We start from the raw sequence: 57,671 nt of genomic DNA, 5'->3' as shown, positions 1-57,671 counted from the left end.
TGCCCCTGGTCCGGCAGATTGATGGTAACCTCCCCTACCGCAGCATACCCGGGGTTTACCACTGCATAATACGCGCCATGCTTGCCTGCATCGATCCGACGCACGACGACCTGATCGTTTGAAGCAGCGCCCTTGACCAGCTCCGAAGGCAGCGCAGGCAAGGCCAGGTAGGCGGCATTGAACCGACGCACGTAGGCGGGAGACAAACGGTTGAAATTATTCGACGTCAAATAGCCAATCGCGGTGGGGTTGCCATTGGCCATTGCGTTGACTTCCGGTAAGACAATGTACGGGCCCACGCGCTCCATGTCTCCAGCGTAATATCCCAATGGGTCCAGATCCTTGCCATCCTTGCCATTGGGCACACGTAGCATATCTTCGTTGAGACCATAGTGACGTATCATCACCATTCCGGATTCCGTTTCAAAGGCTTCAAGGGCCATGGGGTCAGAAACCGATGACAGACGGTTGAACGAATAGGTTGGGTAAACTCCCTCTGTGTCCTGATAGCGCTCTGGATCGTAAATTGGCTTGGCGTGTTCGTGCTCCCACTTGCCCCATGTCATACGCGCATTGGTCAGCGCCCGATAGGACCAATGGTCGTCAATGGTTTCTTGCAATGGCACGGGCGGCTTTTTCAGGTCGACGCCCTCCCAGGCTGAGGGGTCTTCAGCAACCAGGCCAGCAACGCCCCCCTCTGGATGAATCCAGCCAGGCTCAGTCGGGTCCGCCGTGTAGAAAATTTCGGCATCCTTGACGCCCTCGCTGCGCAGATAATCCCGCAGCTTCAACAAGAACTCCTCACGCTTGTCGTACCACCAATCAATGTAAGCGTCGTATGTCTCGCCACGCTTGTTGAGCTCGGCCCTTGTCACCTCGCTGCGACCAGTCTCTTCGGCAAAGCGCTTACGTGTCGAGTCAGCGAAGCTGATGGGCAATTGGCTGGATCGCGGCCGCAACCAGGCTCCGATAATTTCCGCCTTATCCTTCTGATCGACAATGGTGAGCTCCAGCATTCTACGGAAGTCCTCAAAGGTATCCGGATCGGTTAGGTCAGCCCGCGCGGTTTCCGTGAATTTAATATGCGTGTAAGTATCGCCATTGAGCGGCTCGGCCCGGCGCTCAAAGCCGAGGCCTTTGATGCCTTTGCTGCCTGAATACTCATAGTACGGCAAGACACTGAGGTCGTATTGATCAGCGATTTCGAGAACGCCATCCCACCGATTGGGTGATTTATTTTGATAGACCCACTCGTCGCCACCATATTTTGCGGAATCCCAGCCCTGGTTAGCGCCGAACTCCAGAAGATCTTTGGCCATGGTGTTCATGCCCAAAAAGCGCATCAGCTCAGCTTTGCCACGATAATAGTCCTTCTCGTCTACCCAGCCCCACTCTTCGCGTGGGCCAGTGATAACGCCATCCGCCATTTCCTCGCGAAAGAACAAATGCCGACGAGGCAAATCACTCGGAGGATAGTTGATTTTTAAATCGAAATCTTCGAAATCAGGCGCCTCATACAAGCGGATTTTTGAGACAGCTGCGCCTTGCGACAGCGGGTCCTGCTCGGGCTCATATTGAGCAATGTAAACCCAGAATCCATCTTCAGGCGTCAAGGTGCGCTTGGTGTCATCGACATTGGGAACCTCTGCTTTGCGAATGCCCCCAGTCACAGACGTTCTGTCCTGCAGGCGCATGAGCATTTGCACTGTCTCAAACTTTTCAGAAAGCGGGATCTCCAACGATTCGGGGCTCTGGTAAACATACCGCGGATACATGGCGTCCCCTACTGTGTTACCGGTGTAAAACCCTCGCATTGTGCCATTTCCGCGATTGAGAACAACAGCGGAGCGCGGCGCATCTTCCGGGTAAACAACCTCCAGTATGTAGTTGCCATTAGCCTTCAGGCCTTTCCCCTCCCCGATCAGGTAGCCAAAGTATTTCACTCCCGGCTTGTCGTTGGGCAGCGTGCGAACGGGCTCTCCCAGGATGGTGACCACTTCACTAATGTCTTGCGGGTATTCCCTGAATGCTTCCGCCGATTCCGGGGCTTGCGAAACATCAATCTCTTGGATGAGTCGAAGATTCGGGTTCAAGGGAGTCGCCGCACTCAGTGAGATACAGCCCAAGCAACTGGCGACAAGCGATAAGAGATAGGTATGTTTCATAATTCAGAAATGACACGCGTGCATTCAGACTCCGAGGCCTAGGGAATGGTAAGCCGGGACTCTCTGCATTGAGGTTTGCGTTTTGGTTTTAGGTAGGTCGTTGCAAACTTTGAAACCAAACAAGTAAAACGTTATAGTTAAACGTTAAGGTGACCAGAAAAAAATTAGAAAAACAGCATTTATCATCAGCGACCACAGGCCAAACAGCACGAGTTTTGGAATCGCCCAGTTGATCTGAGAGAAAGCCGGTCAATGTAACTATTCTTAGTTTAGGATAGAAAACTTGATGGCGGAGTCTCCACCGAGAAAGACTCCGCCATCAGCTTCTTTATAAGGTTAGCATTGGCATCGCTTATTTACCGTAAACAACGATTTCGCTGAAGTTAGCGCCTCCGATGCGGGTAATGCGCAGATACCGCGATTGGGTGATGTCGACATCATACACGAACTCGCTCCATGAGTTGTAGGCAGACATATCGGACTCAGTCAAGGTAGCCCAGTTGCCCGGTGAACCGACCTCAATGGTGAGTCTGCCGGTGTTTTGCGTATCGTAGAGATAGATGCGGTCGATGCTATAGACTTGGCCCAGATCGATGTAGGCGCTTGCGGCGCTGCTGCCCGGCGACCAGCCAGTGATTGGTTGAGTCGCTTCAGCTTCGCGCGGATCGCCTGCAAGGGATTGCTCGTCGACCATCAAGGTGGCGTCACCCAGGCCGGTTTCATTGGTCACCATGGCAGGTGTGAGCGTTAGCTTTTGAGTCATTTCAAACTCGGGCGCATCGTAGTCGATCATGACCAGAACCGGGCGCTCGCTGACGTCCACGGTCACGTTGCCGCTGTTGATCGCGAGCTGCGTTTTCACGCCATCGGGATCGCCCTCCTCAAGCTCAACCAGCTGTGCGGTATTCGGCGCGCCTTGCAATGCGAGGGAGTAACCGTTGACCTCAACCTGTTCGGTAGTTGGGCACCAAACCACGTAAGCCTTCGTGACGCCATTGATGTCCTTAAAACGATAGATGCGGACATCTGCGTTGCCGGAATCCTGATCGGCTTCGAAGTACAGACCCTTCAAGCGGTTCTTCAAAGTATAGAGATACCACCAGGAGACCTTCGGCACGAAGCCAGACCAACGATCTGAAGTTAACCCTGTCGTTCCATAGAGCCCGGTCGAGGCCGAGTTGACATCGGAGAGGCAGTAGATCTGAGCGCGATCCACACCACCAGCCGCCATCGCTAGAAAGGCGCGGACATTCCACTGCGCCTGCACTTCCTGGGCAGAGAAGCTTCCGATAATCGGCGCATGCTGGGGCGAGGTTTGAGCGGTGTCGTAACCGAACTCCGATACCCAAAGCTCAACGCCCGGCATGTAGCGGTCGCAATAGTCGCGGAAGACACGCAGCTTTTCAGCGAGGTTGTCTTCCTCTGGGCTGATCCCTTGCGCGTTGACGTGCTGTTGGCCGTCGCGGTCATTACTGTAAATGTGGAGATTAATCACATCCCAGGGAAGTTCTCCATCAGCGCGATTGTGGTCGCACCAAAACTTCATTGCTTTAATGTAATTAAGGTCCAGTTTGATAATGCCACCCATGACATGGAGCGCATTCGGGTCGGCGTTCCAAACCCCTACATGGTTGCCCATCGTTCCTTGGTGACCGTCTGCATCCGCGCTGGACATCGCGGCGTATTCGTAAGGGGTGAAGTAATGCTCGCGATACTTCCACCACTGGTTTTGCTCATTCCAGTTTTCGTAGTAACGGACGTAATCCAAACCCGAGAGACGCGCATTGTCTGAACGCAATTTCAACAGGCTGTCGTCAACCGCTTGGCCACCGTAGCGTGCGACAGTCTGGAACATGTGGTCAGCGTGCTCAATGTACGAAGCAGCAGCGATGGGGTCGCGTCCTGAACCATCCGGTATGGGTTTCACTGCTCCTGGTGTCGCATTCAACCACCTCACGGAATCTTGAATTGTCATCACCATGTCCAAGCCAACGGTTTGGTAGTTGGCATACATTTTGTCGTAGTTCGCACCCGTATACGCCGGCGCAAACGCGTTTTCATTGTTCGGATACCCCGGGTAGTTCGCATAGTCATTGTGCCCTTCGCAGTACTCCCAGTCACGAAACTGACGCACAAAGCCAAATGCCTCCAGACGGTGCAGTGGGTCCCATCCGTGGATATTCACACCCAGGAATTTTTCGAATGGGGGCGGGCTGTAAGACACAGGCTCGGGGACCTTCTCAACGGTTCCATGTGGCGTGCCGTAAATCACAATTTCAGGGGTGGAAACGCCAACAAAATCACTGTAGCGCAGGTAACGCGTCGTGAGGTCGACTGGATAGATCTTCCACTGCTGATACGACGTAAGGTTGTCCGTAATGAGCTCCGTCCAGTTGAAAGGATCGCCGGAGGAAATCTTAATCTCACCAGAATTATTACTATCGTAAAACGCAATGTAGCTGATGTCGTATTCTGCGCCGAGATCGATCGTCGCGTGCAGCGGGAAATACCACTGGGCAACTTGATCATAAGTGGATGAAGGCGCAGTGGCGTTCGGTAAGTCATTCACGGGATCACCAACCAGCGCTTGCTCATCGACCAACGTTTCCATGTTCGTGGCTCCCGTCTCATCGATAATCATGTTGGCGTCGAGGCGTATCTTGGTATGAGCCGAAGTCTCGGTGAATATGCTGGCAATCTCCGAAGCATCCAGCGAGTCAGCATAGAAACGCACATCATCGATGTAACCATCGAATGCGACACCGTAGTTGGCATTCAGCGTGCCGATGTGAAAGTTCGCAGTGGTGTCAGGAACCTCAGTCGCGTTCGGCTGGCCCTCGTATTCCAGCGCCCCATCAATGTAGAGCTTCAAGCGACTCTGACTCAACGCGCCATCGAAGACCACGCTCAAGTGTCGCCAGGTATTGAGATCAGTGACCACATAGCCCGTTGCAAAACGCTCGGCGCCAATGTCGATGATCAGCTCGTTGTTTTGCCAAAGGAATATGCTGAACGCGCGTTGCTGCGAGTAGCTATGGCGTTTGGACAGGATGCCACGCGGCTGCCCATCAAGAACCCGCGGACTGAACCAGCATGAGAGAGTGACTTCGCCGCCGTCGAAATCCTCACTATCGAGCGCATCCAACCAGTCGTTGTCGCCATCCAGCTCAATTGCGCCAAACTGCTTGCCACGGGGCGCCCATACGGCATCGCCGTAAAGCATCGCGTCGTGCATGCCAGCAGAATCAAAGGCGACGAGACCTGCATCTTCATCCAGAGTCCACTTCGCGACAAGCCCGGCGGGCGCCGCAACTGCCGAGGAAACACGTATGGCGTCAGCGACCACATACCCATTTGTCCCAGTGTTTTCGATCAAAACGCTACCAGCCTGACCAGCGTTGAATGAATACGTTCCTAAAGGAACCCACTGCCCCCCGGCGACTGTTTGATCAATGATGAAAGTATCGGCTCCGCCAGCATGCGTCACGGTAACGGGAACATTGCTAGCGCGATTCGTAAAAGATGTCCACCGGAGGGATATCTCATAATCTCCTGCAAACGGAATATCCGGCGTGAAGGTAAACGTTTTTTGGCCCTTACCAGAATTATTGTCATGTGCATAATTCTGGGCGTAGTAGCCAGGAGTTGATCCGGAGTTCGACCAACTGCCAGTTGTGGAGACATCCGCAGTATCGAGATTATCGATGACGAAATCGACTGCCAACAGACTGCTGGAAATACACAACAGCGTCGGCAACAGGGAGGTTCTCTTTCGTAAGTACAAGTGCTTCATTGCGATTGGGGGTTAGTTCTTTGAAGACACACGCGTCTTCGGGGTGGCAATCCAATAAGACAAACCAAGTGATACTTATAATAATCTTATAAGGTCACTAATGATCATCTCACGGATATTAAATATCGTGGGTAAAACAGGGGGGAAATTTAAGCTGCCTTCATCGACAATCTGAATACGAAGAACGATGCAGGAAGCGCTCACATGCTTGCTCTGAGTGTAATCCGAAAGCAATCAATTTGACGAACATTCCCAAGCACCAGGTGCACAGTAAGCGTTGTTGAATGCACTCTGTATTTATTTGCTTTCTCTTTAGCACTTCACTGCTGAAATGAAGCACAACCGCCATTAAAATACAGACTTTGAAACGCTCACGGAGCAAATGGCTCCATCGCCAAATCCTCATACTTGGCATTGCCAATTGAATGATAATTCAAGCGCTCCAAAAACTCGATTTCTTCCCGAGACTCCCACTCTTGAAGAAACGCCTCGTGGTCCTGATTGTCGTTAACTCCCGGCACGATGGGACAGCGTAGATGGATGCGAGCGCCCGCCTCAATCAGCATCCGCAAGTTTTGCAGAATTAGTTTCCCATCAACGCCCGTCCAACGCTGGTGCTCATGAGGGTCAAAATGTTTGAGGTCGTAGTGAAATAAATCAACCCAAGGCAGGAGTTGGCTTAATCGCTTCGGTGACACCTGCCCACAGGTATCCAGACAGGTGTGAATGCCGTCGGCTTTCGCGGTAGCTAAGAGCGCCAGACAGAACTCGAACTGAACCGTCGGCTCGCCACCAGAAATCGTCAGCCCGCCGCCTGAACTTTCGTAAAACGCACGATCCGCTCGAACGACCGCCATTACTTCTTCCACTGACATCCAACAGCCATAGACCTTCCCCGACTGCCCCATCTGTGGCGCTCTTTGCTGAGACTCTGGGTTGTGGCACCAAGCGCAACGCAACGGACAGCCCTTGAGGAACACGGTCGTCCTCAACCCCGGCCCATCATGCAGCGATGCGCGTTGTATATCAAACACAACACCGCATGAGTCGCTGGCCTCCACTGCATTCATCGACTTTAGTTTAGTGTGCGAGAAAGAACCTCCAACTGGCCTGGCCGAGGCAGGTCAATGAAGCGTATGCTGAATCCGCCAACGCGCACCATCAAGTGCCCCCACTTTTCCGGCTCCCTCATGGCGTCCTCCATGTCCGAGCGTGAAACAACCGTAATCATCGCCTGTGAACCGCCACGGGCGAAATACACCTGCAAGAGCGCATCAAGCTTCGGACGCATTTCACCAAACCACTCTTTGGAAAACTTCATATTCTGGACCGAGCCTGCATGCAGCGACGGATCGAGCTTGATGAGCGAATTCAGGAAAGCCGTCACACCATTAACATCCGCCCCCGGCGATGGGTTGTTTGCATTCGCCATTGGCTGTCCGGACAAACGACCGTCTGCGCTAGCGCAAGTTTTCCAACCCAGCACGGTATTGGCCCAATTGTTAATCACGACGACCAAATAACTGTCCAAGCCAACCGCGCGACCGTGATCCATGGCAGCCCTACATACATGCTCATGAACACGCTGAGCCATAGCATCGGCCAGCCCTTCGTCATTGCCATATCTGCTCACCTGCTGACATGCCTTTAGCATCTCTGCATGGCCATCAAAGTTGGCGTCCATGGCGTCCACGATTGCTTGAAGTGTGTAACGCTGCTGCTTGAACACGAGCTCATTAATCACGTGCAAGCTATCTGCGGTATTCGTGTTGCCATAGGTCTCCAGGCAGCCACCGAGGTAGCGCGACCCCTGGCCAAATGCCGAGCAGTCGCGAGCAACGCAATCTGAAGTAAGCGCACTGATAAATCCGAGCGGAGCGTCAGCCGCCATTACGTCGTATTCAATCTTCTGCTGGCAAGCCAAGGCCTCGACATAGTAATCAACAGCGAACTGATAAACGTCCCACAGTGCATCAATATCCTCAATGTCATCAACGCGAGGCAGACCCGGCACAACACACTGGCCGGTATTGCGGTCAACTCCTTCGTGTAAGCAAAGCTCCAATACCTTGAGCAAATTGATCACGCCATTGGGCGAACCCTCGCTGCAGTGATTGAGCACATACTCGCCGCAGCCGTAAGGCGTATACTGCTCGGCCATTCGCTCATCAACGCCAAACGCGCGCATCACAGCTGGGACATTTACGGCGTCATTGTAGAGCATGGGAAACGTGCAGCCTTCACCTATCGCATCCATTGCCCGATCCCAAAGCTCGCGGTTCTGCCGTTGATCGAAACGCAACGATAGCTGCGGCTGGTTAAGTCGCACTTTGCGCGTCGCCTCTATCGCTAGAAGCGCAAACAGGTCAGCGGCTTCGACGTCGTCTCGCCCACGCCCACCGACAATGAGTCGGTTATCATACATGTTGTCATAACAATGCATCAGGCGCCATAGTGCGCAGGCCATCTGGAGCGCGTCTTCCCACGTAATACGCCCCCCATCCAAGTCAGCTTTCAGAAACGGCCCCAGCGCCACATCCAGCCGGCCGTAATTCCAAGTTCCAGAATGTAGTGCATATAGCCAAAAGAGCTGTATTGCTTGCCTAAAAGTCTGCGGTGGCTCATGTCGGATCGCCCGTAAACTGCTAGCGATTTCAGCCGAAGGCGACTCATGTTGATAGCGATCGATGGTCGCCTGGATCAATGGGACAACATAATCAAACTGGGTTCGCCGCAATTCATCCTCCAATGCAGCGAGCCCCCCTCGCAGGAGCTTAGGATAATCCAGACACGAGCCCGCCATGCGATACAGTGGAAACGCCGCCCCACTCTCCTCCGTCCAAGCATCCGAAGTCAAACGCGCAGCAACCCAACCCGGGAAAGCTAATCGCACTTTGCCAGTTGTGGTTTTGTCCCGCCAAAAATCGATTATTGTTTGAGCGCTGATTCTGTTCTCCGGGTAAAGGCGCGCCCCTTCTTCAAGAGCGGAAAACACGCAGTAGTATCCTAAGTCAACAGGCTCAGGGCTCAAGCCAACCAGCGGATAGTACACGCGCCCTGCAAATTCGTCGCCCGCTTGAATCGGCTGAAACATCGCCGAAAACTGAACTTTCAGCACCGCAGCCTCCCGCTTCGCAGCAGGCGCATTGGCAAGCTCACGATACGCGTCCGTTATCGCGCAGGCTTGCTCGATGGCGCGCGCAAACAGACTTGATGAAGATAGCCAATACTCAGGCGAAAGCTCCGACAGGGTTTTCATTGGGAAGAAGCACAGATTTTAAATAATCCTTAAACTTTACATTCACTTCCCAGGCATCTGCGAGTGGGCGACCAGTGAATGGCTCAACGGGCATATAGGGAGGCGGCCCGAATTCTGGAGTGATGGTAAGGTATGGCGCATTGGCAGTTTGGCGGGCTTCGATAATGCGCATCCACAGCGCAGTGTGTCGCTCCGTCCACTCCCTGTATTCCGGCGCGAGCGGATCTGGAACCTGTGGCCCTTCCGCAAATCCAACGCGGGCATGAATGTGCAATGAGCGCTGAATCGCCAGCTCGACATTAGCCTGCTGATTACTCAAGTCGCTCTCGTGCACGCAAAACCAATGTGAAAAATCCGCATTGAGCCTTAGCTCCGGAATCGCCTCAAGGAATTGCCTGGTTTGTGGTCCACTACTCGTTGGTCGGCCACGGTGGGTCTCATGTGTCAACCAGAGGCCCGCCTCCTCCGCCAATCGACAGGCCTCGCGCAATATGTCACAATTCTCCTCGAAGCAAAACACGTCAGACCCGGTATGGCTGTTGACGAAGAGCGGTCTGGTCTCAACGGCAAAAGCAAAGCGCTCGCGCAACGTCGCCACATGCTCTGCAACCGTGGCCCCTTCCGTGGTGATTTGAGCAACAAGCTTCAAGCCATGATCCGCCACTCGCTGTGTGATCTCTATCGCCGACTCCGGTTGCGCCGGCAGATAGAACTCCACTGCATCAAAACCATCCGCTTTCGCCCGCTGGAGAAAGGTCTCTAACGGGTCGTCCCACATTTCCCACTTCGACTTGGTGAAAATCAGCTTCATCAGTGCGCCTTCACACCGAGCTTTCGACGCAGATCATTTATGTGCGCATAGCTCTTTGTTGGATCGGCCAACGGCTGGTTGAGCACATTTTTCCCACGCGCCAAATACATCAAGTGGCGATCATGATAATCTTCGCTTAGCTTCGTCGCGGCAGGTATGAAACGCAACGTCCAGCCACAACGGCGCATATCAGAAGTATTGGGCGGGCTGCCATGCTGAGTCCGCGCGTCATGCAGCGAGCACTGATTGCGATCCAATTCACAAGGCACGGCCAGCTCATCCTTCCGATGTCGCTTAACAATTTCCGAGTCAAATACACTCGTATTGATATCGACTCCTTCATAGTCAGAGAAACCCTTCTGGCCTGTATTGTGCGTTTGCGGGATCACATACATGCAACCGTTCTTGGTCGTGGATGGGTCAATGGCCAACCAGACCGTTGCGACTTCCATGGGGTTCAACATACGACGCCAATAAGCGCTGTCCTCGTGCCACGGCACACGGCGTCCATCCCCTTGTGGCTTACAGATAAAGTGAGTAGAAAAGAGAATGATATCCGGCCCGAGCAACGGCTCAACCAAATCAACGACTACTGGCGCCAAGGCCCATTCGTTCAATTTGGGGTCAGCGAAATGCGGCGTGTCCATCTGCTCTGGACGCTCGTCCTTGGGCCAAGCTGCCAGTTTCTCATCGAAGTAATCCGACAGTGCGGCAAACTTTTCATCCGAAAATACTTTGACCTTCGGGATGACGTAGCCCTCCGTCTGGTAGTGTTCAACTTCTTCGGGGGTGAGGCGTGGTTGTGAGGTGGTAATCATAGCCTAGAGCATAGCATATTTGCTCAAAACAATCGTCCTTTCCATTAGCATATTTACGCTCTATTGTGATATCATGAAAACAATACTTTGGCGTCAAATTTGCCAAAAAAGCGAATGCCTGCATGTCGCCACTATTGAGCTCAAGCGTATGCACACGCCCTCGATGCATCGGCATGATTTTTACGAATGTTTCTTGGTCCTGGAAGGCAATGGTCAGCAAATCACGCCCACTGAAATCTCAGACTTAAAACGGCACGCCCTGTATTTCGTTCGTCCCGAGCATCAGCACGCAATCAATGGTCATAAAAATTTGGTTTTTCTGAATCTAGCATTCGAAAAAGCGACTTTTGAAGCGTCATACGCTTTGTCAAACTTTGCCCCGGCCCATTGGGAATCAGGCAAACCGATTAGAAGTGAAGCTCTTGACAATAATCAGGTTAAGGAATTCACCTCTCTGGTTTCCGCCGTGGCGAATGAACGTGATCGCCCAAGCGCATCTTGGCTAATTTTGAGCATTTCCAGACTGCTGCACCAAAAGCATAGTAACGCGCCACAGCAGCCCGATATGCCGGACTGGATGGCTCGCGGCCTCTCCAAGGCAGCCGACAGCGAAGTGCTAACCGAAGGACTTCCTCTACTAAACCAATTAATGGGCAGATCCCGCGAACATGTCGCCCGTTGCTTCCAGAGTTATCTAGGCATGTCGCCCACGGAATGGCTGACCAGAGAGCGCATCCAGCGCGCCTGCCTGTTGCTCGCCACAACACGCCTTTCAGTTCTCGAAATTGCGCTCGATTGTGGCTTCGAAAGCTCAAGCTACTTTCACAAATGCTTTCGCAGACTCAAGGAAACGACACCGCGTCACTACCGCAAAGAGTTGATGCGCATCCAGAAGTAGGCTGCGGAGAGTGGGTAAAGTTCGTAGGGTGAGTAAGGTGTGTAAGGTTCAGGGGAGTTGGGAGTTAAGTAGCACAGGCGGGACGCCTGTGTCCTGATTTCCAACTGACTGAATACACAGGCGGGACGCCGGTCCCACACTGAGGTCGAAGCCAGGATGTGGTCAGTTGACGCCTTGAGTGCATCGACTCAATGCACCTGGTGCATGGCAAAGCGACGCTAACGTAATTGCGATCCCCAACCGCAGGGTATATCGTTTCAGTTTAATTAACCCCCGAAATGCTCAAAGCGTTCAGACAATACCTCAGATCGTGGCTACTGATTTTAGCCTGCCTCAACCCCGCGCTAAGCTCCACCCTTGAAGCAGCGGCCAATACGCCGAACCCAGGATTGAAGTACTACTACCCCGCTCCGGAAGCCCCAGTAGTCGATGTTGAGGCGGATATCATCGTTTACGGTGGCACATCGGGCGGCGTGATTGCAGCCCAACAAGCAGTTAGGCAAGGCAACTCAGTGGCCCTCGTCGTTTTCGGTCGGCATGTAGGCGGCATGACTTCCGGCGGGTTAACCGAGACAGACGGCGTGGATGCATCAGTCCAGGGAGGACTAACGCGTGAGTATTTCGACATGGTTGGCAACAAAGGCTTCAAACCATCAGCAGCGGAAGCTGCATTCGAAGCCCTGCTTTCAGATCCGGTTCCCAACGCAACCTGGGATGCGCCTATCCCGACCTACTATGAGCAGCGTTTGGAGTCCGTTGCGATGGAAGGCACACAAATAGTCGCCATTCATATGGAGAACGGAAGCGTCTTTCGGGGAAAAGTCTTTATCGACTGCACCTACGAAGGCGATTTGATGGCAATGGCTGGCGTGCCCTATACATACGGACGCGAGTCACGAGATGCTTATGGCGAGTATTTGGCGGGTCGCCGGAGCTCAGTCGCCATTTCAGGAGTCGATGCCTACAAGACCCCTGGCGAGCCAGAAAGCGGCTTAATCTACAACCTGATCCAGGATGAAGCAGAAGGCGTAGCAGGCCAGGCAGATGACCACGTCCAAGCCTATAATTTCCGCATGTTTACCACTTGGTCGGACAAACTGCCACTGTGGGAACCAGCCGGCTACAACCCCGACGATTTTCAACTGCTCTATCGCTACCATAAAAACGGCGGCAGCACACGCATCTCGGTGGGAAATGACATCAACAACCACGAAATGTTTAATCGTGGCGTTTCCACCGACCACATTGGCGGTAATCGCTGGCCAGACGGCAATGGCGGCTACATCCCCTGGTGGGAGGCTGACTATGAGACGCGCGAGCTCATTTTCCAGAGTCATGTAAACTGGCAGCTTGGCATGCTTTGGTACGTTAAGACGGACCCAGACTATGCAGCCCTGACCAATGATCCCAGCGTCGACCCCGCTCAGCAGGATGCAATTCGGGGCGCCATCAACACCGCCAACGCGATCGGGCTGCCAAACGGCGAGTATCCGGAAACAAATGGCTGGCCACATGAGCTGTATGTCCGCGAAGCCCGACGGATGGTCTCCGACTTTGTGACAACGCAAGCTCACTACGACCGCTTGGCGCCGGTCAGCGATCCAGTAGGCTTGGCCAATTATCGGGCAGACGCCCACCACAGCCGACGCTTTGCCGCAGCCGATGGCGCCGTTCGCGTAGAAGGCGATACTGGCGGACACAACCACACACCTTGGCCAATCGCTTACCGCTCTCTCACCCCACCCGCTGACAGCGTAACGAACTTGCTGGTCCCGTGGTGTATATCTGCATCGCACGTTGCGTTTTGCTCCATGCGCATGGAGCCCTGCTTCATGGTCCTTTCCCAATCCGCCAGCACCGCCGCCGGCATCGCAATTAAAGAAGAAAAAAGCGTTCAGGACATCAGCTATGACACCCTTCGATTGCGCCTCTATGCAGACGGACAATTGCTGGGAGAATTACCAACCGCGAGCAATGAGATCATTGTAGATAATTTGGAAACTGAGCACGTTACGCTAACCGGAAGCTGGACTACAAGCTCCAGCACGCCGGGCTTTTATGGCGGAAACTATTTCCATGATGACGATGCCCACACCGGCAAATCAGCATCATTTCGCCCGTCTCTACCCGCAACGGATACTTACGACGTTTACCTCCGCTGGACGGCGTTTGCCAACCGGGCGACCAATGCGCCAGTTCGTGTAACGCATGCCAACGGCAACGTTGATCTGCTTGTCAATCAGCAAGAGAATGGCGGCGAATGGGTGCTGCTGGGAACGTGGAGCTTCAACGCTGGAACCGATGGAGCGATCACCGTCAGCAATGAAGATGCAAATGGCTACGTCATTGTCGATGCGGTTCGCCTGGTTCAACACATTGAATCCAGCATCCCCACCGTGCATGTCATGACCGCCAACCCCTATGCATGGGAAGACAGCGCCAAGCCCGCGCGGATTCAGGTATTGCGCGAAGGCGACTCCTACGCGTCCCCGCTCAATGTAGCAATAACCGTCAGCGGATCGGCTATCGCCGGAGAGCATTATCAAGCGCTGCCAACGCAAGTAATCATTCCAGCCAATCACAAATCTGTTGATGTGTGGATTGTCCCTCTGAGTGATGACCTCCCCCAGGGCAGCCGCCAAGTGATTGTCAGCCTAACTTCCAGCACGGACTACACGATTGGGGTAAACGATGAAGCCGAGATCAGCATATTGGACAAGCCGGCAGATCATTGGCGGCACCAGAATTTCTCTCCGGTCAACGACCACCACAGTCCTGAAAGCGGGCCCGATGCAGACCCGGATAACGACGGTAGAAGCAATCTATTGGAGCGCTACTTCGACTCTGACCCAATCAATGGATCGAGCCTACTTGAGTCGGCGCCGCGCATCATCACAGAAAGGATAAACAATCAACGTTGGTGCGGCTTGATATGGTCTCGCTCTGGCCAGGCAAACGATCTGAACGCGCATGTTGAGTATCAGCACTCCAGTCTTTCCAACGAGTGGATTCCTCTCCCAACCGCAATTGAAACTCTCCACTGGGCTCAGGCAACTGGCGCCCGCACACTCCGGCAATGGATGGCTATCGACGACTTTGAATCCGTATTTTTCCGCATAGCTGTTGAGTAAATAAACAAACAAATCGCGATCTACTTTTTGTGAAGCACCCCATGAAAATTTTTCGGTTATACACAATATTTTGGACTGTATGCCTAGCGAGTCATTCAGCTCTTTTCGCTGCGAACGAGTATCGTGTTTCAAGCGTTGATGGAGGCATGCCCTACCTGCTTCATCTGCCTGAGATTTATGACGACGAGCCATCCCGTGAATTCCCAACCATCATCTACCTCCACGGCTACGGCGAGCGCTGCGAAAACGGCACATACGGAACAACCAATGAACTGAGTCGGATCGAGAATGCGGGCAACATCCCGCCAAACCACGTGCGCAATGGGAATCCGATGAAGTTCACCGTCAATGGGCAGGAGGAATACTTCATCGTCATCTCACCCCAAATTCGCAAAGGTCGCGGCGACTGGAATGCCGATGATGTCGTTGCGCTGCTCGATGAGGTTTCCAGCGACTACCGCATTGATCCGAATCGCGTTTACTTGACGGGCTTCAGTTTTGGGGGGCAAGGAACCTGGAATGTGCTGACTGGCGACGCCAATACCCCCAACCGGTTTGCGGCAGCGGTAATCGTGGCAGGCCGATCAGTAGTCGTGAACAAGCACTCCAAAATCGCCGATGACAATGTTGCCGTATGGTCAATGAGTGGCTTGAGCGACCCCACCGAACACACGCCTGAGAGAGTGTTGTCAGCCAACAACGCGTTGCGCTCATATTTTCCCGAGGCTGAGCACTTGGTGACGATGTACCCCAGCTATTCCCACTCATCTTCGCGTCAGTATAATACCGGGCACACCTACCATGATCCCAATATCTATGAGTGGTTTTTATCCAAAGAACGCCAAGCGCCCGGCAGGGCAGATCGAGTCAATCTAAGTAATCGCGCCGCCACCAGCGCGACATCTGGCGACGAGGAATCCAGCCACCCGGCCATCCGCGTAAAGAACAGCTCAGGCTCCTATTGGGCATCGGACACTGACGACTACGACAACAAGTGGGTTCAACTAGACCTCGGCGAAGCATTCACAGTTGATCAAGTCTTCTTGCGATTCTCTTGGTCGACCAGCGCGTCCATTGAACCTGTAGCGCCCAAGGGCAGCATCACCTCGATTGAAGCATCGCCAACAGCGGGACGCATTCGTGTATATGCCCCTTTCCACAATCGACGCACCAAAATTGGAAGCATCGCCGCCCACGAAGTTTACCTCCAAAACACAGGCCACTATGATGGCGGCCCCTACACGATCCTCAATGATCGTGACTATAACAAGGAAAGCGGTTGGTTCGAAATTGAAGCCGAGTACGCAGGTGACAGCACGGGCGCTTGGTATACGCTCAATGAAACCGTCGTCGCCTACACGCTTCAAGGCAGCATGAACGGAAGCGATTGGTTTACCCTTGCCGATATCAACGACAACTACGAATTCAGCCGCCAGCATAAATTCGAAGCGACTTCCCTGCGCTACGTTCGCCTGCATATCAGTGACTCCAATCGCACCGATTTGCCGGAGCATGAGCACCGCGCCAAGGTTTATGAAATGGTCGTGCTGGAAGCATACGACCCGCCGGAGCCGCCGACAGCTCCAACTAGTCTTAGCGTAACGGACGTTACCTCTGGCGGTGTTCAATTAGCGTGGAGCGGCGCGACTGGCGTCATCGACCAACACCACATTTTTTGGAGCACAATGGATGCGCAGCCTTCCACCCCACAGGCGACTGTCACCGGTGATCAAACTAGCTTTTTCTCGGAAGGCCTACTGCCAAACACCGAATACTTTTTCTGGGTCTCAGCCAGCAATGACAGTGGTGAGTCAGCTGCAATCAGCGTATCGCAAATGACTGATATCCTGATTCCACCAGCAGCCCCAACCAGCTTCGCCGCTTCTGGACCAACCGCGACCAGCATTTCCCTAAGCTGGCAGGACAACGCTGATAACGAAGAAGCCTACAATCTATATTGGAATACCCTAAACGCTAAACCGGCTACGCCTACCCAGCAACTCGCATCCGATAGCAGCAGCACACTCGTCAGCGGACTATCGCCTGACACTCAGTACTACTTTTGGCTAGAAGCAACCAATACCGCAGGGGAATCGGCCGACGTAACCATCACTGCATCGACAGCTGAATTTGAGGGCAGCTTAAGTAATGGACTAATCTCGCGTTGGAAGTTCGATGAGCAAGCGGGCGAAACTACTTTCGATTCGACAGGATTTAATGATGGGACGCTTTCTGGAGACTCAGTGCGCACGGATGAAGCAGTCGCCAGTCACGCCATTTCATTGGACGGAACCGATGACTGGGTGGAAGCGCCACACCAAGACGAGTACAGCAGTGACGCTCTAAGCATCTCGATGTGGGTTCGTCCGTCTATAGCCGACTCACAGCCACGCGGTCTGATTTCGAAGCGACAAGGGCTCACTGCCAACCAACGCTGTTTCAGCATTTTTAGCCACACAAATTCAAACATCAATCTGGACATCGGCGACCAGCGTTTCACGACGAATTATTCGCTCAGCGAGATTGGTGTATGGAAACACATGGTCTTGACGTATGATGGCTCGCAATCAAGCGACAACCTCAAGCTCTACATCGACGGATCCGAAGTTGCCTCAACCACCATCAGCACGACTTCGATACCGACCCTCTCCTGCCCGCTCACGATTGGCATTCTGAATGCCAATTATGGTTTTGGCTTTGCGGGGCAAATTGACGAAGTCCGCATCTATAACCGCATGTTGACCACTGAAGAGATCGAAGCACTGTATGAAACAGAGCCATTCACCGGAAACAACGCACCGATAACTTTCGTTGCATGGGCCGCCGATCTATTAGGTCATTTGCCCATCCAAGATCAGTCCCCGGCTGCCGACCCTGATCACGATGGCATTGTTAACTTACTGGAGTATGCGCAAGGCAGCCATCCAGTTGATCGGGCTTCAGGAAAGCGTCCAAACTGCACGGTGAAAGACTCGGGCGGCAACCACTACCTCGAGTTCAGTTATCGTCGTTTACAAGGAGGCAGCGGGAGCACCGATACCGGCTACATCGCAGGCAACCTACTTTACACGGTGTTAATCAGCCCAGACCTTTCGTCCGATAGCTGGGTGACGGGATCAGACTACCTGGAGACCGTTCCGCCAGTAATCGACCATGGAGACAACAGCGAAACCGTAACTTTACGCGTCAAGCAAAGTGTCGAAACCACCTCACCTAATTTCATTCGACTGCAAGTCGAAGAGCTCAATTTAAAAAACTAAAGAAGTAGAATGATGAACATAGACTCGCCCATACGACGGCTATTCCGAAATGCGTTACTTGCGTGCTCCATAGCATTGGCCAGTACCACGACCGGACTGAACGGCCAGAGCAGTTCCAAAGTTATTACGCAATTCTCTCCACAAGACTGGAAAACCAGTGCGGACAACCGAGCGCCAGGTAAATACGTTGCAATGGACGACTCTGGTATGGAAGTCCAGATCGCCTACTCGGGCAAAGGCTTTGAATACCACCGGATGGAGAATAAAAATCCAATCACGATTCCCGGTGAATTGAAGAACGTAACGGTGGATGTCAATATGAGCAATCCAGGCGCCGGAGCAAAGCTCACACTCCTCGATGCCTATGGTGAATGGCAGAACATCGACTTTCCAAAGTTTGAATCAGAAAGCTGGCAAACCGTAACCATTCCGGTGCCAGAAAATATTCCACAACCGGTGTCGATCCATAGTTTCATGTTTCACAACTGGGGCACCCGCACTGAAAAAACGGATGTCGTTGTCGGACTCCGCAGACTCAACGTAGAAACGGACCTTTCACGTGCTGATCCGCAAACCGGCCGTTTCCTGGACTGGAAAGCAGACCCCTCTGGCAAGGATAAGAAAACTGAAGCACCCGATACACCACTCTTTTCCGCAAGCTTCAGCTCCACTGCTCCAGGCCACTTCTTCGCAGGCACTGACGCCGAGCTCATCCTCAATATCCACAACTGGCGTGAACAACCGGCACAAGTCAAGGCCACCGTCACAGTGACAGACCCATCCGGCAAAAGTATCTTTACCAAAACGATCAAGCATACAGTGGAAGCCACTGAGCAATTCACCTGGTCGCCTCCCCTCGAATCATACGGACCGCACCGCGCTGAAGTTGTGATCGAAAACGAAGGTTACGAACCCGCCGAAGCTTATCTGATATTTGCTGAAGCGCCCAAACCGCATGACTTGACTGAGGCAGAGAAATTGGCGTCCCCCTATGGCATGAATGTCCATGGCGCCCAAGGTCTTTTCATCACTCCATTCCGCAATGCTGGCATTGTCTGGTTCCGCGACTATGTTTTCAATTTTCACTGGCTTGAACGCGCCAAGAAGAATAACCGCAACTTCAGCGGTTGGCCTGGCTACCCAGGGATTGTCCAGACTTACAAGGACGAAGGGGCAATGGTTCTACCCGTGCTCGCGCATTCCATCCCACGTCCGAAAATTGTCGATGGCGAAGTCCAAGGCAATCCTCCCCCCGACCGTGCATGGGTAGCCCACCTGGCTGAGGTGCTTGAAGGATTCCCACAGTACACCTATTGGGAATTGGACAACGAATACTCACTCGATAAAGACGCGCGCAACGCCGAAAAGAAAATGAACTGGGCACACTATGAAAGCTATCACAAAAAATTCGGAGAAGCGGTGAAGCTCTTGGGCTTTGGTGAGCTGAAGGCAGTGGAAAACGGGCGATACGGGATCCACCCGGACCTGGCGCTACAAGCCGTTCAAAATGGCTCTTTTAATGATATCGACGTAGTCAATGTCCACCACTACGCCGGAGTCGACGCTCCGGAAATCAACGTGCGTAACTTTAATACGGGCAGCCTTGGTCGCGAATCCGGCTTGTTCTTCGATAAACTGCGCGACGTCGTGGCCGCCGCCCACTCCGACGGCAGAGATCGCGAAGTATTCATCAGTGAGTTTGGCTGGGATACGGCAGCCGGACAAGTCGTCACCGAAGAACAGCAGGCCGCTTACCTGGCCCGTGCTTACATGATGTTTGCTGCAGCCGGCATCGATAAATCATTCTGGTTTTGGCACTTCGACTCACCGGAGCCAAAGTTGTTCTTCGACGCATGCGGTTTGATGACAGCGAATCGCGAACCCAAGCCATCCTTGTGCGCAATGGCAGGTATGACGCACTTACTCCCCTCGCTAAACTTTATTGGCAGCTTTAATGCAGGCCCCGGAACCTTGGGCTACGTGTTCGAGGAAAATGGACAATACATCGCCGCAGCATGGCGCATTGCAAAAGGTGACGACCCAATCGAAATAGACTTTGGCAAGGGTGTGGCGCTTTACGACCATTACGCAAATCCTCTGCCAGGAAGCAAAGCCAAGCTAGGCATTTCGCCGACCTATGCCGTTGGGTTATCGAAGGACTCGGACATTTTGCAGCGCGCGGCATACTCCATTGATTCGCACCTCTTCATGGCAACCGTCGCCAACGAGAAAACGGAGATCGTCGTTCGAATCGATAACCAGAGCGATAAGAACAATGCGGTAATCCTGAAACCCAATCTGCCCAGCGGCTGGAAAAGCGATAAAGCCGAATACAGTGTAAAATCCGCCTCCGGGCAAAACCAAACCGTTACCATTCCATTCAAGACCCCAACTGAGGCCCAAGGAGGCATCGAGCCGCTCAGCATTGATGTCTTGGAGAATGGTAAGCTCCTAACTAAGCTGTATCTTGAGGCCCATGTTCTGGAGCCATATATTCTCACCGTTGGTGGGATGCCCAATAACGCAGGACCAGTTGAAGTAACCACCACGGTAACCAATCAACGTAATATCGCCCAGAGCCCTACACTTAAACTCGAACTCCCGGAGTCATGGCGCGCGATCACCAAAGAAGTTGTTGTAGAGAATCTACAACCGCTTGAAGAGCGGGATGTCACTCTAAAATTCGAGTGGAACGCCGATGTAGAATTGAGCAACCCACCTCTTGTCGTTCTTGAAGATACAGGTTTCAAAACCGAGAAGCCGCTGATTCCGCCCATGTTGACTATTCATCGATTGCCAGGCAACGGTTGGTTCGATGGTCAGGTTTCCCAATGGCCTGCGCAGAATAAACTGCCCGAATGGATGGTAGGCTCGAGCTATGGAGAGGCTCAAGCCGATATCTGGTTAGGTTGGACCGATCAAGGAATCTGGATAGGCCTAAACGTTGAAGACTCAAAAGCCTTGGGAGCCAGTCCCCGCACATTCTGGCAAACCGATACGCTTGAGCTTTTTATCGATGCTGATAACGATAAGCTAGCATCTTCCTTTAGCAGCGGCGACCACCAATTCTGGGCGGTGCCGCAAACAGATATCAATCGTGTATTTCTTGGGCAATGGAAGAGAGCCAATGAGATTGAGGAAACTCGCTATGACATCACACTTCCGCAATCCTCCGCCCTAAAAACTGACACTGGCTATACGATGGAATTCCTCATTCCCTGGGACGAAGTTCAAGGCTCATCCTCGCCAACGATAGGCCAACAATTCGGATTGAATTTCAACTTAAGCGTCAAAGGGCCACATGGTCCCCGTGAGGTATATTGGCCTCGTGTTAAGGCCAATGGCTTAGCCAACCAACCCAAGCAATGGGGCGCCATTGAACTAAACCAATAAGCATTTCATAGTATGTCCATTCGATTTCGCCCGAAACGTGCAAGTCCTTAGAAATCTTCATCTATAGCTATGCATCACAACTCATTTGATTTGACCCTCTACCACGATTAAATTAAACATTGCGCAGCCAGCAAAGCCTAGGCGCCCCACTCAGTAAAAATAGCAACACAGCATAGGCGTTGCCCCCAAAGTTAATCCCCAACAGTTCCCATGACTCCAGTTTGCTTAAAATCTATTCCCCCTGAAAAGTCATCGCGCGACCGTGGCTTTGCGCTCGTGATAGCATTGTCACTGATGGCCATGATTTTCCTGTTGCTGATGGGCCTGGCAGTCACCACTCAAATTGAGTTGGGAAGCACAACTGCCTCTAAAAAGCAAACGGAAGCCCGGCAAAATGCATTATTTGGACTGAATGTCGCATTGGGTAACCTGCAACAGCAGTTGGGCGCCGATCAACGCACCAGCGCTTCGCCAGTCTTTCTTCAGCCAAATCTGGATGAAAGCTCTTCAGTTTACCATTGGAGCGTAGTCTGGGACACCAAAGAATTAAACGATGACGGCACTCCGAATCCGAATTATGGAAAGGATCTTGGCTGGCTAGTTTCTGGTTACGAAAATTTCAGCTCCGAAGATTCTGGTGAAAAGATCCCACCAGTTGGTAGTCTACTGAAAGCCGACGGCGAGCCTACTGATCCAACATCGACCGTCGTGCTTGTGGGTTCCGGTTCAACGAATGAAATCGCGAATTATGTTGCAGCGCCCAAAGTCGATATTGGGACTACCGGCGAGTACGCCTACTGGATCGCCGATGAAGGCCAAAAAGCTGATGTTAACTTAACAAGCCGTGCCGAGCGTGGAGAAACCGCCTATCCAGACAATACGCCCAACGTAACAACCCGCATGGAATTGAGCGCCCCATCTCGCTATGGCGCGCAGGTTATTGATGGTCTCGAAACGCTTATCTGGGAAGGCGACTCTGACTTGGCGAAAGCCGTCTCGCGAACAGCCAGCACTCAGGACATGAAACTCGCAGACCCTTCCTTGAACTCTGGCAACAGCATTTGGGGAAACGCGTTAAAGGATCATTTCCACGACGTTACTTACAATTCTCTAGCGCTGCAAACGAACACGCGGCAAGGTGGGCTAAAAAAGGACCTCAGCCTTCTTTTTGAATTGGATGACGCCGATTTCGCTCTAACCCCATACAGTGGCAATACGAATCGCCCTGAATTTACAAACTGGGACCGCCTACCGCCAACCGATGGCGGCAACTACATCGACCCGGCGAACAACGATCAAGTGAGCTACCTCTTTAAGCAGCCGGTGCCCAAATACGGAGAGAACGCATTCATACGTGGCCCAACCTGGCACAAGCTTCGCGATTTTTACCGGCTCTATAAAGACGTTAAAAACAATAATGTTCAACCGTCAGTAGCCATGCGCCCATTTGGTCCATCGGCAGAAGACATCGGCAGTAAAGGCAACGAAAAGGGATATTATGCAACGATGGAATCTGATAACGGAGGCGACATTCGAAATAGTCCCAATAAAAACGATAACTTTCTGAACACAACGGTTACGGTAAAGAACGGAGGACATTCTGGCGTTAAAGTAACCCGACTCACCAAACACGAAGTCATGCCAATCATGAATCGGGTCATCTATATATTCTCGCTTTACGAAGACCAAGGCGTTCCGAAATACAATTATATTGCAGAGACTGAAGACGGAAGTGTGCCCAAAGGCGGAAAATTTGAAAAAGCCGATGGCTCCATCAATGCGATCAGTCTGGTCATTGAACCAGTGGTGTGTCTGTGGAATCCATACAACGTCGCAATTGAATTCCAAGGCGGGCTTCGAATACGGTCTGAAGGTTCATTCGGATTTTTATTTTCACTGGCTCCAACAACCTTGGCTGCTGCTGGCCAACACTTACCCAGTTATCAGGCAGGTGGAGGTGACGGCGCATTCAATGGATTGGATAAAGACATACTTTCGATCCCACAAATTACATGTGAGTTGGCAGCCACGCGGCGCACAATGGATGGCGGTTTTCTGATTAGAACTGACCTTATCTTAGGCGATGATGAAGCCAGCATCGTGCTTGAACCTGGAGAAGTTCGCTTCTTCTCTGATCCCAATACGACGCCCACTCCATACAACGAGTTGAATAAGGTGCCAGATGAAAACACACGCGCCATTCACTTGCAACCTGGCTTCAACAAGCAGGGAGGCTTCATTTTGGGACGCCGAACAAACCTATATCATGAGCCACATAATAACGGAATTATACATCAGATAAGCGCCAGCAGTTCACAACCCATGGAACTAAACTTTTATCCATGGACAGGGTTTGAAGATGCAAATAACCCATGGGGAGACTTACGTTCAAAAGAGTCTATTCAACCCACCACTACTCTAGCCTACGTCCCAGAATCTGAGCTGCAATACGGGGGTAGTTTAATTGATACAGATACGACTCTCCAATATATAGCGATCAGTCTTGAGGGCCCTAAGAATGGTAACACTAAGGGTAAACTACACCATCTGCTCTACGGGGAAAACGGAAATTCTGGACCATTTCCACTAGTAGTCGATCCTTCAACAATTGGCTCCTATCCAAATCGAAAAATGCCATTCCTATACATGGGTTTGTATCAGAATCCAGTCCAACCGGATTTAGCTCTAGTGCCATCTCCCTCAGAATTTATCGGCACAATGTCGCCATTTTCGGGGAATGTGGATACCCAGTTCTCACACGGGGTTAATTCCGTGCCATATTCTTATCAGATGGGCGCCATGAGCAACTACACTGACATTCAGGAGCTCGATGATCGCGGCTTCTTTGGCGAGGGCTACTCCTCGGCATCTGAAAATCATCTGGTAGTTTCGGAAATCCCCACGTATCCAATGCGCTCACTGGCGACTTTTCAGCATGCTCACATCGCGGACTCAGCCTACATGCCAGGTCAAGCCATTGGCAATTCATGGACAGGCGGTGCTTTTAATCGCGATGAAATCATCGGCGACCATGTCGCACGCTACACACAGTACGACCTGTCGTATCTATCCAACCAAGCACTCTTTGATGAATACTTTTTTTCATCGCTCACGCCTCAAATGAATCTGGTCGGAGACGTGAAGCAAAGTAAAGACCTATCGACAACACTCACTGGCATAGTCGAATCAGCCCGCAGCAGTCATCAGCTTCCGCAGCTAAGCAATGAACGCATGCAATATGTCGGCACACCAGATGTTCTGGATTCAAGCACAGGGACCGAAACGACAGAAATAGTTCAAGACCTATCAGCAATCGATGGCTTCAGCAAAACGGCTCAGTATTTTGCAATAGAGGGCGGCTTCAATGTCAACAGCCTGTCAGTGGATGCATGGGATGCTTTTCTGGCTTCCACCCTAGGCGTCGACTACACCTACCTGGATCCAATCTCTGGCTATGCGACGGAAGGTAACGCAGACTTAACGATCTTCCCTCGGGCAACACTGCCCAATGGCTCAAGCGCCGAGCATTGGCGTGGCCCCAAGGGTTTGGACGACACCCAACGTCGCGCCTTAGCGCAGGCAATCGTCAACGAGGTAAAAGCCCGTGGCCCATACCTATCACTCTCAGATTTCGTAAACCGTGAAATAGTGAATTCCGACACTGGCAATAAAGGCGCCATTCAGGCCGCCATAGATTCTCTAGATGTCAATGACGCCTTTCTTTACGAGAAGGCTTATGCAGATGCAAAAGGCTACTTCAACGACGAGTATCTTACTGCGTATACCGGCGTTGGCTTGCCCCAGTATCTGACACAAGCAGATGTGCTTACACCTTTAGCACCCTACCTTTCTGCGCGCTCAGATACATTTGTGATACGCTCATATGGCAATGTGAAAAATGCGCTAACCAACAGCATCGAATCTGAAGCAGTCATTGAGGCTGTGGTCAGGCGCATACCTGAATTTGTGGATGGCGATAGCGACTCACCAGAAACTCCTCTCACGCAATTAACCAGCGAAAGCAATAAACAGTTTGGCCGCCGATTCGAAATCGTCTCCGCGCGGTGGCTTAGTAAGGGCGACATATGATAGCATCCAAAAGCATAGCGATATTCATACTCTCTCTATTAGTCTCAGCGATAAGCGCAAGCGGACAAGGGAATCAACCAGATGTTTACCTAAAGTTCCGTGCACTCGCCCTAAACTATCCACACAATTCAGGCATCTATCTGGCGCCCACCGGTGGCTCACCGATAAGAATATATTCCAACAGTAGAACGGATTGGGTTGAATACTCAGGCCCGAATCCGATTACCTTTTACGTCGATGACAAGAATGCGAAGAACGAGTCAATCCGGACTCCCATTGCCAGCGTTGATATCTCCATGGCCCCGGAATCCCCATTGCTGGTATTTTCGAAATCAAGCGCCGAAGATAAATTCTACAATATTAGCGTCATTGATGATAGCGTCGAAATATCTCCCCCAGGCAGTTATCGGATATTCAATTTCACAACCAAGCAAATCGCTGGGATGATTGATGATCAGAAATTCCTTCTATCGCCCAAAACGACCGCCTATGCGAAAGTGTCGAATCCCAAGGATTTTGAGGTGACAGTTAAGCTCGCCGAGAGCGCAAATGGAAAAGCAAAACGTCTGTATGCATCAACTTGGACGTTTTCAGAAAACTTTCGCTACTTGGTCATGATTATTCCGAGCAATGACCGCACCAGGGGTAATATCGATATACGCCTAATCCCTGACCTCATCCACGCAGACCAATCGTAGATACACGCTCTGTGACTCAAGAGCAATCCCCATTGTATAAAACGTTGAATCGTTACTCAGTGACAGGTCTCTGAAGCGCACTTCTCAGAAAACTTCACCAAACAAGCACCCATACTTTTCATTCACTAATATTAACATTAATCATTTTACCCCAAAATTAATACATTGCACGTACTGTCATTATCCTAAAAAACAAGAGCTGATCGCCCCTTCACAATCACAGAAGTTCGGGGCGGCTACGCAGCTTACTGAAACTCAGTATCCGGCCAACGGCTCCCTCTTTACCGACGCAATATGGACCAGTGAACAGTCCGCCGAAGCCGCCAATCAATTCAGTTGAAAGCAGTCGGCATTGGCCGCGCCCTACGACTGCCCATTCGCCGCTATCCTCCATGACTGAGAAGATGAAACTGCTCGGGTCCCCTTTCCACCCCTCCGGCCCGTTTGTTAACTCCATACGTAAGCGGTAGCTCTCCTGCACCGCGATTTCCCTCTCCTTCATCGAGTGTAAATCGAGAACCTGCTGGGTAAATCTCACCCCAATACGACTGGCTTCTTTGGCCGCAATAACCCCCAAAGAAAAGTAACCATAAGACTCCATAAAAACAGATATACCAACCTCGACCTCTGCATCTTTCAGTGCGACCTCACACTCATAAATAACGCCTAAACTGTTCAATCGCGTCCCCACCCATGACTTAATTGCCGGAGAGGACAAATTAGCCGATTGAGCTATCAATTTAAGCCCAATCGTTGAACCCTGGTCATAGACGCTGCGATATGCCCGCCCAATCGTCACCCAACGATGATGCAAAAAGCCATCTTTGGAATCAAATCGGTCCGTCCAATTCAGATCGTAGTGAAGTCCGTTATCGGATAACTCCACCGGTTTGCCTTGATTAATAATCGGCCAACCATCTGCCGACCATGTAACGGGAGCCAAGAAGGTTTCCCGACCGAAAAGATGTACCGGTGGGTAGCCCACTGGGCGCACACCTAAAAAGACCATCCACCATTGTCCGTTCTCACCTTCAACGAAATCTCCATGACCGGTGTTCTGAATTGGCGATTCGATGCCAGCATGCGTTAATATCGGATTGTGGGGACAGGCTTCCCAAGGACCCCATGGGGAAGACGAACGCCCAATTGCAATCCGATGATTCGCCTCCGTGCCTCCTTCAGCCGTCAACAAATACCAAAAGTCGCCGCGACGGAATAGATGCGGCCCCTCAGTCGCCTTCCACCCAAACCCGGGACTAAGAAAAGTTCGTGGGCTTAATCCTTTTCCTGATTCAAGATCGATCTCAAATTGCACAATACCATGAGGCTCGTTATGGCGAGCATCGGCAGTGACTTGGCAAAGCACTGTTCCATCATCTAAAAAGGTAATCGAGGGATCGATTCCACCTTGATGATCGGCATCTATCCATATGGGATCAGACCATTCGCTTGCTGGGTCTTTCGTCGTTACGATAAAATGACCTCGATTACCAATTAAGGTGGTGATAAGGTAGAACTTACCTGAGTAATAACGAAGCGTTGGCGCAAATATGCCTGCAGTCCCCAGCCGCTGCTCTGCAACAAAATCTAACTGTTCTGGACGCGAAAGTATATGCCGTACAAATTCCCAATCGCGCAAATCTCGACTACGATATAAAGGCGCACCCGGAAACTGTCCAAAGCTGCTAGTAGCCAGATAATAATAGTCGCCAACTCGGCATATAGTTGGGTCCGGATGCATACCGGAAAGAATCGGATTAGGATAAAAAGTTCGGGTCACAGTTTCAGAATTTTATCAATTCGATCAGGTAGAAGCATTCTGACTTCACGCCAGAAAGTAATACGTTATAGATTCTTGGTTAATACTCCTTCAGTCAAGGATATCGCACAAAATAAAGAGGGTTTCCTCATGCCTAATCCGCCATCCTTCCTCTTCTAATCATGGGAGCTTAGATATTCAATAAATCCATTAACTGACGCACAACTCTTGGCGCCTTACACGCTCCTATCGTTACAACTGAGTCGCTTTATCAATGTAATCCAATTTACTTGATCGTCAGAACCGGAATAATATAACGTTTAAATAAACACCTTAACTATTCCTAACCGCACGTCCTGTCGAATCTGCACCCGTCACCTTACATTCAAATCTACTTATTAGTTAGTGCATGAACATCCGCGAAATCGCCCGAATCGCTGGAGTCTCTCATTCCACGGTCTCCCGCGCATTGAGAAACAATCCTCACATCTCCCGTTCTACTAGGGAACGTATCCAAAAAATCGCTGAAGACAATGGCTATCGGCCACATCCCATGGTGTCAAAATTAATGGCTCAATTGCCACATGTCAGGCAACAAGCGAGATCTACGATTGCACTGATAACTTGCTGGAAAAATTGGGAACGCGTCAACTTTCTAAAGCAAATGCATCAAGGAACTTTGGAGCGAGCTGATGCATTGGGGTTCAAGCTAGAAGAGTTTTCTCTTTATGAGTATAAAATGTCAGCCAAGCGTTTGAATGGCGTTCTACATGCCAGGAATATTGAAGGGGTGATTATATTCCCCTTTGACAGAGAGCACAGGGAGTTAGAGTTAGACTGGCAACACTTCGCTAGCGTTTACATTGGCCGATTCTTACAGCACCCAAATCTCAATCGAATTTCGACAAGTTACTATGCAAACATGCTACTTGTCTTAGCCCAGTTAAAGACACTTGGCTACAAGAGAATTGCCCTCGCACTCACAACCGAAATGCGTTTACGCTCGGAAGACGCCTATGTCGCAGCTTATTCCGCCTACGAAAGAGATATTCCAACAGATCTTAGAATTCCCATTTTGGTTACCTCCGCTTCTCCAGAAGTTGAATCCAGAAAAACTCTCCCCGGGCAGTATGAGTATACAGATAAATTAGAATCTCAATCAGCGGTCAATTGGTTAAAGAAACATCAAGCAGATGCAATAATTTCAAATTCAAGCCCAAGGCTTGAAACCCTCGCAGAAGGGGGCATTAAAGTTCCAGATGACTTGGGTTACGCCAGCCTGGATTGCACGAACTTAGATCAAACAATCAGCGGTGTCGACCAACAACCCATACTCTTGGGCAGCGCTGCCGTGGACATGCTAACCGCTCACTTACATCGCAACGAGATTGGCATTCCACAATATCCTAAAATCATGACGATTCAAAGCAGGTGGCATTCTGGAAAAACAGCAGTCAGTCAGCAGAATCTCTTGACGAAAGCTTCAGTGACTTAGCAGGACAACCGTCGATTAATCGCTGTCAGTCTATCTATAAGTGGTGAAAGCAAACTCTCTACTTTGCATCAACACCATGTTCTTACTGTTCGGCCCTTCTATATAAAAACGGCAACTGGGAAGGCCAGTTGCCGTAGTCAAAAAAGGTGCTGAATAATATTAGAGCCGAGCAGCACGCTTGCTACGGCGACGCTTCGCAACCACTGCCAGAGATAAAACGCCAAAAACCAGGCCATAAGTTGAAGCTTCAGGAATGGTTGTTAAGTTCACCTCGTCCAATGCGATAAATTTACCAACCATATTAGATGCAGGCAAGAATGCGACAAACAGAGTCTTGCCGTCCATTCCAGCTGTGACGCTGCCAATGGAAGAATAGCTCTGCTCAGTTAGGTCAAAGTCATTGATGGCGTCCACAATACCTGACGCAACGACACCATCGATGACTCCATCAGCGCCATTCGTTGTAGTGGTGAAGAGTTGCCACTCAAACTGAGCGCCCTCATAGCCTTGTGCTGATGGAAAATGAGCTCCATGCCAAAAGCTAAAGTTGAACGTATCGCCTTCATTCAAAACATAGCCCGTGTTTACATAAAATCCGCGCTGGTTGGATGGCGATCCGCTATTATTATCTGCGCCAACAACAGCGTAATTCGTTCCATCGCTGGGAATTCCCGGATTGGTTCTTCGCAACAAACCTCTAACTAAGCCCAAGTCACCAGACAAGGTTGTCGCAGTCCCTCCATCCGAGGGCCCAATCCACCAATCAGCAGCTGTTTCAAAGCTTCCATTCAGCACATAGTCAGGCGCGGTTCCATGTATGACGATAGTTTGGGCATGGCTCAAACTGACGTTTAGGGCGCTTATTGCAGCAATTGAAGCAAGAAGCTTCGCGTTGACCAAGGAGAAACATATACGTGACATCATAACTTTAATTATGTTTGGGGTTAAATCAACTGGCCTGCAGAAATGAACTACATCAGCTTTTAATATACGGTTATAGCAGCATATCCCAGCAATCAACCTCCTCTCCATGCACCAGGTGCATACATTGAATTTCGGCTGCACCAATGAACGACCAGTTCCGTCGTTTCACCATGCACCAAACTTTAGCCCACTTAGATTTCTAGTCTGTGAGCAGACATATACTAACAATCTAAGTTTCCAATAATCATAACGCGTTCATTCCGCCACGTAAACCATACGAACGCGATTGCCTGCGATGATTGGTGAGGCCGAGTCGCCGCTCTCGATACAGCATTAGCCAAGGCTGAGTTTTCATTGACGCGCCTAAAACCCAGGCGCTCACCGGTATAGTTCTACAGGTATAGCGGGTGTAAGTTGCAGGGATTTGTAACGAATTGTTTCTACCAGCTACATTAGAAACAATCTTTTGCACTCTAGCGAGCGACATCAATTGGTCGGACCAGAAGGATTACTTGGTCTGAGCGCAGGCCGTACTCAGGGGGTTTGAAAAAGGAAGCTTTCTACACAAGCCCCCACTGCGACGAGCATGAAGCCGACGCCATGCAGGACGCCTTACTCACCGACAACCTGAAGCTAAAAACCAAGTGCTGGCTAAGATATTTAAATCCAAAACGTTTCGTTTAACTGTGACAATACTCACACTTCTAGGCGCTGTTTCTTGCTGCTCAGATCGAAGCGGCGGACGGAAAGATCAATTGGCTCCGTCGGACCACTACAACGGAGAAACATTTTTTAATCCAAACCTGCCTGCAACGTCCCTTCCCAAGTTTCGAGATGCATTTAGAATGATTGGGGATGAGCGCGCCGAGTGGCCGAAGTGGGTTGAGAATACGTCGGAGCCTGAGTTGCCAGTGCAACTGGGTGAACAAGAGATCGCATTAACCTTTGTAAACCATGCGACCTTCCTCATCCAAATCGGTGGCATCAACATTCTTACCGACCCGGTTTGGTCAAAACGAGCAAGCCCGGTTAGCTGGGCTGGGCCCGCACGCGTTAGAGATCCAGGCATTGGCTTAAATGATCTGCCCGAGATTGATATAATCCTAATAAGTCACAACCACTATGATCACCTGGATCTGGAAACGCTGAAGCAGCTCAATGAAAAATTTTCGCCGAAAATCTTTGTTCCTATCGGTGACTATGAGTTGGTCCGATCAATAGGCTACACGGATATAGTTGAACTCGATTGGTGGGAGGCGATTGAAATCAGACCTGGCTTCGTGGTTACCTTTACCCCGGCACAGCATCAATCGAATCGAGGCATATGCGATCGCCAACATTCCCTCTGGGGAAGTTACATGATAACCGCCGGTGAGCGAAAAATATACTTCGGTGGCGACACGGGATACTCCACTCATTTCAAGGAGATCAATCGTCGTCTAGGCCCCCTAGATTTGGCGCTGCTTGGGATCGGGTCCTATGAGCCTGAATGGTTCATGCGGGCGATACACATGAACCCAAATGAAGCCGTGATTGCTCATCGCGACCTCGGGGCAAAGCAAAGCGTGGGAATGCATTTCGGAACGTTCCAACTTTCTGGAGAATCCATCGACCAACCCCTACTCGACTTGGAGGCCGTCATAACTAGCGCGGGCATTCCTGAAGGCGAGTTTATCACGCTTCAAGAGGGCGAAACTCAGATATACGGACGAGACTAATCAATCGCGGCAAACAAATGAAAATGCCTGATGAAACGAGCAACTACATTGCGATGAGAACTTATAGCCTGATGATGCTGGCGAATATCTTAACTTGCACGGCAACCCTAGCCGGCACCCAGCCTCCTTCCGCGCAGCAGCAAAACCCACTTCTGCACGGTAGTCTAACACTTCAGTGGGAGAATGACTTCTTCGGTGGAGGCACTGATCGAGACTACACGAATGGACTTCAGTTGTCTTGGGTCAGCGGTGACTTGAAAACCAATGGCAAACTGCCCAAAGGAGTAAGCTTGATCACATCGCTTTTCCCCGGGCGCGAATCGGAAGGTGATGTTTACCGCGCACGCTTTTTGATGGGCCAGTCAATGTTCACTCCATCCAATACCTCTCTCGTTACGCCCGACCCGAATGACCGCCCTTATGCGGGCTGGCTTTATGGAGGCGCTGGGATCGGGCGTTACAATGATGATACGGTCGATATCTTGCAGCTAAACATCGGCATGGTCGGCCCCGCATCCCAAGCTGAGGAAACACAAAAGCTGGTTCATGATCTATTGGCGACCACAGACCCAATGGGCTGGGACTCTCAGCTTTCGAACGAGCTGGCCTTTGTTCTGTCTTATCAGAAACGTTGGCTTTGGAATGGGAAGATTAGCGAAAACTTTGACTGGGATTTATCGACAGGACCAGGGCTCGTAGTCGGCACGGTATACGATTATATAAATGCGACTGGAACGCTTCGATTTGGCTATAATTTACCCGACACACTCCCCATCGAAAGCATTGGCGCTGGTCGTTCCCTGGGTGAAGCCCTGCGTGATGAAGACTCAGCTTCGGGCAGTTTCAGCATCTACGGAATACTTGGCTTCGATGGCCGTGCGATTGCCCGCAATCTGTTCCTGGACGGCAATACGTTTAAGTCTAGTCCCAGCGTGGATAAAGAATATCTAGTGGGTGAGTTTCATGGCGGCGCGGGTCTTTCATACAACAACTTTTCTCTAAAGTATTTGATTACACTGCGATCCCGCGAATTTAAGCACCAAGACGCGCCCCAATGGTTCGGAAACATAACCGCCAGCTTCGAATTCTAGCAGTTTATAGAGTTTGAAGCAGTCTAACCGAGCTTCTCCTGGTTGAACAGATTCGCCCTCAAGAGAACCTCAATATCCAAGTTAGAAACTGTAGCGAATGCTAATACGACCGTATGCTGCAGAGTCTCCATCCAGCTCATAGCCTCTGTCGTAATAATCGAAGTTTCTTTCGATTGCCATGCCCCCGTCGGCTTGCAAATAGAGGTTTTGGTATACCTTGTAATCCACCCGCAGACCCACGCGTATCTCTTGATACTCCAGATACGTATCATTCAGATTTCGCACTGGAGCTTCGGTTACGTGGTAAGTTCCACCGGCATGAAAAATCGCGCCGCCGGTCAAGCTCAAGTCTTCAGTTAACTCATAAGAAATACCAGTCACGGGATATCCAACCAAGAGACTCCAGTCGCGCACGAACTCCCAGCGAACAGCAATCACGGGTAGCACGAGGTCGGTCCCTTCCGTTGCTGCCATAATGCCCAATTGCCAGGAAAGGTCGGGGTTCACCTGTTGCCCGATAGTCGCAACTGCCGAGAAGATAAAGCTCTCACCCGAAAAATTCCCAGAGTCCGATGAAAAGCTGGGGTTCAGGATTAGCGCTGCTGTCCACCCTTCGCCAAATACTTCCTTCAGATTTTTCACTGCCATAAAATTAAAACCCAGAGACTGAAGGTGGTCGGGTAAGGGAACTGTGCCAGTGAGCTTGAGTTCATCGCGTGAATAATAAAGTTCGGTGGAAAAATGCCAGCTTTCTGGCGATGGAAGGGAAATTCCTATTTGGGCGTCGAAGTGTTGCACTTCAACTGAGCCGAGCTTTCCGCCATTCTCGACGTCGGCATCGCTTGAAAACGAATACGAAGCGACAATGTCGCTTACCGAAAATGATTTTTCGGATTTGGTCGATTCCTCTACCACTTCATATGCATCACCCGACTCATCCACGACGACCATGCTTTCGGCCGATTGATAAGGTGTTACTTGAGCGGCTGCCTCCGGTGTAAGGAAACCGAAACTCAGAACGAGTCCGGCATAAATAAGGCAATGTTCCATGGGATGCGACGCCACGCCACGGGTATTAGATATGATTGAGTGGTTCATGTGCCCACATTCATTCAATGTTCCGATGCCAGTGTCGCTGCCAAGAGTACAAAAGATTGTTTCCAAAGCTGCTATTGGAAACATATTGTTACAAATTACAGACTCTACTCAACAGACTCGTTCAGTATAGTCTTTGAGAGATCATTATGGCGGCGCCCAATAACATACTCCTCGTAGAAGATGACGATCGGACAAGAACGCTCTTGGAGCGTTATTTAAAGGAGCAGGGATTTTCAGTCCTAACTCTGGCCAATGGCCGACGTCTGGATGAAACTCTGGCGGCACATCCTATAAAATTGATGATCCTCGACTTAATGCTACCGGGCGAAGATGGCCTTTCAATTTGTCGGCGACTGCGTGGAAGGGGTGAGGATGTGCCGATTATCATACTCACCGCGAAAGGAGATGAAATAGACCGAGTCGTAGGGTTAGAAATCGGCGCAGACGACTACGTATCGAAGCCATTCAGTCCCCGTGAATTAGTCGCCCGCATCAATGCCGTGCTTCGCCGCAGACAACCAATGCCAGTATGCGGAGCGCCATCGCCTGTGCCTAAGGTTATTCGTTTCGGTGGATTCGAATTAAACCTGAGCACCCGAGAACTCAGCCGGTCTGGGGAAATCCTTCTGATGACAACTGGAGAGTTTGCGGTGCTGGAAGCCCTTGCAAAGCATCCCCAGATACCGCTCTCACGAGATAAGCTCATGGACCTCTCACGCGGGAAAGAACACGGTGTGTATGATCGCAGCATGGATGTACAAATCTCTCGCTTGCGACGACTGATCGAAGAGGACACGTCCAAACCACGCTACATCCAAACAGTCTGGGGCTTTGGTTATGTCTTTGTGCCAGACAGTTCCTTAGCATCATGAAGACAGTCTGGAACACCCTTCTTGGCCGTACGGCGATTTACCTCGTTGCAATTATTTTAATCGTGCAGGCCCTCTGGTATGCAACGGCAGGTTACCTGATAGAAACTCAAGTCAAGCCCGCGTTCGAACGCCCCATCATTGACATGGTTGCAATGGCCCAGGCGCTCATCCTGTCGCAACCATCTGATACCCCAAACGCGAGCACACACTTGCTTAAGTTACCGCACTTCGGCGTGATTGAAATCATTCCTGACTCCGTAGATCGACCGGAATTAGTTCCGCATGAACCAGATGACCTACCGGGTGATTTAAGTCAAAGTCTACAGGAACGCTTGGGACCATTGGCGCTCTCACTGCGCGAAAAGAATAGCGCCACGAGCTGGCTGCGTTTTCCGGCGAACGATGAATTATATTGGCTCAAGTTCCCCTTGAGCCCCACTGAGACTGTCTCCAATGCAAAAGCCTGGTTTTTATGGCTGAAAATAGCATTAGCTGTCGGTGGCGCCTACCTAATTGTATTTCAGCTGACCAGAAAACTGCGCTACCTGACAGAGGCTGCCAGAAAAATTGGCCACGGTGAGCCTCCTGAGATACTGGATGTGAGCGGGCCGGAGGAAGTTCGCGCACTCTGCGAAGGCTTCAATCAAATGTCGCGTGATTTGATGAAGCTCGAAGCGGACCGCCGCCTTATGCTAGCGGGTATTTCACATGACCTTCGGACGCCACTCACCCGCCTTCGCATCGCAATGGAATTGGATGGCAGTCACACCGACCCTGCGATGATCCAAGACATCGACGATATCGACGCCATACTGGGGCAATTCCTTGACTATGCTCGTGACGGCAGCGAAGAGACGCCCGAGGTAAACGACCTCAATGCCCTCGTTGAAGATTGCACTCAGCGCTTTGCCACTCGGGGCCATCTCGTTGAAGTAAATTTGGGCCAACTAGAGCCATTCATTTTTCGAAAGCATTCAATTCGACGCGCGATAGATAACCTCATTGATAACGCGATTCGCTATGGCGAAAGCCCAGTCCGCGTACAAACTCGCCGCAATTCCGACAACGTCCAAATCATTGTTTCTGACGGTGGGCCAGGCATTCAATCGACCATCCCGACCGAGTTGACGAAGCCATTCGCACGCGAAGACGTTTCACGGACCGAGCGCGGAGCCGGACTTGGCCTGACAATTGTCGAACGGGTCGTTCGCCTGCATGGCGGTCGCCTGTTGCTGGAGAACGCACGGGCCGGCGGATTAAGCGTCACGATAGAAATTCCATATTAGATATGGTCTCACCCGAGCCAGCAGTGGACTCTACAAATAGCGCAATAGAAAACCTATAGCCGCATCACGCATCCCCTGAGACTCCTGATGCCCTTGCGGGAATATCTCCAAACGCCAGTGATCAGGATAATTCGCTTTGGCATAAAGCTTTGATAAGGCCTCATCTATCCGCTTCAAACCAGCCACTGGAGTTAAAGGATCGAAGCTTCCAGCTAATGCCAGTCGCGCACGCGGCGCGGCAAGCGCACAGATATCTGCCGTGCTAAAATGCTTTAGTAATCCGGGCACATAGTAGTAGAGGCTATGCTCACAGAGACCGTCTTCAGCCAGCAACGAATCGAAGTCCGTCAAACAACACAGGTCCGCTCCTGCCTTTATGCGCCCATCCAAAGCTGCGAGCCACCAAGTCATCGTGCTTCCCATCGATAAGCCCAGAGCACCAATCCGTTTCGAATCAATTTCTGGTCGCATTTCGAGATAATCCAGCGCCTTGATGCTATCATACACCATCATCCCCCACGGAGTACGCCCCCGCCACAGCATCTCTTTACAGAAGTCTAGCTCATCACGCCCACTTCGCTCGCCAAACAACCAATGATCAATACAAAGCACGGCAAAGCCATGCTCAATTAAATCATCGAGATACGGCTTCGGCATAAGCTCCTTTCTTGAGCAGCGCAGCTCATCCTTCCCAAGCGTATAATCTCCGCCATGCGCATGGTTGTAAAGCACCACTGGACAAGGGCTAGTATGACCACGTGGCAACGCAAAATATGCCGGGACCAGTTCCTCTCCATTCAAGTCCAAGATCAGGGATTCCAGCGTGTAAGCACTGGTCGATTCAACAGCAATTTGCTTTCCACTAACTTGTCTACTGCGAGGTGGCAGATCCCCCAGCAGCCCATAAAGCTCGCGTCGACGACTAGCCTGATGTTCCGGGTTAAAAGAAAGTTCAGTAGTCTGGGGCTTCATGAATAGATTCTCTCCTAATCGACGTAACAGCGTCTTGGGCGCACACCATAACAGTTCACTGAAATAAGCGAAAAGCAAACAAAAGTTAAACCAGCGAAAGCCCCTTAAGTGACTGGATAATTTCCTGTGAGCAGCATACCATTCAATCAGCTAACTTCTCCGCGCAACCCGCCACGATGCTCAAACAATTGACTCAAGCAGGTCGCACAGCGAAGGCCTACTGCATGGTCTATATCTCGAAAATCGCACCCGCTTAAATGCTTGAACAAACAATGTATTCTATCGGATCGGCTTTTCACGTATGCCATGAATTACGACCGAGACATTAGCCGAACATCCCATGAGCAATATCCAAGTCACCCCACTATACCTGCCGATTCAAAATACCGATGCATCGGGCATCCACATTCAATATCCCATTGAGCAAGCATGCTGGATAACTTCGTCAGCCATTACCGCCGCGCCCGAAGTGCTGAGATTTCGGCATACATTCCAAAGCGAGGGAGAAGTCATTCGCATCCACGTAAGTGGTGATCAACGATATGAGCTGAGCATCAACGGAGAACTAATCTGTCGCGGCCCAGATGCCGGCGATCTACAGCACTGGAGCTTTACTAGCTTGGAAGTAGCATTACCCAAAGGCAGAGTAGAATTCGAAGCGTGGGTATGGAGTCTAGGTGAACATGCTCCCCTAGCCCACCTTGCGCGCGAGCCAGCTTTCATTTTCGCGTGTGAAGGCAAACATGCCCCGCAACTAGACACGGGTAAGGCGTGTTGGACGGTCGAAGTTATCGAATGCATGGAGTTTGCCACGGATCGTGGTCTACCTGGAGCGCACTACATTGGTAGCGCATCGGTTTTCGATATGAGAGCGCTACCTTCAAACAGCATTAACCTCACAGAGGCCATCATCTCAGAAGCCCCTCTCGGAGATTGGTGCGCACGCTATGGCATGCGCATGGTAGCCCGGCAGTTTCATCCTGCCAACCTGCCACTACAAAAGAACATTGCAAGGCGCGGAGGTCGCATATGTGCACTTCTAGATGACGTTGCCAAGCCAGGACAAGTAATCCACATCGCCCACGAACATTGCCGAAGTCACGAGCTTGAGGACTGGCAGAAGCTAATGACCAAGCAGCATGCGATCTCCATCCCACCACACAAACACATTGCGGTATTATGGGACTTAGAAGATTACTACTGCGGCTATCCCGCACTCGCGTTTTCAGGGGGTCGCGATTCCGGACTAACCGTAGAGTGGGCAGAATCATTGTTCGAAGAAAAGTGGGGAGAAAACAGCGATACACAGCCACGAAAAGGAACACGCAACGCCTATGCGGGTAAATACTACAAGGGCTTTGGAGATACCGTAATCGCGGATGGAAAAGAAAATTGCCGTTGGCGGAATTACTGGTGGCGGTCCGGACGATTCCTGCTTCTGCGCATCAAGACCGGCAATACTGCCCTCACCCTCGAAGACTGGCATGTTTTAGAAACAGGATACCCCCTCACCTTCCACGCTGCTATTTCAGGCAATGGCTTTCCCTTTGCCCACCTATCTGAACTATGTCAACGCGGTCTGGAAAGCTGCGCCCACGAAACGTTTGTCGACTGCCCATACTATGAGCAATTGATGTATTTAGGAGATACTCGCATCCAAGCTCTTTGCCTCTACGCAACCACCCAAGATAGCCGGTTGCAAAAACGAAGTTTGGATCTGTTTGATTGGTCCCGATCTCGACAAAATGGATTCTGGACTGCATCCCGATACCCCGCTCGAATGGATCAAATCATTCCACCGTTCAGCCTAATCTGGATACTGTTATTGCACGACCACTTGAAATGGCGGGGGGACGTAAATTTCGTACGATCCAAACTAAACGGAGCACGCGCGATCATGGATCATTTTCGAACCTATGAAGATGATAACCAATTGCTCAACCAACTTCCGTGCTGGCAATTCGTCGACTGGTGCTCGACTTGGGATACGGGATACCCACCAGGCGCGATCGACGGCAAGCCCTCATCTGTCATCAATCTACTCTATCTCATGGCGCTCAAGAGCATGAGTCAGCTCGAAAAAGCTGTCGGCGATGAATGGCGCGTACAGGCATTGCAAGGGCATACAAAGCAGCTAGGCGAAACCATTCGCAAGCGATTCTGGTGCGATCAACGCAGCCTTATTGCTGATGAGGAATCCATGCAATCGTTCAGTCAGCATGGCCAAGCACTGGCGCTATTGTGCGGCATCGTTTCTGATAATGAGGCCGCTGGCATGCTGAACGCACTCGCGTCAGACTCTTCGCTGCACCAAACGAGCGTCTATTTTCGACATTACCTCTTCGAAGCAGCCTTCCGATACAAGCGTCCGGACCTCTTCTTCAGCGGTTTGTCAGAGTGGCTTGACATGCTTGAGGCAGGAGCCAAAACGCCTTGGGAGCGTCCTGAACCAAGCCGATCAGATTGCCATGCTTGGGGCAGTCACCCTTGGTTTTGGCTGATCACTGGCGTAGCCGGGATCAGGCCCGGCAACATAGGCTTTGAAACCATTCACATTAAGCCTCAACCCGGCGATTTGCCTCATATCTGCGCCCAGATGCCACACCCCAAGGGAGAGATTAAGCTCAATCTAAAATTCCAAGGAAACAGCTGCCACGGAACCATTTGGATCCCCTCCGATTGCGAAGGCCAGTTTGCTTGGAACTCAGAAAAGCATCCTCTGAAGGCTGGCGATAACGCCATTCAATATAGCCCATAAGATTCCGTTCAACTGCTTGAGTGCGCACACCATTTGCTCACCGCACCTGGAGTGAGTAAGTACCAGCCTTTCAACTAATGCCAAGGCGAACCAAGTCTATGATCGAATCACCTGGGCCAGAACAAGAGTTGCTCCATGAAACCAATCCCTCAATACGCCCCACCAAACAAAGCAGGATTTCGCGTAGCGATTAAATTCGCGGTGGCTTGCGCCATATCATTCGCGTTCGCGCAGAGTTCATTCGGTGTTACCTATCCGGCGGCGAATTCAACCAACTTTCCATCCGGCAGCTTTGATGATGGCAGTGTCGACGAGCAAGGGAACCCGACGCCCATGCACTATCGCTATTTCATACCGAAGAACTATGATGCGGAAGACACCGAAACGCTCTATCCCCTTGTCTTGTTCCTGCATGGTGCTGGAGAAAAAGGAACAAACAACCAGAAGCAATTAAGCAACAACGCAAACGGCGCCATGATATTCATCTCCAGCGCCAACCCGGACAATCAGACAGATTACCCGTGCTTCTGGGTGGCGCCTCAAGCCTACGGAGGTGACTGGCGCACAGGAACCAAGCCAGCACAAGTTCAGGGAATTTTGGATGAGCTCATTGCGAATTACCATATTGATCCCAACCGAATTTACCTAACCGGGCTTTCGATGGGCGGTAACGGCGTGATGAGTCAGTTGTTAAACTATCCAGAGCGATACGCCGCGGCGAATGAAAACTGCGGTTGGCTTGGTGCGAGCAGCGCTGCGGGCATCGAGCACATACCACTATGGGCTTTTCACTGCGCAAACGACAACACAGTGCTAGTCAGTGGCTCCGACAATATCGTGGGGAACATGCGCGATCTCGGCGGCAAGCCAATATACACCCGCTACGAAACCGGTGGACACAGTGGAGCCTGGAGTCGCGCATACAACCCCGCCACCCCGCTGGTTCCTTGGATGATGGCCCAACGCAGAGGCCAACCACCGGTCGCCAATATCGGCCCCTACGTGCAAGTGAACTCACCCGCGTCACGCCATGTCTCTACAAACGCCGATAGTTACGCCATCACTGGAGAAGCCGCAGAGAACACGATATCTGTTTCCTACCGCAATGCGCAATTTTGGAACGACGTCACTCCAACAATCAATGGAACGACAAGTTGGGATGTGACCATTTCGCCTCTGCGGGAAGGTCGCTCCAATGAAATATATGTTGAAGCCGAGATCGAGAACTACGTTGCGCCAGGCAATGGAACGACTACAGCAAACGCGTATCTATACATTAATAGTGTCGCCCCAGGCGGGGACGCGACTCAACCAGCTCTGAATATTTCCCAGCCAATAGCAGATCCCATCTACCTTTCGTACGGAAACTCGATTCAGCTCGCGGGCACTGTGAGCGACAACACCGCCGTCACCAGCCTGACCTGGCAAAATAGCCGCGGCGGCAACGATAACATTGCCATATCTGAATCATGGGCGTATCCCGATCTGCCACTCCAAGAGGGACTGAACATTATTACGGTAACTGCATTAGATGCGGCGAATAACGTTTCTGAGCAACAAATACTGATCGAGGCGATCATTAACCAAGCTCCAATCGTAGATGCCGGAGAAGATCAAGCTGCGGTCTTACTAACAGCTGGAGCAACTTTGAGCGGCATCGTCAGCGATGATGGTGTTTCTCCTGGAAACACGTTCCCCATCCTGACGTGGAGCCAGCTCAGTGGACCCGGAACGGCATCGTTCGGAAATGCCAACTCCGCCATTACATCCGTCAACTTCACCGATGAAGGTACATACGTTTTAGAACTAAGCGCTACCGACGGCGAATTAACGACAACGGATACGATAACGTTGTCAGTGGTTACCGAGCTTCCGCCGAGAACAATCCTTTATGACTTTGGCACTCAGAGCCTGCCATCAGGCCACTGGAACTTGGTCCGCTATGCGGGCTTAGGAGATGAAGTTCTGAACGCAATTGACACCAATGGAGCCCCAACAGACATAGACTTGGTATTTACGAACGCGTTTAAAGGTCGCAACACCGAAGGCCCATCCGGCACAGGACTATACCCCGACGAAGCCACCACGGATTCCTACAACGTGAACAATGCAAACCGAGGAGAGTTCCGCTTCGAAGATCTCGACCCCAATAAGACTTATTCGATAAAGATATTTGCCTCGGCAGCATTTGACTCTGCCAACGACAGCGTTGGCATATACACGATTGGCTCAACGACACTCACGCTTGATGCTACCGACAACACGACGCAAACCATAAGCTTTGAAAACATCACTCCCGACACGTCCGGCCACATCGCACTATCGATAGCTGCCACAGACGATTCAGGCGAAGCATTCATCAACGTTCTGGAGCTTATTGAGTACAGCGCTGCCCCCACTAACCTAGCACCCATCGCTGTTGATGATTCTGTCTGGGTGGCGATTGACTCCGTGGTCATCATTGATGCGCTGCTCAATGATAGCGATCCTGACGAGGGTCCGACGCCATTGACAATTAGCGTGATCAACGATCCTGCAAATGGAAGCGCAGAGCTATCTGACGGAAAGATCCAATACGAACCCAACCTTGGATTTACCGGTGTAGATAGCTTCGGCTATACCATCACCGATGGCACGGACACTTCCTCCGCACTCGTATATGTGGACGTTCTCACGCCTTACAATGCCTGGACAAAGCTCTACAATCTCGAGGGAGACGACGCGCTTCCAATAGAAGACCCAGACCATGACGGCATCACGAATTTCATGGAGCGGGGCTTCGGTCAATCCCCGCTGTCCCCGGACGTAAGTGGATTAATTTTCAGCCGAATTCAATACGATGATGGAACGCCATTTTTATACATCGAGTTCAATCGAAACTCATTGATCGGCGACCTTCGCTACACTGTTAAAGAGTCCACCGACCTATCCGAATGGCACGAAATCGGCAGACACGAATTAGGCATAAACTATGGCTCTGCATTTGTTAGCGAAAGTGACAATGGAACTGATCGAAAACGCCTGGAGTTTAAGACGCCCCTCCCGGCGGAGAGCGAGCCATCCTTCATCCGAGTCGAGCTCGAAAGTATAGAGTAGTCAGTAAGGCATAGTGCGAGCAGCCATGCCTCAATCCATGGCTCGGCAGTTGAACGAAAGCGATCACTCTTTCAAGATTACATCTGAGGGTTTCACTGGGAACCCAGTTACCCCACGCGAACCATCGAATTGTAAAATGCGCTGCAATGGTCGCTTGCGGTATGGCAGGCATTTCAGACTCCCATCTGACACGGCTTCAATCGGGCCAAATTCCAGCAAGGCTTTAGTGAGTCTGTCTTTCAACTGCGAAGCAATCTCCGCCTCGGTGGCAGCCAAATTTGTCAGTTCGTGCGGGTCATTCTGCAAGTCGAATAGCTGCTCCAGTCCCCCATTGCACAAATAAATGTACTTCCAGTTCTCGAAGCGCAGCATTGCCTTAAACTCATTGGTTCCCGGCTCCCCATGGCAGCCGATAAGTTGATCACGCGCTGGAGATTTCGCATCAAGCATACCGAGAACATCGATGCCATCGCGCACGTCACCATGTCCGGCAGCGGAGGTCGCGATTGCAAAAAGATCGGTCAAACAAACCAAGTCATCACGCACGATTCCGGCCTCAATGTGCTTTGGCCAACTGAGTAAAAATGGTATGCGACACGACGATTCAAAAAAGCTTTCTTTCTGCCACGCGTGGTGATCACCCATATGGTCCCCGTGGTCTGACACAAAGCAGATCAAAGTATTTTCCGCCTGTCCCGTTTGCTCGACAGCATCAAGCACCTTACCCAAACATTGATCGATGTAGGAGATCTCTCCGTAATAGCGCGAATAAAGTATTCTGGCATGCTCGTCGGTGATATTCTCCGCATACACCGCATAATTCATCCATGGAATCTGCTCATCCATATGGTCGGTCGATAAATCTCCCTTGATGGGCGTGGGCATCGAGTCAGGATTATACATTCGATTAAAAGGCAGTGGCGGCGCCAATGGAGGATGCGGCCCGATAAACGATAGAAAGCCGAAATAGGGACGATCATCTTCTGCCAATATTTGCTCAACGGCACGATCACTCGCCCATGCCTCTACCCCGATCTCAGCGGGAAGCGGACTCATCTGGGGCATGTAATACATCTCGGTTCGCTCCCCCATCAGCATCTCGATAAAATCAAATTGCGGATGCTGCTCCGCAATCCAAGCAGCATAATGATCCCCCCTGCGCTTCTCCGGAGCATGATACATTTCTTCGCTATACAAATGACATTCATAGCCAAGTTCTTCATCCCAAGGAGAGGTATGAAATTTACCAATGCCGAAAGTGCGGTAGCCATGCTCTCGCATTGTTTCAGCTAAGTAGGGGCCGCATCGGGCAGCCATGGTTTCCTCTTGTCCAGGAGCGGGAGGCATTACACCATTCGTGAAAACCCGAGTCCTAGGAGGTTCACAACCAGTGCGCACAGTGTAGCGGGCTGCGACGCATACCGGGCAAGTCGAGTATGCATTCGAGAACGAAACCCCACGCCTCACCAGGCGATCCATGTTCGGCGTGTAAATCCGCTCATTGCCTAAAGCAGCGATCGTATCATAGCGCTGCTGATCAGTAATGATGTATAAAATGTTCGGGCGCGAATGCTGAGACATAATAGTGGCTGGAGGACAGGTATCGAAAAAAAACGACGGCTGATGCTAAATGGTCTTCCCGGCAAGGAAGTCCATTCTGCCTGCCGTGCCGTAAACATCGATTTTCGGTAGAATACTTCGCCCAATTCCCAGGCTTCAACAAACGCGATTGCTCAAGCAATAAAGCACGCAGGTAACGGCAGTAGCGCGGCGCTCAAATGGTTGATCATCGCGCCCCGTTGCTCACCCAACTGACGATCTGCTTACATCTTCCGTAAACAACCCCCCTGTTCGCAGAAAACCCAAGCCCAACATGAAACTAACCAAAGTATTTCTTACAGCCCTGACCTTGCTTGCCATCAGCGCCCACTCTCAAGCCGAGACGCAGACACTCGTCATCACGGACTTCACGCAGCCCAAAGAGTGGGATGTGTCCAAATGGAATACCGCAGAAGGGAGAATTGCTTTACGTCCCAATGTTCCACCTGCCCTAAAAGCTGCCACTCCACCAGTTACCGAGTCACTGGGGATGAAAATCAATTGGCCGGGCGGTGAAGGCTTCCGCGTATTCTCGCTGCAACCGCGCAATGAAATCCAGCTACCTTCAGGCGTTACGGAGATTCGGCTGTGGTTAGATGGCAGCGGCACCAAACATTTTTGTGAACTCATTCTGAAAGACGCGAATGGCAAAAGACAAAAGATCGGTATCGCAATGCTAACTGATGATGGCTGGAAGCAATTTAAGAAAAATGTGGCCCCGAACCTACAGCAGCCCCTTACCCTCACTGCAATTTCCTTTCATGACTGGGGAAACCCAACCCCAGGCGAAATCACCACATACCTTTCCCAACTGGAAGTCGTTGTTGATTCCTCCGCTCCTCAGACCAATACTAGCACAGCATCCAAGGACCAATGGTAATGGCTACGATTTCAAATATCATGACCCCAAGCCTCATCCGTCAGTTACCCAAAGCAATGTTGCTCAGTGCAGCATGCTTCATCCCCATACAACTTAGCGCCATTGAACACCCGGAGTTGAACATCTTCTCCAACGCATCGGGTAATTTAATTGAAGCAGATGGCGCGCTCAACCTTTCCCTGGAACTATCCAGTTGGGACCCTATTACCCGAGACTACCGAATCGACGTTAGCCTGGTTGATTGGGATGGCAAGGGTTCGCCTCTAAAGCAAATCCCCATCCAACTGGCAGGAGAAAATGCGAAGGCAAAGCTGGAATCCACCGTCGATAGATATGGCCCCTTCACCATCGAAGCATCTCTTGTCGATGTAAAAACCAGCCAAGTGGTCCAAACGGAATCGCTCAGCCTAATTCGCCTAGTCCAACCGGCACCGCTTACGCCCCAACAGCGAATGAATTCGTCAATTGGCGTCAATACGCACGCCAATGCACCTTGGGGTCTCTTGCAAAAGATGGGCATTCACTGGGCGCGTGATTATTCATTTGGCTGGCTCGACCACAAGTCACGTCCGCCCATTGCCAGCAATAGCGAAAACTTCACCAAGGTTTATCAGAAAGCCTATGCTGCAGATGTCATTATACTCCCCTGCATGCAGCGCTCTTTTCGAGAGAACCGCGACGTGAAATTCGTCGCCGATGATCTTGTCACGGATATATACGAACAACTGGCCGAGGCATTTCCTGACATCCCCTATTGGGAATCAGAGAATGAATATGACACGCCGATGCAGAAGGCCGGCACCGATACCGTCGCAATATGGGGACCGTATTTGCAAGCTGCCAATGAAGGCTTAGAGCGCAGTCGCACCGGCGCAAAGCTGGCAATGAATGGGCGCGCGGGCATTCACATGGAGTTTACCCGTGAGCTGCTTGAATCCGAGTATGCAGATGATTTCGAGATCGTAAACTACCACTACTACACCGGAACCATTCCACCCGAAATATCGCGCTCCAACATGAACAATGGCGTAGATCCTGGTTCTGAAAACCTCGCCTACCTCGATCAACTACGGGCAATCAACCAGCTTGCACGCAAACATGATAAGGAAGCATGGTTAACGGAATGCGGCTATGACGTGACCTATGGACCTGCCGTTGGCCTGGAGCTACAGGCTACGTATTTACCACGCGTGTATCTAACGGCTCGCTGGTCTGGAACGGATAAAGTCTTCTGGTATTTCGACCGTGATGTGCGCGGCTCTACCCAGAAGTTTGGCTCATGCGGACTCTATGATTTGAAAGGCCACTTGCGGCCATCAGCCGCAGCCATGGCCGCTCTTTCACGCGAAACCGCAGCCGCAACCATGCTAGGCCGCATCGACGCCGGAGATACCGATGCTTGGTGTTTGGTGCTGAAGAAAGATGAGGGCGGCTATGTCCTCGTCGCTTGGACAGTCAGCAAAAGCATCGCAGTCCCCGCCTACTTGCAGAAGGCGACTGCAGTCTACGATATGTTCGGCAACACCACGAGCCCCGAGGCGCTTGGACCTGAAGTTCATTACTTTCATCTCAGCGAGATTCCCTCGAGTTGGGACAGCATGCTCGCAACTGAATTGGTAAGTCCGAGCGTTCTTGAAATCCAACCAGGCGGCTCGCAGACACTGGAGATTTCCATGCCCGCAGGAGCAAAGTTAACATGGCGCGACCTTCCACCCGAAACCGTTGCAGACCACCTTTCGCTGAAGTTGAATAACACCGCCCCAACCGGCGAACACCCAATAATTCTATCCGTCGAAACACCTGAATGGACCAAGAGCTTTGCGCTTATACTCGAAGTCACGCCGGTGCTGGCGGTAGAAACAGAGCCTTACACCGCTGGGGCAACCCAGCGCATTACGGTAACCAGCACCGCTGATGAAACGCTTCAATGGACGACATCAGCGGCGAATGATATGATTAAATTTCAACCTGGCCAATTCACTTTAGCGCCAGGAGCTACACGAGAAATTGAAGTCTACATTCCCGAGAGCCAAAGCGGCCCCTGCACTGTTTCGCTGACAACGGACTCAGGTATTCAGCAAAAGGTCACATTGCGTCCGATGGTCTTCGAGGTGCCCGATGCACCACTCGATGCAAATGATCCTTTTATCACGCAATGGCCGGATGACGGCATTATGAATTCAGCCTACTTTGTCGCCCCTCAGGAGCAGAAACTACAAGCGAAGTTCGCGTGGTCGGAAGGCGGCTTAGCGTTAGCGGTCAAACTTCCGAGTCCAAACTTGAAGGAAGGCAATCCGATCAATTTCTGGGATGGTTCAAACATCGAGTTACTGCTGGATACAGAACCCAACTCTTCAACTGGCTGGACCAGCTATTCCCACCATTTCTACTTCGTTCCAGTAAAGCAGGGTGACGAATGGACCATCAGTGCCGGTGAATGGAAACGCAGTGATGCGATCCGTGAAACCATACGCGATGATAAGCGCGTCAAAACCCAAATACTGCCACAAGCGGATGGGTATGTGGTAATGGCATTTATTCCAGCAGATGCACTGAAACTTAGTAATTTGAAGGCAGGTTCTGAAATCGCCGCAGGATTAGCGGTAAAGCAACTGGGCGCTTCAGACACACAGGCAACCAACTATGCTTGGCCACGCGCCAAAGAGAATGGGCTGCTTGATGGAGTCCAATCATGGGGCCGGCTCCGACTGACCCAATAGTGAGAAGCAACCACCGCGATCCCCTAAATCTAATACACTTGATAAAACAGCTTGCAGTGTCATGATACCAGCAAATGAGCTTAGGAAAGCGAGTTACCCTAAAAGATATCGCTGAGCGCGCAGAGGTATCTATATCCACAGTCTCCCTGGCATTGCGCAATCACGGCCGTATTCCCAAGGAAACGATCTCCCGCGTCCAACAAATTGCCAATGACTTGGGCTACGCCCCCGACCCTTGGCTGTCATCACTTTCTTCGTATCGTAATTCAGAAGCGGTTGGGACCCGCAATACGACGATCGCAGTCCTTTCCAGCTGGCCAACAAAGTATGCATGGCGTGAGTCACCAACCATCAAGGCATACTATGCCGGCGCGCAAAAGATGGCGGCTGCCTTGGGCTACAAGCTAGAAGATTTTTGGATTGAGGAAAACGGCGGCCCTAAGCGTACGGCTTCAATCTTATTTAACCGGGGCATTAAGGGTATTCTGCTACTTCCCTTACCTCCGGAAGAGACACGCATTCATTTTGATTTTTCGAATTTCTCCGTTGCTCAAGTAGGAAGAACCCTGCACTGGCCGATCATCAATACCGTTACCCATAATCACTACGGTTCGATGCAGATAAGCGTCTACTTCCTCCGACGGCTAGGCTATAAAAGAATTGGCCTCGCCATCCCAAGCAAGGAAAACAAGTTGCATCGTCTATGCTGGCTAGCCTCCTTTTTGGCGAAGCAATATGACTTCCCCGAAAGCATGGCAAAACTCCCAGTGTATAAGTGGGATCAGCTGGATAAATCTACCTTCCTACAATGGCTGGACGACAACCAATGCGATGTCGTTGTCAGCAGTGAACCTCAAATTCGTGACTTCATGCTGGAAGCTGGCAAACGTGTTCCTGAAGACGTTGGCTTCTGCTGCCTATGTATCGAGGATGACACTGAGATTTCCGGCATTCACTTGAAGTCGGAAATCATAGGCTCACACGCGATCAGTCTCCTACACATGCTCATGATGAGCGGACATCGTGGCTGCCCCCAAGACCCAATGACTCAAGTAATCGATGGGGCATGGCAACAAGGCAAGACGCTCTTGGGTAAGAAAGCGGACATCGAAGCTTCTGCCTGATCCAGGCAAATCGTTGGGTAGTATGATTTTCAAAGCCGTTTGCTTGCTTTGAATACCGCATGCTCGAGTTTACATTTATCTGTGCTTCAAGAAATCTGAAACCAGTGAGTAAATTCGCGTAAGAATAGCGCGCGCCCTCCCCCCAGAGGACGCACGCCTTATACCTGTATCGCGCATGGATGATTTCGACCTTACAGAGACTCAATGGCTGCTCCTCCACTAGTTGTTAGAGAAACATTCAATTCGGCGGCGATACTGGAATTGAAAACGACATCCGCGTTGCCGTCACCATACCAAAGGAGTGGCTCGGAACCCCCACTGAAGCCGATTTCGTCGATCCCCAGTGAATAGAACGGGCCGGCCTTTCCAGAACGGATAATAACTGAATCTACATTCTGTAAGTTCACCGCGCCATATACGCTTAGCGGAATCGAGACCTTTATCCATGTATCATCAATGCCACCGCTCATGTAATCTGCAACCGCAGCAGAAGCAGTCGCAGCAGGCACATCGTCATCATTGAGTTCGACGAATAGCTTCGTCCAATCAATCGTGTAGCCGAGATCAAAGCGCTTAAAGTAGATATCCAGCGTCGTATTGTTAACGCTGCTTCCCGTGATCACATCGAATGGGTCTTTCGTAGAATCATGAAAGATCGAGAAAGACCGCCAATTTTCCGCCGTATGATCCATGGCAATATAGCCTCCGGTGTCTTCATAAACCAAAGTTACGTCATCCTCCGAGGTATTTCCCGAATCGTCAGTCGCATACAGACGGAATTCGTAAGTTCCAAAGCTGCTCGGCTCGAGTTCGATAGTCATGTCCGCACCGGTGTCGCCACTTACGGATGCTAACGTTGGCCCACTCAACTGAATCCACTGATACTGAGCAACCGCGCCGTCAACATCGTAAACATCTGAAACGAAAGTGTAAGAGTCTAATGCCGGGCGGATAACAACATCCTGGCCCGCATCAACGAATGGAGCTTCATTGTATTCTGGCTCAACGCCCAAACCTCCATTCGGCTCAATCGTTAGCGTTATTGGACTGTTGTTTGAAAGCGGATTGTTCAAATGAGAGTCACCGTACCAGAGAAACGGAGTGCTGCCCCCCGAGAAGGTTATTTCATCAAGTCCGATATCAATAGGACCCGATGCATTGGAAGAACGAAATTCCAGAAACCGAACATGCTGCAAGTCGACTCCCATAGTGGAATAAACGGAAAGCGGCACCAATGCTTGGCTCCAGTTAATTCCGACGCCCTCAATGTAATCTCCAATAACGATTTCTGCGATGTTTCCTGAAGTATCGCTGATGGCAATTTTCAGGTTGTCCCAATCTGCTGTAAGCCCTGGAGACTCATCAGTCACCCAAAACTCTAGCATGTCATTCCCACCAGCCAGCACATCCAGATCATCCTGCCATTTGACCTCGTAGAAAATGCGTAGCGAGGCCCAGCCAGAGGTGGGATTGACTAAATGAAAATACTCGCCAGTCGGAACCCCGTCATCAAATGGCTGAATATCGATCCAGTCTAACGCCACACCGCTCGTAATGAAATGCACTCGCAAGATATGCTCTCCTTCTGTCAGCAACACAGGCTCCGCAACATTGCTGGCAAAAACCGTGTGCGAATTCGTCTGCACTGCCGATACGATACCAGAAATGTTTAGTCCATCAATTAGGACTTCAATTCGCCTGTCCGCATTGTATGCCGCCAGGTTCAAATTGATGGAGTATAATCCTGTTTGCGCAACCGATACAGAATACTCAAGCCATTCGCTGGCCGCACCATCCGCAATGTAATGATTCTCCGGCTGGCTAGTGAGCAATTTTATATCAACGTCTACATCAGTTCGATAGTCTCCTTTTGAGTTGCCGACAGTCGTATCGTGGTAACTGACACCCTCGCCGCCATTGTCGAAATCTTCTGCCTGGATCAAACCAGGAATACTGTGAGGGCTGCCGCTGTATGAGGTGCGCGATGTTACCGCAAGACGCATGACATCATGCGATACGGCGCCGTTATCGTCAGTGACGTCAACTTGAAAGGCATAGTTACCCTCCACGAGTCCACTCAGCGAAGCAGCACTCGATGTAGCCTGTGCAATCGTAATGGTCGGCCCCTCTAATTGCGTCCAATGATAGGACTGAATAGCGCCGTCTTCGTCACTGGCATCACAGGAGATCGTAGCAGTCGTAGCAGGAAGCTGAACTTCAAAATCCTTATCAGCCACGACTTCTGGAGCCAAGTTAAGACTGAGGCTTTGCGTTCCTGAAATCTTCAAGAACACCGGTGTCTCAGAGAGCGAAGGCACGGTAACATTGGCGCCGACCTGTCCTGACTGAGTTACGCTCAGCGAAGTTTGAACTCCACCAATTACTCCATCAGTCGGCACAATCAATTCACACGACTCCATATTGGGCAGGGCAAATACATAGTTAGCCAATGTGGCGCCATCGTCGACGAGTGAGTCCGGCTCGCGGCACCAGATCATAACCACCTTATCGGTTACTGATTTCGAAAAAGAATAGGCATACACTTCCGGGTCGCCTTCACCAAAAATCGTGGCACCATCATAAGCATACTCGCCGACGGCTTGAGACATCGCGGTCAAATAATAGTAGGCAATCTTGGGCTCATAGCCGGTATCTTTATCGCGAAAGATTCCCGAACTGGAGAACAACTGAGGACTGGTCGAATTCGGATCAAAATCAAAGAACAGAAATGCCTTATCGACTCCAATTCGCTTCATCAGCGGGAATGCCCGCATGATGTAATTGGCTTGAGCAAGCTCAGGCGCATAGCCTCGCGAATGGCTGTTGTTATTGTCGTACGTATCCCAGCCAAACTCGGTAACCCAAACAGGTGTCCCGGGAATATTTTGGTCACGCCACTCGATAGCTTTCTGAATCTCATCCACGCCGCTTTCCAGGATATAGTACTCTGGTGAGACCCCAATCGTCTCAGGCGGCCAAGGCCAAGTATTAGGCGGAAACAGGTGCTCATTCCGAAAGTAGGAATGTATGTTCATGATGTCATAGGCCTGCCGTCCGGCCGAAAAGAATGAATGGAACCAGTAACTGTCATCCACCCCATTGCTCACTAAGCCTGGTGCCACGTGAACCACATTGGGATCCCCTTGCTTTATCCCAGCAAGCGGCATCGTTCCGTTCCGTTCGACTCCCCTACCATCGTGAACCGCATTCAGATAATGCCCGTGGAGATTGGCAGGCCATAGTATCGGTTTCCAATCTTGATTTGGCTCATTGTGCGATTCGAAGTAGCGTATGTAATCGAGGCCTTGAACTTTATCCTCGGTTTCAAGCCGAGTTGATGAAAGCCCACCGGTCGGCCCATATCGCGCAGACATTTGGGCAAAGTACTCAGCCGTCTCACGATAGTGATTCGGCTCACTTCCATCACCATTATCGACTGGAAAATGGATCGAACTCTGTAGCCAAGCGGGCACTTCTACGGGCACAACCACGATATTGATACCATCTTCATTGAGCAGGCGATAGTACTCGTCGAATTCACCTCCAACAGAATTTTCCCAGTCATAGTCATCATTGGTTGGCTCCAACCAATCCCATCGCTGGTAATTTCGGACCCACTTAAACGCCTGGCTGATGTTCATGTGGTCATAGTCTGCATCGGGGCTATAATAGTCCTTCCATAAAATGGTATGAATATTGATGCCCATGAAATCATTCATGGTTCCTGAATACTCCGTAAACGCATTCAGGCAAAGGGCAGGCATACAGGCGATGAGAGTCGCAATTTTTTTATTCATCGTAATGAGAGATAGGGTAAGGGGTGTAGAACCACTAGCAAGAGACACAAACGGCAGAAACACGATGTACGGGTACAGCGAACTGCCGCTTACTTCAAAGCTTCAAGCAAGGCAACGAGGGGCAAAAGGGAGCGCGGCGAAATGCCGCACTCCCCGCGATTACTCAGCGATTAGGATACGTTGTTTCTGCCACGACGACAGATAGCGACTGCACCAATCGCACATGCGAACAGAAGCACGTATGTCGATGGCTCAGGAATCGCCGTGTTTGGGGTCACCGACGCAAAGGTGGAACCCAAGCGCAGCTCATCAAGCATGGCGCTGTCATTATTGCGACTTTGAACAATGGTCCGAGCCAACAGAGTTAGATCGTAGCCTTGGTCCACGGTTAAATCGCCCGCTCCAATCGGTGCGCTACCCAACGAAGGGTTCAACCACAGATCCAAAGTATTCGTTGTATCCGGCGTTACTCTTCCGACCACAAAATACGTCTCACCATTATCTACGGAGATGCTGCTAGACGAAATGGTGTTGTTGAATCGAGCGCTCAATTGGCCGTTCTCTACGTTGAAGCCCGGACCATTAAACGCACTATCCCGACTGATTCGATAGACAATATCTGTCGTGCTCTCAGCGTGAAACAGAGCACTAAACCAAATCTCGCCGCCACTGCCAAAAGTATTGTTAAAAGCGGTGTTATCGAAATTCCTGTAACTGATGGTGTTGCTTCCAGCGACCTTGCTTAATGACCCATCACTGGTAGTTAAATTGTTACTTCCATCTGAGTAGGTGAGCGATGTCGTGACCGACTGATAACCAATTCCAGGGTTTTCAATCGACCAATTACTCCCGCCCCAATCACCGGATCCCCCACCGGTCTGAGAAGTGATGGTAACGCCATCGGCATAGTCGCCCGGCGTCTCAAACCCCTCATAGATAATGAATTGCGCATTAGCGTAAGATACGGAGAGAAGGCATGCTGCGGTGTAGATACTTAGTGCTGATTTCATTTTGGGTAGTCTTTGGGTTAAGTTGAAGAATCGGTGGCCATTACAAATATTTCTCCCTTCCAGGGGCAAATTCTATTCGTGGTCGAACAGTTGAGCAAAACAGAGCGGGCAGCCGCATGCCACGCAGCATCACAACCGTTGTCTCCATAGTCGTAGACGCTGAAGCAACTTACTCACACACCCAATGAGTCTAGAAACTAACCAATGAGAGTGCGGCAAACCCCAGTCAAATGATTGAGCAGCCATCAGATTTGCCGAAGCAATTATTAACGTCACACACTCACAGAAAGCCATTACTCCCAATCCAATTGAACCGCTTTACAAAGACTCATGCTTAAAGCAGACAACAAGCGCCCAAACGTGCTGATACTAATGAGCGATGAACACCGCGCAGACGTAGCTGGCTTTGCGGGCAACGACATAATCCGCACACCTGCTCTTGATTGGTTAGCTCAGACAGGCGTCGTATTTAGCAACGCCTATACCCCATCACCGGTTTGCATCCCCGCACGTCAAAGTATTCTCGCCGGCCAGTATCCTAAGCATACCGGATGCGAACAGTTTCATCAGGACCTGAATCCTGGACACATGACCTACGCCCGACGCTTTAGCCAATATGGATATTCCACGGTTTGCTCGGGTAAGTTACATCATCGCGGCAGTGACCAAATGCAAGGTTGGACTCAACGCCTCGCCGGTGATGTAAAACTAAACCGCGAGCACATCGATCGAATCGTATCCAGCTCACGCAGTTCCGACTACGCGGGCAAATGGTCAGACGCAAAAGAGATATGCCGCGCAGGCGTATGCCGCGGCCCCCACCAGGACGATGACCAATTTACACTAGACGCCGCGCTTAATTTCATACGCAGGTATTTCATTGATTCCGATTATGACAATTCGACCCCAGAAGCACCACTGATGCTGAAGATCAGCTTCGGCCGTCCTCACTATCCCTACTTCACCGACCAAGAGCGTTTCGAGTATTACCTTAATCGAGTAGAGCCATTTTTAGATCAACAGCTATTCGATCATCCAGTTCTTTCACAAAAGGCAGTTGTTCCCGATAAAGATGCTAGCAAGCGCGACATTCGCCGCGCCACTGCTGCCTATTACGGCATGATCGATTCTCTAGATTCCGATTGTCAAAGGGTTTTTGATGCTTTGCAGCTCGCTGGCCAAAATCTCGATGATTGGATCATTGTCTACCTGTCTGACCACGGCGAAATGCTTGGTGAGCACAGTGTGTGGGAAAAGTTCAAATTCTTCGAAGGCAGTGTTCGCGCCCCATTGGTCATCCGTTGGCCACGCGGATTAAAAGGCGGCAGAGTAGTGACTGAAAACGTCAGCCTCTGCGATCTCTTTGCCACCCTTTGCGACATGTGTGATCTGCCGATACCGGAAGGACTCGATAGTCGCAGCCTCGCCCCGCTAGCGCGCAACCTAGATGTAGCCTGGGAAAACACGGCTCGCTCAGAATACCAAGGGGCGCATCTAATGCTGAAACGGGACTCGCTAAAATATCAGTCATTCGGCCCAGACATTCCAGAAGTGCTCTTCGACCTCGAACGCGATCCGGGCGAAACAACGAACTTCATTAGCGATCTCCTCTACAGCGAAGAGCTGGAACGCTTTCGCGCAGAGCGCGATGACTTAGGCTTTGGAATCGATCTAGCAGTCAACCAGAGCATGCCCGCGCGCTGATTCGAGCAGCAAGCAACACAGCGGCACCCGCAGTGCTCAACTGGAAGTAACAATAGAATCATCGTCCATGCCCACGACAAACGACGCGACATCTGACCAACTTTTCCTGGGCGCTGCCTGGTATCCCGAACAATACCCACGCAAAACCTGGATTGAGGACCTCAAGAACATGAAGCGACTGAGCTTTAATGTTGTGCGGGTTGCTGAATTTGCCTGGTCACGAATGGAACCCACCGAGGGAAAGTATGATTTCCAATGGCTCTTAGACGCACTAGACCTACTTCAGGATCATGGCATTAGCGCAATTGTCTGCACCCCGACAGCGACGCCACCGATCTGGCTGCTGGAGAAACATCCCGAGATTGGCTACGTCGATCCTGACGGGTATCAGCACAAGCATGGGGCAAGACAACACGCCTCCTACAACAACCACATATTCCGGAAGTATTCGCTAAAAATCACCGATGCGATGCTCGCAGCCATCGCACACCACCCATCGATTATAGGATGGCAAACCGACAATGAACTGGGCTCACATCAACAGCGTTGCCTCAGCACAGAATCCACTGCCGCATGGCAGCGTTGGTTGGAAAAGCGTTATGGCAATATCGAGCATCTCAATCGCTCATGGAACACCGTCGTCTGGAGCCAACATTACCAATCTTTTGATCAAGTTCCCCCACCCTACAAACTCTGCTACTACACCCATAACTTCGCCCTGACGCTCAACTATCGTCGCTTTATGGCAGACTCCATTGCTGAGTTTCAAATGGAGCACATAGAAATCATTAGACGCCATACCGACGCTCCCATTACTCACAACAGCACCGCACTGACGGACGATTGGCGACTCTCCCGCGCACTCGACTTTGCCTCATCAGACCTTTACACCGGCAACCAATCTCCGACCGCCATTCAATTCCGCTTTGATTCCTTCCGCAATTTGCTACCTGGTCGACGCTACTGGACAATGGAAACTTCCTGCGAAGACCAAATGACCACCGGGGAACTCTATGCCAAAGGCTGGTTGGGTTGCTTCAGTTTTTTAAACTACACCATGGGCGGAAACGGTCTTTGCTTCTGGCCCTGGAAACAGCAGCCTGGCGGTTCCGAGATCATCAATAGCGCGATTGTCCATGCCAATGGACAACCCTCAAGCGGCTGGATGAATGTCGAGGAGTCCACCGAGGTTAAAAACAAACTCGATCCCATCCTGAAGGACTTCAAACCATCTCGCGCTGAAGCCGTCCTCGTTCGCTCAGAAGTCAACGGACGCTATTTCTTTGCTGATGCCGCCGGCGGCCTTGAGCCAAACTACGATTACAATAAGCGGTTGCGTGAATACTACCAAACGCTCTTGGATATTGGACTTTGGCGCGACATCGTGTTTGATGAGAGCGATCTGCCAAACTGCAAACTACTCCTCACGCCATACCTTCCGCATTTGAGTGAC

31 protein-coding genes (2 of these 31 running past the window's edge) are annotated in these 57,671 nt (G+C 51.1%); 18 read left to right on the top strand and 13 right to left on the bottom strand.

Going from position 1 to position 57,671, the window contains the following annotated elements:
* The 6 genes from RBB63_RS08870 to RBB63_RS08845 all read right to left on the bottom strand — a co-directional run.
* On the bottom strand, positions 1–2,165 hold the 5' portion of the coding sequence (locus RBB63_RS08870) for a hypothetical protein (protein ID WP_309383241.1). 103 nt of this gene lie to the left of the window's left edge; 2,165 of the gene's 2,268 nt are visible here — the first part of the coding sequence; its start codon is at positions 2,163–2,165; its stop codon lies beyond the left edge, outside the window.
* 352 nt (positions 2,166–2,517) lie between these two features.
* Positions 2,518–5,958, bottom strand: a complete 3,441-nt coding sequence (locus tag RBB63_RS08865) for a golvesin C-terminal-like domain-containing protein (RefSeq protein WP_309383239.1) — start codon at positions 5,956–5,958, stop codon at positions 2,518–2,520.
* Between the two features lie 371 nt (positions 5,959–6,329).
* A complete protein-coding gene (locus RBB63_RS08860; protein WP_309383237.1) occupies positions 6,330–7,028 on the bottom strand; it encodes a radical SAM protein in 699 nt (232 codons plus the stop codon).
* 5 nt (positions 7,029–7,033) lie between these two features.
* Positions 7,034–9,217, bottom strand: a complete 2,184-nt coding sequence (locus RBB63_RS08855) for a pyruvate formate lyase family protein (RefSeq protein WP_309383235.1) — start codon at positions 9,215–9,217, stop codon at positions 7,034–7,036.
* Positions 9,189–10,028 carry a sugar phosphate isomerase/epimerase family protein gene (locus tag RBB63_RS08850; protein ID WP_309383234.1) on the bottom strand — a complete coding sequence of 280 codons (840 nt, stop codon included), beginning with the start codon at positions 10,026–10,028 and terminating at the stop codon, positions 9,189–9,191. The genes RBB63_RS08855 and RBB63_RS08850 overlap by 29 nt, the downstream gene beginning before the upstream one ends.
* A complete protein-coding gene (locus RBB63_RS08845) occupies positions 10,028–10,846 on the bottom strand; it encodes a phytanoyl-CoA dioxygenase family protein (RefSeq protein WP_309383232.1) in 819 nt (272 codons plus the stop codon). Before RBB63_RS08845 ends, RBB63_RS08850 begins: the two co-directional genes overlap by 1 nt.
* Before the next feature lie 19 nt (positions 10,847–10,865).
* Between RBB63_RS08845 and RBB63_RS08840 the strand changes: the two genes are divergently transcribed.
* From RBB63_RS08840 to RBB63_RS08815, 6 genes are all read left to right on the top strand, one after another.
* Positions 10,866–11,744 (top strand): helix-turn-helix transcriptional regulator, encoded by an 879-nt coding sequence (locus RBB63_RS08840; protein WP_309383230.1) that lies wholly within the window; start codon positions 10,866–10,868, stop codon positions 11,742–11,744.
* A 278-nt stretch (positions 11,745–12,022) separates the two neighbouring features.
* Positions 12,023–14,875: an FAD-dependent oxidoreductase gene (locus RBB63_RS08835; RefSeq protein WP_309383228.1), complete on the top strand. Its 2,853-nt coding sequence runs from the start codon at positions 12,023–12,025 to the stop codon at positions 14,873–14,875.
* Between the two features lie 146 nt (positions 14,876–15,021).
* Positions 15,022–18,135 (top strand): LamG-like jellyroll fold domain-containing protein, encoded by a 3,114-nt coding sequence (locus RBB63_RS08830; RefSeq protein ID WP_309383226.1) that lies wholly within the window; start codon positions 15,022–15,024, stop codon positions 18,133–18,135.
* 192 nt (positions 18,136–18,327) lie between these two features.
* Entirely contained in the window at positions 18,328–21,528 is a 3,201-nt protein-coding gene (locus RBB63_RS08825) for a sugar-binding protein (protein ID WP_309383224.1), read from the top strand.
* 210 nt (positions 21,529–21,738) lie between these two features.
* Positions 21,739–25,617, top strand: coding sequence for a hypothetical protein (locus RBB63_RS08820; protein ID WP_309383222.1), 3,879 nt, complete (start codon positions 21,739–21,741; stop codon positions 25,615–25,617).
* Positions 25,614–26,315, top strand: a complete 702-nt coding sequence (locus RBB63_RS08815) for a hypothetical protein (protein ID WP_309383220.1) — start codon at positions 25,614–25,616, stop codon at positions 26,313–26,315. Before RBB63_RS08820 ends, RBB63_RS08815 begins: the two co-directional genes overlap by 4 nt.
* A 217-nt stretch (positions 26,316–26,532) precedes the next feature.
* Here the strand turns inward: RBB63_RS08815 and RBB63_RS08810 are convergent, their stop codons facing one another.
* Positions 26,533–28,095 carry a glycoside hydrolase family 43 protein gene (locus RBB63_RS08810; RefSeq protein ID WP_309383218.1) on the bottom strand — a complete coding sequence of 521 codons (1,563 nt, stop codon included), beginning with the start codon at positions 28,093–28,095 and terminating at the stop codon, positions 26,533–26,535.
* 388 nt (positions 28,096–28,483) lie between these two features.
* Here RBB63_RS08810 and RBB63_RS08805 point away from each other — a divergent pair, with 388 nt between their 5' ends.
* Complete coding sequence (locus RBB63_RS08805; protein WP_309383216.1) at positions 28,484–29,569, top strand: LacI family DNA-binding transcriptional regulator; 1,086 nt, start codon at positions 28,484–28,486, stop codon at positions 29,567–29,569.
* A 159-nt stretch (positions 29,570–29,728) separates the two neighbouring features.
* On the opposite strand, the gene RBB63_RS08800 is transcribed toward RBB63_RS08805, so the two are convergent.
* The gene (locus RBB63_RS08800) at positions 29,729–30,493 is read right to left on the bottom strand and encodes a hypothetical protein (protein WP_309383214.1); all 765 of its coding nucleotides are present in this window, start codon (positions 30,491–30,493) and stop codon (positions 29,729–29,731) included.
* A gap of 644 nt (positions 30,494–31,137) precedes the next feature.
* Between RBB63_RS08800 and RBB63_RS08795 the strand changes: the two genes are divergently transcribed.
* On the top strand, positions 31,138–32,211 hold the full coding sequence (locus RBB63_RS08795; protein WP_309383212.1) for an MBL fold metallo-hydrolase: 1,074 nt from the start codon (positions 31,138–31,140) through the stop codon (positions 32,209–32,211).
* Between the two features lie 23 nt (positions 32,212–32,234).
* On the top strand, positions 32,235–33,302 hold the full coding sequence (locus tag RBB63_RS08790; protein WP_309383210.1) for a lipid A deacylase LpxR family protein: 1,068 nt from the start codon (positions 32,235–32,237) through the stop codon (positions 33,300–33,302).
* 81 nt (positions 33,303–33,383) lie between these two features.
* Here RBB63_RS08790 and RBB63_RS08785 read toward each other — a convergent pair whose 3' ends face one another.
* A complete protein-coding gene (locus RBB63_RS08785) occupies positions 33,384–34,400 on the bottom strand; it encodes a DUF6268 family outer membrane beta-barrel protein (protein WP_309383208.1) in 1,017 nt (338 codons plus the stop codon).
* A 146-nt stretch (positions 34,401–34,546) separates the two neighbouring features.
* Between RBB63_RS08785 and ompR the strand changes: the two genes are divergently transcribed.
* Both ompR and RBB63_RS08775 read left to right on the top strand, forming a co-directional pair.
* Positions 34,547–35,272, top strand: a complete 726-nt coding sequence (gene ompR, locus RBB63_RS08780; RefSeq protein ID WP_309383206.1) for an osmolarity response regulator transcription factor OmpR — start codon at positions 34,547–34,549, stop codon at positions 35,270–35,272.
* Positions 35,269–36,558 (top strand): ATP-binding protein, encoded by a 1,290-nt coding sequence (locus RBB63_RS08775; protein ID WP_309383204.1) that lies wholly within the window; start codon positions 35,269–35,271, stop codon positions 36,556–36,558. Before ompR ends, RBB63_RS08775 begins: the two co-directional genes overlap by 4 nt.
* Before the next feature lie 30 nt (positions 36,559–36,588).
* On the opposite strand, the gene RBB63_RS08770 is transcribed toward RBB63_RS08775, so the two are convergent.
* Positions 36,589–37,530 carry a dienelactone hydrolase family protein gene (locus tag RBB63_RS08770; RefSeq protein WP_309383202.1) on the bottom strand — a complete coding sequence of 314 codons (942 nt, stop codon included), beginning with the start codon at positions 37,528–37,530 and terminating at the stop codon, positions 36,589–36,591.
* Between the two features lie 340 nt (positions 37,531–37,870).
* On the opposite strand from RBB63_RS08770, the gene RBB63_RS08765 reads away from it, so the two are divergent.
* Both RBB63_RS08765 and RBB63_RS08760 read left to right on the top strand, forming a co-directional pair.
* Positions 37,871–40,288, top strand: coding sequence for an alpha-L-rhamnosidase-related protein (locus RBB63_RS08765; RefSeq protein WP_309383200.1), 2,418 nt, complete (start codon positions 37,871–37,873; stop codon positions 40,286–40,288).
* A gap of 135 nt (positions 40,289–40,423) precedes the next feature.
* A complete protein-coding gene (locus tag RBB63_RS08760) occupies positions 40,424–43,384 on the top strand; it encodes an Ig-like domain-containing protein (protein WP_309383198.1) in 2,961 nt (986 codons plus the stop codon).
* Between the two features lie 63 nt (positions 43,385–43,447).
* Here the strand turns inward: RBB63_RS08760 and RBB63_RS08755 are convergent, their stop codons facing one another.
* A complete protein-coding gene (locus RBB63_RS08755) occupies positions 43,448–44,965 on the bottom strand; it encodes a sulfatase family protein (protein ID WP_309383196.1) in 1,518 nt (505 codons plus the stop codon).
* Between the two features lie 292 nt (positions 44,966–45,257).
* Here RBB63_RS08755 and RBB63_RS08750 point away from each other — a divergent pair, with 292 nt between their 5' ends.
* The 3 genes from RBB63_RS08750 (at position 45,258) to RBB63_RS08740 (ending at position 49,707) form a co-directional block, all read left to right on the top strand.
* Positions 45,258–45,863, top strand: coding sequence for a hypothetical protein (locus RBB63_RS08750; protein WP_309383194.1), 606 nt, complete (start codon positions 45,258–45,260; stop codon positions 45,861–45,863).
* Positions 45,864–45,883: 20 nt separating this feature from the next.
* Positions 45,884–48,583: a hypothetical protein gene (locus RBB63_RS08745; RefSeq protein WP_309383192.1), complete on the top strand. Its 2,700-nt coding sequence runs from the start codon at positions 45,884–45,886 to the stop codon at positions 48,581–48,583.
* 74 nt (positions 48,584–48,657) lie between these two features.
* A complete protein-coding gene (locus RBB63_RS08740) occupies positions 48,658–49,707 on the top strand; it encodes a LacI family DNA-binding transcriptional regulator (protein ID WP_309383190.1) in 1,050 nt (349 codons plus the stop codon).
* Positions 49,708–49,898: 191 nt separating this feature from the next.
* Here the strand turns inward: RBB63_RS08740 and RBB63_RS08735 are convergent, their stop codons facing one another.
* Together RBB63_RS08735 and RBB63_RS08730 are read right to left on the bottom strand one after the other, a co-directional pair.
* The gene (locus tag RBB63_RS08735) at positions 49,899–53,504 is read right to left on the bottom strand and encodes a PKD domain-containing protein (protein ID WP_309383188.1); all 3,606 of its coding nucleotides are present in this window, start codon (positions 53,502–53,504) and stop codon (positions 49,899–49,901) included.
* A gap of 170 nt (positions 53,505–53,674) precedes the next feature.
* Positions 53,675–54,514 carry a hypothetical protein gene (locus RBB63_RS08730; protein ID WP_309383186.1) on the bottom strand — a complete coding sequence of 280 codons (840 nt, stop codon included), beginning with the start codon at positions 54,512–54,514 and terminating at the stop codon, positions 53,675–53,677.
* A gap of 330 nt (positions 54,515–54,844) precedes the next feature.
* On the opposite strand from RBB63_RS08730, the gene RBB63_RS08725 reads away from it, so the two are divergent.
* Both RBB63_RS08725 and RBB63_RS08720 read left to right on the top strand, forming a co-directional pair.
* Complete coding sequence (locus RBB63_RS08725; protein WP_309383184.1) at positions 54,845–56,218, top strand: sulfatase-like hydrolase/transferase; 1,374 nt, start codon at positions 54,845–54,847, stop codon at positions 56,216–56,218.
* Between the two features lie 67 nt (positions 56,219–56,285).
* Positions 56,286–57,671: the 5' portion of a beta-galactosidase gene (locus RBB63_RS08720; RefSeq protein WP_309383182.1), read on the top strand. Its footprint extends 603 nt past the window's final position; only the first 1,386 of its 1,989 coding nucleotides appear in the window; it begins with the start codon at positions 56,286–56,288; its stop codon lies off the right edge, out of view.

Source organism: Cerasicoccus frondis (genome assembly GCA_031296915.1).
Classification (GTDB): domain Bacteria; phylum Verrucomicrobiota; class Verrucomicrobiia; order Opitutales; family Cerasicoccaceae; genus Cerasicoccus; species Cerasicoccus frondis.
The sequence above is the reverse complement of the archived record's forward strand: the minus strand, read 5'-3'. Positions and strand labels throughout refer to the sequence as shown.

Bases quoted from the DNA above. Each gene is read 5' to 3' on its own strand.
- RBB63_RS08835 (WP_309383228.1), top strand. From the start codon at position 12,023: ATGCTCAAAGCGTTCAGACAATACCTCAGATCGTGGCTACTGATTTTA.
- RBB63_RS08725 (WP_309383184.1), top strand. From the start codon at position 54,845: ATGCTTAAAGCAGACAACAAGCGCCCAAACGTGCTGATACTAATGAGC.
- RBB63_RS08820 (WP_309383222.1), top strand. From the start codon at position 21,739: ATGACTCCAGTTTGCTTAAAATCTATTCCCCCTGAAAAGTCATCGCGC.
- RBB63_RS08805 (WP_309383216.1), top strand. From the start codon at position 28,484: ATGAACATCCGCGAAATCGCCCGAATCGCTGGAGTCTCTCATTCCACG.
- RBB63_RS08750 (WP_309383194.1), top strand. From the start codon at position 45,258: ATGAAACTAACCAAAGTATTTCTTACAGCCCTGACCTTGCTTGCCATC.
- RBB63_RS08760 (WP_309383198.1), top strand. From the start codon at position 40,424: ATGAAACCAATCCCTCAATACGCCCCACCAAACAAAGCAGGATTTCGC.
- RBB63_RS08745 (WP_309383192.1), top strand. From the start codon at position 45,884: ATGACCCCAAGCCTCATCCGTCAGTTACCCAAAGCAATGTTGCTCAGT.
- RBB63_RS08845 (WP_309383232.1), bottom strand. From the start codon at position 10,846: ATGATTACCACCTCACAACCACGCCTCACCCCCGAAGAAGTTGAACAC.
- RBB63_RS08815 (WP_309383220.1), top strand. From the start codon at position 25,614: ATGATAGCATCCAAAAGCATAGCGATATTCATACTCTCTCTATTAGTC.
- RBB63_RS08755 (WP_309383196.1), bottom strand. From the start codon at position 44,965: ATGTCTCAGCATTCGCGCCCGAACATTTTATACATCATTACTGATCAG.
- RBB63_RS08830 (WP_309383226.1), top strand. From the start codon at position 15,022: ATGCCCTACCTGCTTCATCTGCCTGAGATTTATGACGACGAGCCATCC.
- RBB63_RS08775 (WP_309383204.1), top strand. From the start codon at position 35,269: ATGAAGACAGTCTGGAACACCCTTCTTGGCCGTACGGCGATTTACCTC.
- RBB63_RS08770 (WP_309383202.1), bottom strand. From the start codon at position 37,530: ATGAAGCCCCAGACTACTGAACTTTCTTTTAACCCGGAACATCAGGCT.
- RBB63_RS08740 (WP_309383190.1), top strand. From the start codon at position 48,658: ATGAGCTTAGGAAAGCGAGTTACCCTAAAAGATATCGCTGAGCGCGCA.
- RBB63_RS08765 (WP_309383200.1), top strand. From the start codon at position 37,871: ATGAGCAATATCCAAGTCACCCCACTATACCTGCCGATTCAAAATACC.
- RBB63_RS08860 (WP_309383237.1), bottom strand. From the start codon at position 7,028: ATGAATGCAGTGGAGGCCAGCGACTCATGCGGTGTTGTGTTTGATATA.
- RBB63_RS08855 (WP_309383235.1), bottom strand. From the start codon at position 9,217: ATGAAAACCCTGTCGGAGCTTTCGCCTGAGTATTGGCTATCTTCATCA.
- RBB63_RS08730 (WP_309383186.1), bottom strand. From the start codon at position 54,514: ATGAAATCAGCACTAAGTATCTACACCGCAGCATGCCTTCTCTCCGTA.
- RBB63_RS08825 (WP_309383224.1), top strand. From the start codon at position 18,328: ATGGACGACTCTGGTATGGAAGTCCAGATCGCCTACTCGGGCAAAGGC.
- RBB63_RS08800 (WP_309383214.1), bottom strand. From the start codon at position 30,493: ATGATGTCACGTATATGTTTCTCCTTGGTCAACGCGAAGCTTCTTGCT.
- RBB63_RS08865 (WP_309383239.1), bottom strand. From the start codon at position 5,958: ATGAAGCACTTGTACTTACGAAAGAGAACCTCCCTGTTGCCGACGCTG.
- RBB63_RS08785 (WP_309383208.1), bottom strand. From the start codon at position 34,400: ATGAACCACTCAATCATATCTAATACCCGTGGCGTGGCGTCGCATCCC.
- RBB63_RS08735 (WP_309383188.1), bottom strand. From the start codon at position 53,504: ATGAATAAAAAAATTGCGACTCTCATCGCCTGTATGCCTGCCCTTTGC.
- ompR (WP_309383206.1), top strand. From the start codon at position 34,547: ATGGCGGCGCCCAATAACATACTCCTCGTAGAAGATGACGATCGGACA.
- RBB63_RS08850 (WP_309383234.1), bottom strand. From the start codon at position 10,028: ATGAAGCTGATTTTCACCAAGTCGAAGTGGGAAATGTGGGACGACCCG.
- RBB63_RS08790 (WP_309383210.1), top strand. From the start codon at position 32,235: ATGCCTGATGAAACGAGCAACTACATTGCGATGAGAACTTATAGCCTG.